We start from the raw sequence: 57,671 nt of genomic DNA, 5'->3' as shown, positions 1-57,671 counted from the left end.
CATCATCGTGATGGCGCTGGGCATGCTGCTGGTGATCGTATCGGGCTATATCGACCTCAGCGTCGGATCGGTCGCCGGTTTCATCGGCGCGCTGGCGGCAAACATGATGGTTATCTGGCAGCTCGGACCGCTGAGCAATCCGCTGGTGGTTTCGATCGTCTGCCTGGTCGCGGGTGGCCTGATCGGCGCCGCGCAAGGGTATTGGATCGCCTATCACCGGATACCGAGCTTCATTGTCACGCTGGCCGGAATGCTGATCTTCCGCGGCATTTGCCAGGCGTTGCTTGGCGGCGGCTCGTCGGTTGGTCCGCTTCCCGACGACTTCAAGATGCTCAGCTCCGGCTTCATCCCGGATGTGATCGGCCCACTGACGCTCGTCCCGCCGGTCGTGAACGCAGCCGGCAAGACCATCATGGGCAGCGGCGTGACCCTGCACATGACGACGGTCGTGCTGGGGCTGATCGCCGTGCTCGCCTATGCCTATTTCGGGGTCCGCACCCGGCGCAAACGAGAACGCCATGGTTATGAGGCCGAGCCCTTCACCCTGTTCGTCGTCAAGACGCTGGTCGCCAGCGCGCTGGCGCTGTTCCTGGTCTATGAGTTTGCCAGCTACCGCGGCCTGCCGGTGGTGCTGCTGGTCATGGGCGTGCTGATCACGCTGTTCGTCTTCGTCACCAAGCGCATGACCATCGGGAGGCGCATCTACGCCATGGGCGGCAATCCCAAGGCGGCGCAGCTGTCGGGCATCAACACCGAGCGGCTGACGCTGATGGTGTTCATCAATATGGGCGTGCTGTCGGCGCTTGGCGGCCTGATCATCGCGGCTCGTCTGGGCCAGGCGGTCCCGGCGGCGGGTCTCGGCTCGGAGCTCGACGTCATCGCCGCCGTGTTCATCGGCGGCGCCTCGGCAATGGGCGGCGTCGGCCAGGTCATCGGGGCGGTCGTCGGCGGCTTCATCATGGGCGTGATGAACAACGGCATGTCGATCATGGGCGTCAATGTCGACTGGCAGCAGGTGGTCAAAGGCCTGGTGCTGCTCGGCGCCGTCATCTTCGACGTCTACAACAAGAACAAGGCCTGACAAGCTTCAGGCGAGGCAAGCAGGAGGCATACGATCGCGGCGCAGCCGGCAAATTGTCGGCATAAGAAGTCCCCCGAGGGATCGAGGTCGCGAGCGCAATCCGGACGAAGAGTTCAACCCGTGGCGCGGCTAGGTCCGAGCCGCGCAGGTCAAGGTTTGCCAAGAGGCATCCAAGGCCAAGCACATGAGAGAGGATTTAATCATGCTGATCTCCCAGATCCTCGACGACGCCGAGACCATCCGCGTCGTCGCCCGCAATGGCGGCGGCAAGACCAGGATCATCAACGGCGCCCGCAGCGTCTATTCGCTGGCCATGGAGGCCGCGCGAACCGGCACGGGCCTCGCCGCGCTGATCGAGCGCAAGGGGTTCGGTGAAGCGATAGACCTCGACGCCGTCTACAAGAAGGGCCGGCTGGTGTCGCCGATCAACCATCCCGATCCTGCGCATCTGCATCTGACCGGCACCGGCCTGACCCATCTCGGCTCGGCGGCGACGCGCGATTCCATGCACAAGAAGCTCAGCGATGGCGGCGAGGAGCAGCTTACCGATTCCATGAAGATGTTCCGCATGGGGCTCGAAGGCGGCAAGCCGGCCAAGGGCCAGACCGGCGTGCAGCCGGAATGGTTCTACAAGGGCAACGGCACCATGGCGGTGGCGCCGGGCGCCGCACTGATGTCGCCGGCCTTTGCGCAGGACGCCGGCGAGGAGCCGGAAATCGCCGGCATCTATGTCATCGGCGACGACGGCGCGCCGTTCCGCGTCGGCTTCACGCTGTCGAACGAGTTTTCCGATCATGTTACCGAGCGGGTGAACTATCTGTTTCTGGCACATTCCAAACTGCGCAACGCCTCGTTCGGGCCGGAAATCCTGATCGGCGACCTGCCGGCCGACGTCAGGGGCTCATCGCGAATCTATCGCGACAGCAATTTGCTGTGGGAAAAGCCGTTCCTGTCGGGCGAAGCGAACATGTCGCACACAATCGCCAATCTCGAACATCACCACTTCAAATATTCGGCCTTCCGCCAGCCGGGCGACGTGCATGTGCACATGTTCGGCACGGCGACGCTGTCCTTTGCCGACGGCATCAAGACTCAGGCTGGCGACGTGTTCGAGATCGAGGCCGGGGATTTCGGCCTGCCGCTGCGCAACCCGCTGGAGATTGAGCAGCCGGTGACGGTGGCGGTGAAGGCGCTTTGAGAGCGTAATCTCCCCCCTTGAGGGGGAGATGTCGCCGAAGGCGACAGAGGGGGTCGTTGCGCGTGGAGCGCTAAAGTCTTCCGCGGCTGAGAGGCGCTGGCATTCTATGCGCAGCGACCCCCTCTGGCCTGCCGGCCATCTCCCCCTCAAGGGGGGAGATTGGCAGTTCCAACCTCAATAAATATCGAAATCGAAATACTTGGCCTGGATCTTCTTGTAAGTGCCGTCGGCGACGATGGCGTCTATCGCCGCGTTGAGCTTGTCGCGAAGTGCCGTGTCCTCCAGGCGGACAGCGATGCCGGCTTGCGTCTCGGTGCCCTTGACGTCACCGACAAGCTTGCAGCAGCCGTCGCTCGCCTTCTTCAGCCAGTCCATCAGCACGAACTTGTCGGAGATGACGGCGTCGAGACGGCCGTTCTGCAAGTCGGTGATCGCCTCTTCCTGGGTGGGGTAGAGTTTCGCCTCGGCGCCGGCCTTGCCATAGGCGTCCTGCGCATAGTCGGCCTGGGTGGTCGAGGCCTGCGCGCCCACCGTCTTGCCGGCAAGGGCTGCCGGTTCGGTGGAAGTGAGGTCGCTGTCCTTGGGCGCCACCAGCGCCAGCGGCGTCGTGTAGTATTTGTTGGTGAAGGCGACCTGTTTCTTGCGCTCCTCGGTGATGCTCATCGAGGCGATGATGGCGTCGAACTTTTTCGCCTGCAGCGCCGGGATGATGCCGTCCCAGTCCTGGGTGACGATCTCGCACTCGACCTTCATCTGCGCACACAGCGCATTGGCAATGTCGATGTCGAAGCCCTCGATCTTGCCGTCCGCGGTGATGGTGTTGAAGGGCGGATAAGCGCCCTCGGTGCCGATCTTCAATTTCTCCTGCGCCTCAGCCAGCGAGCCGGCCGATATCACCAGCATGGCAGCGCCCGCTGCCGATATGATCCATCTTGAAATCTGCATTTTGGTTCCCCTTGCGCGCCGTTCTCTTGCCGGCCACCGAAAGGCAGCCAAGCATGGTGAGGCAGCGCAGGCAAGTATTTTGCCTGACGGTGATCGAAGGTTCAGCCGGCGGGGCGGAAATGCTTGGAGAGCTTGAGGCCTTGCGCCTGGTAGTTCGAGCCGAGATCGGTGCCGTAAAGCGCCTGCGGCCGCTGCAGCATGTGTTCGTAGACCAGCCGGCCGACGATCTGGCCGTGGTCGAGGATGAACGGCACTTCGTGGCTGCGCACTTCGAGCACCGCCCGGCTGCCGGTGCCGCCTGAGGCCGAATGGCCGAAGCCCGGATCGAAGAAGCCGGCATAGTGAACACGGAATTCGCCAACCAGCGGATCGAAGGGCGTCATCTCGGCGGCGTAGAGCGGCGGCACGTGCACGGCTTCGCGGCTGACCAGGATGTAGAACTCGTCCGGGTCGAGCACCAGTTCGCCGGCGCCGCTCTTATAGAGCGGCTCCCAGAAATCGGCGGCATCCTGGGCGGCGCGCTTGTCGACATCGATCAAGCCGGTGTGATGCTTGCCGCGATAGCCGACCAGGCCGTTCTGGTCGCCGTCAAGATCGATCGACAGCGCAATGCCGCCGCCGGAAATGTTGGGCGGCTCGGTCGCCACCAGCATCTCGGCGCGGTGCAATTCGTTCAGCTCTGCCTCCGACAACAGCGCGTTGCCGGTGCGAAAGCGGATCTGCGACAGTCTCGATCCAGCGCGTACGACGATCGGGAAGGTGCGCGGACTGACTTCAAGATAAAGCGGTCCGTGATAGCCGGCGGCGATCTTGTCGAACTCATGGCCGCGATCGGTCATCACCCGGGTGAAGATGTCGAGCCGGCCTGTCGAGCTCTTCGGGTTGGCCGAGGCCGACACGTTTGCGGGCAGCGCCAGGCTTTCGAGCAGCGGCACGATGTAGACGCAGCCGGTTTCCAGCACCGCGCCCTCGGCGAGACTGAACTCATGCAATTTCAGCCGGTGAAGCTTGTCGGCCACCAGATGATCGGGACCCGGCAGGAAGGAGGCGCGCACGCGAAAAGCCTTGTCGCCGAGCCTCAGATCGAGGCTCGCCGGCTGCACCTGGTCGACATCGAGCGCGCGCGGCGACTTCAGCGCGCCGGACTGAAACAGCGCGGAAATGTCCTGATCGGGAAGAATGCCTGTCTGCCGCAAAAGGCTGGCTCCGCTCCAAGGTCGGTCTCTTTGTGGCAGGTTCTTGCCGCAAAACCGCTGGATATTATTGCGGAACCTGTCTGGTACAAACCTCTTAATGAAGCCGGCAATTGACGCAAGCGCAGGTGAGGTCTAAAGGGTCGTTATCCCGTGGTGATTTGGCCGGTCGGCTTGCAGCCACGTTAAACAAGTCGCTAAAGGACCGTCGGGCCGCAAGGCCATATGGACCGGTTGCGACTTTCGCGGCCGGTTTTTTTGTGTCTGGAACAAAAGCGATGAGCACCAAGAAGCGTAACTGGAAGCCTCAGACCGCACTCGTGCACGGGGGAACACTGCGTTCCCAGTTCGGCGAGACGTCGGAAGCGATGTATCTCACCCAAGGCTATGTCTATGAAACGGCGCAGGCCGCGGAAGCCCGTTTCAAGGGCGAGGAGCCGGGCTTCATCTATTCGCGCTATGCCAACCCTACCGTCGACATGTTCGAAAAGCGCATGTGCGCGCTGGAGGGTGCCGAAGATGCGCGCGCAACGGCGTCCGGCATGGCGGCGGTGACGGCAGCGCTCCTGTGCAGCGCCAAGGCCGGCGACCATATCGTTGCGGCGCGCGCGCTGTTCGGCTCCTGCCGCTGGGTGGTGGAGACGCTGGCGCCGAAATACGGCATCGAGGCAACGCTGGTCGACGGCACCGACATCGCCAACTGGGAAAAGGCGGTGCGGCCGAACACGAAACTGTTCTTCCTGGAAAGCCCGACCAATCCGACGCTGGAAGTGGTCGACATCGCAGCGGTGGCGGCGCTCGCCACCTCGATCGGCGCCAGGCTGATCGTCGACAATGTCTTTGCCACGCCCTTGCAGCAGAAGCCCTTGCAGCTCGGCGCCCATATCGTCGTCTACTCCGCGACCAAGCACATTGACGGCCAGGGACGCTGTCTCGGCGGCATCATCCTGTCGGACAAGAAATGGATCGACGAGAATTTGCACGACTATTTCCGCCACACCGGCCCGAGCCTGTCGCCGTTCAACGCCTGGACGCTGCTCAAGGGCCTGGAGACGCTGCCGGTTCGGGTGCGCCAGCAGACGGAAAGCGCGGCCAAGATCGCGGATTTCCTGGCAGGACGGCCGGAAATCGCCCGCGTCATCTATCCCGGCCGCGCCGACCACCCGCAGGCCGACATCGTCAAGAAGCAGATGACAGGCGGATCGACGCTGATCTGCCTCGACGTCAAGGGCGGCAAGCAGGCGGCCTTCGCCTTGCAGAACGCGCTCGACATCGTGCTGATCTCCAACAATCTCGGCGACGCCAAGAGCCTGATCACCCATCCGGCGACCACCACGCACAAGAACCTCAGCGACGAAGCTCGCGCCGAGCTCGGCATCGGGCCGGGAACGCTCAGGCTGTCGGTCGGCCTTGAGGACACGGACGATCTGCTGGAGGACGTTGCGCAGGCGCTGAAGGCAGCCGGGTAGGCCGCGAGGCGTCACGCTCCCGACGAAGCCTCTTCCAGCTCGGCTGCCTTGGTGCCGATGATCATGGTGTTGCCGCGCCAGTCGACGGCGCCGCTCAGCCAGCCGCGCGCCCAGATGGCGGGAAGCATCATGTCGCGGACCATCATCGCCGGGACCATGCGCAGCGACAGGTGCCAGCCCTTGGCCGCGGCCAGCGCGCATTCGGGAATGTAGGCCGCCGCCAGCACGGCCAACACCGTGGCCGGCAGGCTGACGCCGGCACTTGCTGCCGCCACCAGCGCCAACGCCAACGGCACGGCGACGCCGGTCAGGATCTCGGGTGCGAAAAACAGCGGGAAGGTGACGCGGCGCAACCGCGCCCAGCGCGCCTGACGCGACCAGATGTCGGCAAGTCGGCGCTGCCCCAGTGGTTGCTCGAAAGGCGAGGCAACGAGATTGACGCGCAGGCCCAGTCCGTTGACCAGCTTGGTCGCAGCAGCATCCTCGGCGATCTCGGCGGCCAGCGCGCGGATACCGCCATTGGTATCGAGCATCGGCTTGTTCCACAGCATGCTCTTGCCCTGGGCAAAGCCGAGGCCAAGCGCCTCGCCGGCATATTGCCAGCGCGCCTGCAGCGTGTTGAGGAACGCGCATTCGACCTCGGCCCAAAAGCCATCCGGCCGAGAGCCGATCGGCGTCGAGCAGATAAGCCCGGTATTGGTCCGCCAGGCTGCCATCAGGTGCTGGACGTAATCCCTTGGCATCAGCACGTTGGAATCCGCCAGAATAACCCAATGATAGCGCGCCGCTTCCCAGCCCTTGACGCAGTTGTTGAGCTTCGGGTTGCTGCTGACGCGGTCGTCGCCGATCAGCAGCCGGGCCGGCACGTTGGGAAACAGGACGATCGCCCTGTTTATCAGTTTGACGACGGGATCGTCGGCGTGAGCGACGCAGAAGATCAGTTCGTAGCGCGGCCAGTCGAGCGAGAAGGCTCGCTGCAGCGTCTCTTGTGTGAACGGCTCCACGCCGCGCGACGGCACGACGATCGAGACCGGTGGCTGCTCGCCGGACGGCGGAGGGATAAGGCGACGCGCTTTCAGCTTCGACGAAGCAAGCAGGATGCTGGCGAGATTGGAAAGAAGCAAAGCGGAGGAAGCGAAAGCGGCTGTGAGAGCTGGTTCCATCGAGATCTGGTCACTCCGGAAAGGCCGCTCGCGGCTGCTTCGTCAGATGGGCCTTGAGTCGCCGGCAAGGTTTGCGCACACCAACATTGTCATGTGTCACTTAAATGACATTGTTTGTCGGCACCTGCGCTTTGAGGCTGGCAGGACATGCCGCTCTGCGCGTATCAAACCGCATAGCGCGACAAATGTTCCTTGCCGCGCAACCGGAGCAGCCCATGTATCGCGCCGTCACGCGCAACATCGAAGTGCAGGTCAGACCGTTCTACCTGGAGGACCGCTCGGACCCGGCGGAGAACCGTTATGTCTGGGGCTACCAGGTGACGATCGACAATCAGTCGGACGATTTCGTGCAGCTTATGTCGCGTTACTGGCACATCACCGACGGCAGCGGCCGGGTCGAGGAAGTGCGCGGCGCCGGCGTGGTCGGCGACCAGCCTGAGCTCAATCCCGGCGACAGCTATCAATACACGTCAGGCTGCCCGCTATCGACGCCGTCCGGCTTCATGGTCGGCCACTACACCATGCGCAACAAAAAGGGCGAGACGTTCGACGTCGATATTCCGGCGTTTTCGCTGGATCTGCCGGGGACGCGGCGGACGGTGAATTAGGGTTTTCTCCCCGCCACTATACGGGGAGAAATGCCCGGCAGGGCGATGAGGGCAGCGCCAGATTCATGAGGTTATCTTCCACGCACATGACGTAGGCTATGCGCGGTTATTCACCAAAGTTCGCGCTGCCCCTCATCCGCCCTTCGGGCACCTTCTCCCCGTGAACGGGGAGAAGGAAAAGACTTCACTGAGCTGCGAATTCCGCCGGGTCGAAGTCGTACTGCTTCGAGCAGAACTCGCAGGCGACGTGGATGCCGCCATCTTCGGTGCTGTCCTTGATCTCCTGCGCGGAAAACCCCTCGAGGATGCCGCGTATCTTGTCCCTTGAGCAGGAACATTGGTCGGCGACCGGCACGCCGCCGAAGACGCGCACGCCATGTTCGTGGAACAGCCTGTAGAGCAGCCGCTCGGCGCCGATGGTCGGGTCGATCAGCTCGGTCGGCTCGATGGTGCCGAGCAGCGCCACCAGCTCGCGCCACGAATTGTCGGCCGGCTCCTGCGTCACGTCACGCGGATCGCCGTCGCCGCCCGGAATGTCGGGCACGCGCATGCGCTCGGGCGACTGCGGCAGGAACTGCGCCAGGATACCGCCGGCGCGCCACTGCTCGCGCGCACCGCCGGGGCCGGGCGTCAGCAGCTTGGCCACCGATAGCCTGAGGTCGGTCGGGATCTGCTCCGACTGGCGGAAATAGGTGCGCGCGGCGTCTTCCAGCGTCTCGCCGTCGAGCTGGACGATGCCCTGATAGCGCTGCGTGTGCGCGCCCTGGTCGATGGTCAGCGCCAAAACGCCGCTGCCCAGCAGCGTCTGCTGCGAGGTCTGGCCTGCGGCCACCAGGGCCTCCAGCCGGTCGGCGTCGAAACGCGCATAGGCGCGCAATGCCGAAGGCGTGCAGAAATCCGCGACCAGCATGTCGACCGGGCCGTCGGTGCGGGTCTGCAGGATGAACTTGCCTTCGAATTTGAGCGAGGTGCCGAGCAGCACCGTCAGCACACAGGCTTCCGCGAGCAGGCGGGCGACCGGCTCGGGATAGTCGTGACGGTTGAGGATGGCGTCGAGCATCGGCCCGAGTTGCACGGTGCGGCCGCGCACGTCGAGCGGGCCGACCTCGAAGGGTACGACATGATCGTCGCCGGCATAGCCGAACTCGCCGAGTTTGGGGTGATGTTCAGTCACTTGATGCGTTTCCAACATGACAAAGCTCCAGGGCGCGGCCATGCGGCCCGGAGGGGTGCATGCGTCCAAACGCGCTTGATTTGCGTGATGGGGCGCAAATAGGCATCGCGCCGCCCCGGATCAAGCGCTTGGAGATCAAGCGCCTGGAGATCAAGCGCCCAGACACCAGGCCAAAACCGCCTTCTGGGCGTGGAGCCGGTTCTCGGCTTCGTCGAAGACCACCGAATGCGGACCGTCGATGACCTCGTCGGTGACTTCCTCGCCGCGATGCGCCGGCAGGCAGTGCATGAACAGGGCGTCGGGCTTGGCCCTCGCCATCAGCGCCGCATTGACCTGATAGGGCGAGAAGACATTATGGCCGCGGGCGCGGTGTTCCTGGCCCATCGACACCCAGCAGTCGGTGACGATGCAGTCGGCCTGGTCGACGGCCTCTTCGGGCGAGCGGGTGAAGTGCAGCTTGCCGCCATTGGTCTTCGACCAGTCGATGTGCTTCTGCGCCGGCTCGCTGCCTTCCGGCACTGCGACGTTCAGGTTGAAGCGGAACCGCGCCGAGGCCTCGAGCAGCGAATGCAGCACGTTGTTGCCGTCGCCGGTCCAGGCGATGGTCTTGCCGGCAACCGGACCGCGATGCTCCTCGAAGGTCATGATGTCGGCCATCAGCTGACAGGGATGGGTGTCGTCGGTCAGCCCGTTGATGACCGGAATCGTGGCATTCTCGGTCAGCTCGAGCAGCCGCTCATGCGACGTGGTGCGGATCATGATGGCGTCCACATAGCGCGACAGCACCTTGGCGGTGTCGGCAATGGTCTCGGAGCGGCCGAGCTGCATTTCGGTGCCGGTCAGCATGATGGTCTCGCCGCCGAGCTGTCGCATGCCGACGTCGAAGGACACGCGCGTGCGCGTCGACGGCTTGTCGAAGATCATGGCCAGCACCTTGCCTTCGAGCGGTTTGGTCCGTTCGCCGGCCTTGAGGCGCGCCTTGCGCACCACCGCATCGTCCAGCATCAGGCGCAGATCGCCTTCGGAAACGGCGGAAAGATCGGTGAAATGGCGAAGGCTCATCGGGAATGGTTCTCGGGATTACTTCGCGGCGGCCGCGGCGATGGCGTCGGTCAGGCCCTTGGCGCCGGCGCGGATGCGATCGAGCGCTTCGCCGATCTCGACGTCGGTGACGGTCAGCGGCGGCAGCAGACGAATGACGTTGTCGCCTGCCGGCACCGCCAGCAGATGCTGGTCGCGCAGCGCCATGTTGACCTTGGTGTTGGGCATGGCGCATTTGAGGCCAAGCATCAGGCCGCTGCCCCTGATGCCTTCGATGACATCGGGAAATTCGTCGGCGACCGCCGCCAGGCCCTGCTTCATCAGCAATGCCTTGCGCTGGACGTCTTCGAGGAAGCCGTCTTCCAGCACGACGTCGAGCACAGCGTTGCCGACCGCCATGGCCAGCGGATTGCCGCCGAAAGTGGTGCCATGCACGCCTGCCGTCATGCCGACGACAGCGTCGTCGGTGGCGAGGCACGCGCCCATCGGGAAGCCGCCGCCAATGCCCTTGGCAATCGCCATGATGTCTGGCGTCACGCCGGTCCATTCATGCGCGAACAGCTTTCCGGTGCGACCGATACCGCACTGGACCTCATCGAAGATCAGCAGCAGGCCATGCTGGTCGCAGAGCTGCCGCAGCCGCTTCAAGGATTGCGTCGGCACCGGGCGGATGCCGCCCTCGCCCTGTACCGGTTCGATCAGGATCGCGGCGGTCTCTGGTGTGATCGCCTTCTCGGCGGCGTCGATGTCGTCGAAGCCGACCTGGTCGAAGCCTTCGACCTTGGGGCCGAAGCCTTCGAGATATTTGTACTGGCCGCCGGCGGCGATGGTCGCCAGCGTGCGGCCGTGGAAGGCGCCTTCGAAGGTAATGACCCGGAAGCGCTCGGGATGGCCCTTGACGAACTGGTAGCGCCGCGCCGTCTTGATCGCGCATTCGAGCGCCTCGGCGCCGGAATTGGTGAAGAACACCTTGTCGCCGAAGGTGGCGTCAGCCAGCCGCTCGCCGAGCCGGGCCTGCCCCGGGATCTCGTAGAGATTGGAGACGTGCCAGAGCTTGGCCGCCTGTTCGGTCAGCGCCGAGACCAGATGCGGATGGCTGTGGCCCAACGAATTGACCGCGATGCCGCCAGCGAAATCGAGATATCGCTCGCCCTTGTCGGTAACCAGCCAGGTGCCTTCGCCATGGTCGAAGGCCAAAGGGGCGCGGGCAAAGGTCTCGTAAAGCGCCGAACCGCTCATTATATGCGTCTCCGGTACCGGAAAAATCAAAAAAGCCGCCAAAGCGGCGGCCTTTGCGGCTTATCGTGTTTTTCGGCCATGAAGTCAACGAAAACGTCGCGCAGAGGCGCGCGGCAAGCTCCCGACGAGACGCCGGCTCATAAGCGACCGGGCAAGTTGGGGAAAACCTAAAAAACCGATTCGTGTTGCACCTGGGACTCTTGTCACCGAGTCAACACATGAGGTAATTGTAGTCGGGAAATAACTAGATTTCGTGCGGCGGACCTAATCACCTAATATATGTGGTGTCTGCCCCGGCAAAGATTGCCGGGTCGGGAATGGATTCCGGCTGCCGCACACTTAGCAGGAGCGCGGTCTCATGAACTGGACTGACGAGCGGGTCGAACTTCTCAGGAAACTGTGGTCGGAGGGCTTGAGCGCAAGCCAGATCGCCGCACAACTCGGCGGGGTCAGCCGCAACGCGGTCATCGGCAAGGTGCACCGGCTGAAGCTGTCGGGCCGCGGACGCTCGACCGCGACGCCGGCGCGTCAGAAGAAGACAACGCAGGGATCTTCGATCCAGAAATCGGTGCCGCGCGCCGCAACCGCGCAGCGCCATGTCACGACGTCGATCGGGGCGAACGCGCTGCAGGCGCAGTTCGACGCCGAGCCAGTGCCGCGCCACTACATCCGCCCGGTCGAAAACGTCGTCGTGCCGATCTCGCGGCATCTGCAGCTCACCGATCTCACCGAGCGCACCTGCAAATGGCCGAATGGCGACCCGCTGTCGGAAGACTTCAACTTCTGCGGCAACGAGGCGGCTGAAACCGGACCTTACTGCAAGTACCACGCAAGGGTTGCGTTCCAGCCGGCTTCAGAGCGGCGCAGGAGCCGGTAGTTAGGAATAGGGATTGGGGACTGGGCAGTAGGGAATGGGAGAGCGCTCGTGAGGCGCTACCTTATTCTGCCTACTGCCTACTGCCTACTGCCTACTGCCTACTGCCTACTGCCTACTGCCTACTGCCTACTGCCTACTGCCTACTGCCTACCATCACAGCCACCCACTCTTTCGAAATCGCCAATACAAAAACGAGCAGATCAGCGCAATCGAGACCAATACGACGGGATAGCCGTATTGCATCTTCAGTTCCGGCATGTCGTCGAAATTCATGCCGTAAATGCCGGCGAGCGCCGTCGGCACCGCCAGGATCGCCGCCCATGAGGCCAGCTTCTTGGTGTTCGCGGTTTCCTGGCTCTGGCCGACCAGCAGGCTGGCTTCGAAAGCGAACGCCAGAACCTCGCGCAGGCTGTCGATCTTTTCCTGCACGGTGCGGATATGGTCGGTGACATCGCGAAACAGCGGATGCATTGCGGTATGGATCTGCGGCAGTTCGGCGCTGGTCAGCCGGCGGCAGACCTCGACCAGCGGCAGCGCCGCATTGCGCAGGCGCAACAGATCGCGGCGCAGCATATAGAGCCGCTCGATGTCAGGACCGGTCATCGGCTTCAGCAGCACCCTGTCCTCGATCGCCTCGACCTCGTCCTCGATCTGCTCTAGCACCGGCATGTAGTTGTCGACGATGAAGTCGAGGATGGCGTAGAGGACGAAATCCTCGCCCTTGGCCAGTGAGTGCGGACAGCTTTCCCAGTGCTGGCGCACGGCGGCGTATGAGGTCGAGGGACCATGCCTGACGCTGACGATATAGCCTGAGCCGACGAACAGATGCGTCTCGCCGAAGGTGACGCGTCCGTCGATCAGCTGTGCAGTGCGGGCAACGATGAACAACGCATCGCCATATTGCTCGATCTTCGGCCGCTGGTGCGGATGTTCGGCGTCTTCGATCGCCAGTTCGTGCAGATGAAATTGCGCCTTGACGCGCAGCAGAAGCTCGCGGTCGGGTTCGAGCAGCCCGATCCAGACGACATGGCCCGACTTCTTGGCCCATTCGCCGGCTTCCTCGATCGGTATGTCGGCGATGCGCTTGCCGGCGGTGTAGACGCTCGACGCGATGATGCCGGACGATGCCGGCGCCGGCTTGAACTCTCGGACATATTCCATCGCAGCCTCCTGAGCGCCTGGCCTTGGCCAGGAACCGAGACGCTAACATCCGGGCAGTTTAGCGCAATATGATTAAGCGTTCGAGGGGCGCGCGATCACTTCACCGGCAGCGCCGGCAGGGCAACCTTGTCGGTCTTGTCGCCCTTTGGACGCTCGGCCGGCAACTGCTCGCCGGTGACGATGTAGTAGATCGTCTCGGCAATGTTGGTGGCGTGGTCGCCGATGCGCTCGATGTTCTTGGCGCAAAACAGCAGATGCGTGCACGGCGTGATGTTGCGCGGATCTTCCATCATGTAGGTCAAAAGCTCGCGAAACAGCGAGGTGTACATGGCGTCGATCTGGTCGTCGCGGTCGCGAACGAAGCCTATTTTCTCGACCGAGCGCGAGGCATAGACGTCGAGCACTTCCTTGAGCTGGGTCAAAGCGAGTTCGGCCAGCGCCTCGAGGCCGCGAAACAGGCTGGTCGGCTGGCGGCCGTCAATGACGCTGACCACACGCTTGGCGACGTTCTTGGCGAGGTCACCGACCCGTTCGAGGTCGGCCGAAATGCGGATGGCGCCGACGATCTCGCGCAGATCCGTCGCCATGGGCTGGCGCTTGGCGATGATGACGATGGCTTTGTCGTCGATTTCGCGCTGGCCATCGTCAAGCACGATGTCGTCACGAATGACCTTCTGGGCGAGGCCGGGATCGGCATTGACCAGCGCCTGGATCGCCTGCTCGACCATGCGCTCGGCATGGCCGCCCATCGCAGCGATGCGCTTCGCCAGGTATTTCAGCTCTTCGTCATAGGCGCTGACAATGTGTACGGACTGCATGGGCGAAATGCCTTCCTTAAATCTTTGGCCTTTTGAGTCGTTTTCCTCGACCCTGTGCTGATACGCTAGCCGGATGACAGAAAGAAGAAACAGGCAGTTAGCAGATAGTACCGCCTCAGCCTGCCGGCAAATGGACCGTGAACGCCGCGCCCTTGCCAACTTCCGACTTGATCGAAAGCCCGGCGTTGTGGCGCGTCAGAATATGCTTGACGATGGACAGGCCAAGACCGGTGCCTTTCTGCGTGCGGCTGCTCTCCACGTCGACGCGATAGAAGCGCTCGGTAATGCGCGGTATGTGCTCTTCCGGGATGCCCGGGCCATAGTCCCTGATGGTGACATCGATGCCCGGTTCCGGGCCGGCCTCGCCCCGCGCGATCGACACCGTGACGCGTCCGCCAGGCTGGCCGTATTTGCAGGCGTTTTCCAAGAGATTCTCGAACACCTGGAACAGCTCGTCGCGGTCTCCGGGCACGTCGAGCGGCCCCTCGGCGTAGTCGCGTTCGATGACGACGCCGTTCTCGCTGGCGAGCGGGCCTAGTGAATCGATGACGCTGTTGATGGTCTGGCGCAGATCGACCTCGGTTCCCGGCCTCAGGTAAGGCTTCATTTCAAGCCGCGACAGCGACAGGAGATCGTCGATGAGGCGCGCCATGCGGCCGGTCTGGTTCTGCATGATCTGCAGGAACTGCTCGCGCGCCGCCTGATCGTTGCGGGCCGGGCCGCGCAACGTCTCGATGAAGCCCGAGATTGAAGCCAGCGGGGTGCGCAACTCGTGGCTGGCATTGGCTATGAAGTCAGCGCGCATGCGGTCGATGCGGCGCGTCTCACTCTGGTCCTTGAATACCAGCACATAGAGATCGGTGGCGTGGCCGACCGAGGACGCGCTGACCCGGTAGGCGCGTTCCACCGGCAGCTTCTCGGTGTAGTCGACGGCATCGGAGGCGACGGCTCCCGACAGTACGCCGTCCAGCAATGCCTGCATTTCCGGCGCGCGGAATTTTAGCGACAGCGACAGGCCGGGCGCGATGCCGCCAAAGGCGGCATAGGCGGCGGCATTGGCGTGGACGATGGTGGCGGTGCGGTCGAAGATGATCAGCGGATCGGCAACGGCAGCCGCAAGATATTCGCCGGAAAGCCGCTGCAGCCCGCTCGCCTCGACCGTGGTAATGGTCTCAGCAGACCGGCTGGCGCCACCGGTTGGCAGAAGCGCGGCGGCCAGCAGCACCGTCAACGCAGCCAGGACGACATAGGCGGAGATACCGGCAAACCCATAAACGGCCATGATGGCGATCGCACCGGCGGCAAGCAGCCATCGGCTGTTCCACAGCCGGCCGGCGACGGCCTGCCCCGTGGTTGTCCGCTCTGCGCCGGTGTCAGCCATTCGTGCTTTCCGTGCTTCTGCGCCGGTCCCGCCGAAACTTCCGCTGGACCGGGTTTGAGGCCCCCCATAGCATGAGTCCGCAAGCTGGAAAGGTTCGTCTCGATGAAAAAAGCCAAGGAAAGTCCCGCCGCAGAGCCGGCAAAGGGGCCGCTGAAGATCAAGGTGGACGGCAAGGAGCGGGAGTTCGACATCGAAAACCCCGAGCTTCCCAGCTGGATCGAGGACCACAAACTGACCGCAGGCGACTACCCCTACGACAAGAAAATGAAGAGCGAGGAGTATGACGAGACGCTGGAGCGGCTGCAGATCGAACTGGTCAAGGCGCAGGCCTGGCTGCAGGCGACCGGCAGCAGAGTGATGTCGCTGTTCGAGGGGCGCGATGCCGCCGGCAAGGGCGGCACCATCTCGGTGCTGCGCCAGTATCTCAATCCTCGAACCGCGCGCAACGTGGCGCTGACCAAGCCGACCCCAACCGAAGTCGGGCAATGGTACTACCAGCGCTACGTCGCCCATTTCCCGACATCGGGCGAATTCGTCACCTTCGACCGGTCCTGGTACAACCGCGGCGGCGTCGAGCCGGTGATGGGCTTCTGCACACCGGAACAGCATGCAAAATTCCTCGACGAGACGCCGCATTTCGAGCGGATGATCTCCAATGAGGGCATCTATTTCTTCAAATTCTGGCTCAACATCGGCCGCGAGACCCAGCTCGAACGGTTTCACGACCGCCGCTGGTCGCCGCTGAAGAACTGGAAGTTCTCGCCGATCGATATTGCCGGCATCACCAAATGGGACGACTACACCAAGGCGCGCGACCAGATGGTCGAGCGCACGCACAAACAGTTCGCGCCCTGGATCATCGTGCGGGCCAATGACAAGCGACGCTCGCGGCTGGCCGTCATGCGGCGCATCCTGTTGTCACTGCCCTATGATGGGCGCGATCTCGACGCCATCGGCAAGGAAGATAAGAAGATCGTCGGCGAAGGGCCGTCGTTTCTCGAGAAGTAGAGACTGGCCTCGATAGGCAGAGGCTGAAATTACAGAGCCCACCCCCACACGGAGGTGGGCTCTGTGGCCATTGTCTAAAGCGCATCGCATTTGAACGGATTCACGCGACGCGCTTTAGGTCTTTGTTTCATGCATGTCGTTCTCTCAAAACCGGGGCCACTTTGAGCGACATGCATTAAAGCGCGTCGGGTGAAGACAGTCTCACGACGCCTGCCGCATGCCGAGCATGTGGGGGGTGCCCCTGGCCAACACCGGGGCGTGATGGTTGCGGCGCGAGCGCACGACATCCAGCGTATGCTCGTTGAAGGTCAGCAGTGTGGCGACGACCTGCTGGTTGCCATAGGTGCGCTGGTAACCGAGCGGCGTCGCCAGGAAGTGCAACTGCAGCGTCCGCAGCACCCACACCGGCTCGACCTCGATAATGACCTGATCGACATTGCGAGCAAGGCCCCATTCGACGAAGCCGGCGATCAGTTCGGTGCCGACCGTAGACACGCCGCGCTTGCCATCGCGAAAGCCTGGCGCCACCGCGTAACGGGTTAGCTCCCAGACATTCGGTCCCGAAGGGCGCTTTCCCTCGCAGAGTTCCGGCATCACATCGCTAAGGAGATGCGGCCGTGTGGTCGGCAGCATCCGATGATAGCCTGCAAGCTCGCCATTGCGTATGACAAGGTGGTGTTCGGCCTCATCATGGTCGAATTGATCGATTTCGAGGCCGTCCGGGCGATCGAGATCGGTCCACCGCATCTCATCGACGAAGACCTTGTAACGCAGGCGATGGACGGCCTCCCATAGGTCGGGACGTTCCATCAGTTGTTGAGTGGTAAGGGAAAATAGCATTAGCCGTCTCCTGGGCTTAAGAGGAAGATACGGCCGGGCTTTCCCGAAAAAATTGCGCGAAGGTGTTGGCAAGGATTTCCAGGCTGCCACAGCCGACATGGCTAATATAGCTGCGTCTAAACGCCTCCGCGATGGCGTGCGCCCTGTTGGCGACGCCGAGTCTGCTTTTGGCGTTAAGAAAGCATTAGCCGTCTCAAGAGGACGACAGGGGCCGGTCTTTTCTGAAGATATGACGCCAACAATGCGGCCATAAATTTCGGGCCGCCAGAACCGGCCTAGCTGATATAGCCGTGCCTGACTGCTTCGGCGACTGCCTGCACACGGTTGGCGGCGCCTAGTTTGCTCTTGGCGTTGAGAAGGTGTTTCTCAGAGGTATGCTCCGAGATGCCGAGGATCTGCGAAATCTCCCACTCGGATTTTCCGACCGCCGCCCATTGCAGGCATTCGCGCTCGCGCGGCGTCAATTCAATGTGATCGATAGATTTGCCGGCCGTCGTTTGAAGCTGCATGGCGCGGCCGATGGCATAGGTGGAGGCCAGCGAGACCATTGCGAATTCGGCTTCGGACAGTTCGACCGCCTCACCGCCCAGCGAGACCAGCGCGATCTGGCCTTCGAGCGTGATCAGCGGGAAGGCGAGGCCGTCACGCAGCTTGAACTGGCGGGCGTCGCGCATTACCTCGGCGCTGCTCTTGTCGGCGGGCATGCTTTGAACGGCATCGCGCCATTGGAATGGCGCCCGAAACTGCTTCAAATGGCTGACGACCGGATCGTGGTCGACGTAGTTGCGCGATAAGTAACGCTCCAGCCATTCGCTAGGCCAATCGCAGAGCAGCACATGGTCCTTCGTCTGGCTGCTTGGTGTACCGGGCTGCGGCACCGTTGCGGCTATCAGGGCCGTCAATCCGAAATTCGAGGTGACACTAAGTAGCTGCTCGCACACCGCAGCCGACGTGTCGGCACGCTGCACCCGGTCAATATATTCAAGTGTCCGGTCAAAATAACCCATCGCAACATCTACCCCATGTTGCCTACCGCTCTTGAGACCGATGCTACGTGCCTGCCCCGCACTTAGCCATCAACCCCGGATTGCAAAGCCACATCCTTAGCTTTTCTAACGGCAGCGACCGCCAACCCCAGGCCGACTCTGTGCGGCTATTTGCAACCTCGCCAAAGCATAACCCGAAATTTGCCCTTTGAAATCAAAAACAATTGTGCCTGCGCCGTTTTCGTATCACAAGCCAACGGCCAAGACGGGCGGAGTTTTTTGTGACATCACGCTGGATAACCATCGCCTTGCTGTCGATGCTGATCGGAGTGCAGCCGTTTGCCGGCGCTGTGCGGGCAGCGGAACCGCAGGTGCCGGTGCTTTGGGATGCCAAGGAGCGGCTGCCGAAGCCGGACCTTTCGGCGCTGCCGAGGCTCAGGTTCCTCACCACAACCGATTTCCCGCCCTTCAATTTTCTCGACGGCACGGGCCGACTGTCCGGCTTCCACATCGACCTGGCGCGGGCGATTTGCGCCGAACTCGACATCGCCGACAAATGCCAGATCCAGGCGCTGCCCTGGGCCGAACTCGACGACGCGTTGCAGAAGGGCGAAGGCGAGGCGATCATCGCCGGCATCGCCGCCAGGCCGGAGACGCGGGCGAAGTACAGCTTTTCGCGCTCCTATCTACAGTTTCCGGCGCGCTTCATCATGCCGAAGACCAAGGCCTTCGCCGAGCCGATCCTCGACAAATTGCGCTCGAAGCGGGTCGGCGTGCTGGCCGGCTCGGCGCATGAAAAGATGCTGCGCGATTATTTCGGCACCGTGCAGATCATCCGCTTCGACCGGCCGGAAGACCTCTACAGCGACTTGAAGAGCGCCAAGATCGATGCCGCCTTCGGCGACGGCATGCGCTTTTCCTTCTGGCTGGGCGGCACGGACGCCGCCGGTTGCTGCCGCTTCGCCGGTGGACCCTACCTGGCGCCGGAATATCTGGGGTCCGGCATGACCATTGCCACCCGGGCCAGCGACCCAGCGCTGGCCGCAGCCATGGACTACGCGCTGCAGGAGATATCGGTGAAAGGCACCTTCGCCGAATTCTACCTGCGCTATTTCCCGGTCAGTTTCTTCTGATCCGGTTCTCGGTCCAGCTTTTTCTGATCCGGCCCCGGTCAGCTTCCTCTACGGGCTGGATCAGGTCAGCGTGCGCAGGCGGGCCTTCGCCCCGCGCGCGATGGCCGCGGCGGTCAGCGTGTCGAGATCGAGCTCACGCCGGATCAACTGCAGCACCCGCAATTCCTCCATGCGCATTTCGAGATCGACGGCGGCAACTTCGAAGGCGACGGCATAAGCGGTGTCGTGCAGCCGTTCGGGCAAAGTCTCGGCGACACGCTCGAGCACGCCTTCCAATCCATCCTTTTCATGCAGCATCTTCTGGCAGTCCTGCGCAATGGCGATCAGCCTGTCCTGCTTGAAATCCTCGAACACCGGCCAGCTGCGGACGACGTCGCCGATGCGCGCCAGTTCGATATCGGTCATGTCGCGATCGGAAGCCGAGGTGATGACCATCAGGTAGATCAGGGCTTCATGGGTGGACGGCAACGGCATTCAAAACTCCTTGATAGTGATGGTCGAAGGTAGGGACGCTACGGCGCCGTCGCAACGAAAACGCCTGATATCGTTGACGCTCCGCCCTGTCGCGCCTAGAGACCCGGTTGAAAAATCTTACCAGCCGCGAAAGCCGGCCATGACTGGAACTTTGACATGACGGGATCAAACATCGCCGATCTCAACCCCGAAATGCTTGCGGCAGCCGCCGAAAGCAAGGCCTGGCCGTTCGAGGAAGCCAAAAAGATTATCGAGCGCTACAAAGGCGCCGACTTTCCCGAGATCATCCTGTTCGAGACCGGCTACGGCCCGTCGGGCCTGCCGCATATCGGGACGTTCGGCGAGGTCGCGCGCACCTCGATGGTGCGCCATGCCTTTCACGTGCTGACCGGGAACAAGGTCAAGACCAAGCTGCTCTGCTTCTCCGACGATATGGACGGCATGCGCAAAATCCCCGACAATGTGCCGGATCGCGCAGCCCTCGAGCCCTATCTGCATATGCCGCTGTCGGCGGTGCCCAATCCGTTCGGCGGGGACTATCCGAGCTTTGGCGACCACAACAACGCGATGTTGTGCCGCTTCCTCGACACGTTCGGCTTCGACTACGAATTCGCCAGCGCGACGCAGTACTACAAGGCCGGCCGCTTCGATGCGATGCTTGTGCGCGCAGCCGAGCGCTACGACCAGATCATGGCGGTGATGCTGCCGACACTGGGACCCGAGCGCCAGGCGACCTACAGCCCGTTCCTGCCTATCTCGCCGAAGAGCGGGCGCGTGCTCTACGTGCCGATGAAGCATGTCGACGCCAAGGCCGGCACCATCACCTTCGACGATGAAGGCACCGAGACCACGCTTTCGGTGACCGGCGGCAAGGTCAAGCTGCAGTGGAAGCCGGATTTCGGCATGCGCTGGGCAGCGCTCGGCGTCGATTTCGAAATGTTCGGCAAGGACCACCAGACCAATGCGGTGATCTACGACCGCATCTGCAACATTCTCGGCGGACGCGCGCCGGAGCATTTCGTCTACGAATTGTTCCTCGACGAGAACGGCCAGAAGATCTCGAAGTCGAAGGGCAACGGGCTGACCATCGACGAATGGCTGCGCTACGCGCCGACCGAGAGCCTCGGCCTCTATATGTACCAGCGGCCAAGGCAGGCGAAAAAGCTCTATTTCGACGTCATCCCACGCGCCGTCGACGAGTACTACACCTTCCTCAACGCCTATCCGCGCCAGGACTGGAAGGAGCGGCTGGGCAATCCGGTCTGGCACATGCATGACGGCAAGCCGCCTTCCATCGACATGCCGGTGCCGTTCTCGCTGCTGCTCAACCTGGTCAGCGCCTCCAACGCGCAAAACAAGGATGTGCTGTGGGGCTTCATCTCGCGCCATGCATCTGGCGTGACGCCGGCGACGCATCCCGAACTCGACCAGCTGGTCGGTTTCGCCATCCGCTACTTCGACGATTTCGTGAAGCCGACGAAGACCTTCCGGCCGGCCGACGATGTCGAACGCGTGGCGCTGGAAGCGCTTGGCAACGCGCTTGCTGGCCTGCCGGCCGGCGCCGACGGCGAAATGATCCAGAACGCTTCGCTCAACGTGGCGCGCAAGATCGAACGCTATCAGGACCATTCGAAGAAGAGCCCGGACGGCGGCCCTGGTGTCTCGGGCGCTTTCTTCCAGATGATCTACCAGGTGCTGATCGGCCAGGAACGCGGACCGCGCTTCGGTTCGTTCGCAGCCCTCTACGGCATCGCCGAAACCCGCGCGCTCATTGAGCGGGCGCTGGCTGGTCAGCTGGCGGCGTAATTTCCGTCCCGGCCGGCGGCGTGTCCATCGCCGGGGCATCGAGGATCGGTTGCGACGCCGTCGGTGCCGCAACCGGCGTTGGCGCCGGTGGCAGGCCGCCAAGATCGGGCGCGGCGCCGAAGACGCCCTTCTTGGCGGCGCGCGCCTTGTCGCCCGCTTCGACATAGGGGCCGCCTGCCGTGGCGCGCGCCCAGCCGTTTTCGACCAGCCACTGGCCGACATCCAGCTTGCCGATGCGGCATTCGGCGGCGATCAGCGCACGGTCGGCCTCCGGCGGCACCTTGCAGGCAACGGCCCGGCCGCGCAGGAAAGACCGGAACGCGGTGCGCGCCCTGATACCGCAAGCCCAGGACTTGCCGCCCTCGGTGCAGGTCTCGTCTTGCCTGACCATGTCGATGCCGGAGACCGTCACGGAATAACCATTGGCTTCGATCAGGCCGGCGGCGGCCGCGACCGGCTGGAACAGTTTTGTTCCTCCCCAGTCGTCGACCGCTCTGCGCCCACGCGGCTTGGGCGGTCCGGCCAGCGCCAGGTCGCTCAGCGGCTCGCGTGGCTCAACCCGTTCAAGTTCTTCTACCGGCAGCGGCGGCGGTGCGATGGCCTCGGGATCGATCGCCCTCGAATGCACCTGAGGCGAGTGCATCGGAGGCTTGACGGGCTGGACCTCGGGGATCTCCGACGTCGCCGGCTCCTCGGGCACGGCCTCGGTCTCCGGGTCGATCTGGTCGACAGTGATGGCGGGGCCGTCGCGATGCAGCGCTCGACCGCCGGCGACGACAATGGCGACCATCACCGGGATCGCCAGGAGGGCCATGAGGATTTGAAGCAGACGCACCGCGAGACCTACTGGCTTGCCCAGACGATCCGCGCCACCCATTCGACATCGCGCATCGCGATGTCGCGGTCCGGGTGGTCGGGGTTGAGCGAGATCAGCACGATCGATTTCGTCGTCTGGCGGTCCAGAACCTTGGCCATGACTTCGCCGGCATTGGTCTTGACGACGACGCGGTCGCCCTTGCGGGTAGCGGCCCCCGGCTCGACGATCAGCACATCGCCATTGCGGTAGAGCGGCAGCATGGAATCGCCCTGCACCTTCAACGCATAGGAGGTTTCGGTCGCCCGTGCCGGAAGCTCGACAAGGTCCCAGCCCTGGCCTGAGGGATAGCCGGAATCATCAAAGAAGCCGCCGGCGCCGGCCTGGGCAAAGCCGAGCAGCGGCACCGCCGAACGCTGCGGGGCCAACGAGCCCGAAGCTGTCTTGGCACGGCCTTCGACCAGTCCGGTGAATTCGTCGAGCGAAGCGCCGGTCGCCTCGATGATCTTGGCCAGCGATTCGGTCGAGGGCCAGCGCGGCCGCCCATCCGAGGACAGCCGCTTTGACTTGTTGAAAGCGGTGGAGTCCAGACCGGCTCGCCGGGCCAGGCCGGAGGCCGACAACGAATAGCGCTCGGCGAGAGCGTCGATGGCTGCCCAAACTCGGTCATGCGAGAGCAATTCGCTCTCCTCAAAACAGGAAAAAATACCTTTTCCTTCTAACGCGCGGTTATCCGATTGTCCACCGGCGCGCGGCCCGATCTCTCAAAAAGCTGCGTGCGGCGAAGTCGTCATGGATGCCTCAAACTGCCTTGGGCAGGCTGCGCAATCCCTGGTGGGAGGTCATGCAAACCCGCTCGGCCTCGGTCGGCGGTCGCGGTTGAACGGAGCGGGCAAGCGTACTGTTGGACGCGCCAAGGACGCTGTAGCATTTTGATTTGGCGCATGATCCTTTCCGAAAATCGATTCCGATTTTCGGGGTCATGCGCGAGGTCGGCGAGCATCATGTAGCGGGCGTTGTTGAGATGGAGGTTGAAGTCGATGTCGGCAGGCAGCGAAAAGCCAGCCGACTTTCGCTGCCGACCGCGTAAGGGTCACGGCGCGCCTTGCCGTGGCCATGCGCGCAAGGCGCCCTCAGACGTACATGGGGCGCTAGCTCAAGCGGCCTTCTGCACTTCGCCTTTCGCATAGGGATCGAAGCGCTGGTAGAAGGTCTCGCCCTTCTCCGCCAGGTCGAGTAGCAGCTTGGGCGCCTTGAACTCGGCGCCGTATTTCTTCTGCAGGCCCTTGGCTATTCTGACGAACTCCCCGGCGCCGATGCCGTCGATATAGGACAGCGCGCCGCCGGTGAATGGCGCGAAACCGAAGGCGAGGATCGAGCCGACATCGGCCTCGCGCGGGTCGGTGACGATGCCCTCTTCCATCACCCGGGCCGCTTCCAGCGCAATGGTTACCAGCAGGCGCTGCTGCAGTTCCTCATAGTCGACCTCCTCGGCCTCCAGCTGCGGATAGAGATCCTTCAGGCCCGGCCACAGCTTCTTCTTGGCAGGCTTGGCCGGATAGTCGTAAAAACCCTTGCCGTTCTTGCGGCCGAAGCGGCCATGGGTGTCGACCAGCGTGTTGATCAGCGCCATCTGCCTGGGGTCGACAGACTTGTCTCCGAGGTCCCTGATGGTCTGCTTCATGATCTTCTGGGCAAGGTCGATCGCCGTCTCGTCGGTCAGCGCCAGCGGGCCGACCGGCATGCCGGCGGCCTTGGCGGCGTTCTCGATCATCGGCGCCGGAACGCCTTCGATCAGCATCTTGTAGGCTTCCGACATGTAGCGCAGCACGCAGCGGTTGACGTAGAAGCCGCGCGTGTCGTTGACGACGATCGGCGTCTTCTTGATGGCGCGCACGAAATCGATCGCGGTGGCCAGCGCCTTGTCGCCGGTCTTCTTGCCCAGGATGATCTCGACCAGCATCATCTTGTCGACCGGCGAGAAGAAGTGGATGCCGACGAAATTCTTCGGCCGCGCCGAATTCTTGGCCAGTGCAGTGATCGGGATGGTCGAGGTGTTGGAGGCGAAGACCGCTGACGATTTCAGCACGGCTTCGGCCTGCTCGGTGGCAGTCTTCTTGACGGCCGAATCCTCGAACACCGCCTCGACCACCAGATCGCAGCCGGCGAGATCGGCATAGTCGGCCGTTGGCGTGATCAGCGACAGAAGTCTGTCCTTCTCCTCGGGCTTGGCGCGGCCCTTCTTGACCTGATCGGAGATCAGGCTGTCGGAATGCGCCTTGCCCTTTTCGGCCGACGCCATGTCGCGGTCGAGCAGGACGACCGGGATGCCGGCCTTGGCGGTGACAAAGGCGATGCCGGCACCCATGAAGCCGGCGCCGAGAATACCGATCTTCTTGAACTTGGTCTCCGGCACGCCGGCCGGACGGCGGGCGCCCTTGTTGAGCTCCTGCAGCGAGACGAACAGCGAGCGGATCATCGCTGCTGCTTCCTTGGACTGCATGATTTCGGTGAAATAGCGCTGTTCGATCCGCAGACCGGTGTCGAACGGCACCAGCAGGCCTTCATAGACGCATTTCAGGATCGCCGCGGCGGCCGGATAATTGCCGTAGGTCTCGCGGCGCAGGATGGCGATGGCCGGCGGCCACAGATTGAAGCCGGCCGGCGTATAGATTTGGCCGCCAGGCAGCTTGAAGCCCTTCTCGTCCCAGGGCTGGACGGCTTTCAGGCCGTTCCTGATCATCGCCTTGGCGGTCTCGATCAGCTTGCCGGGTTCGGCGATCTCGTGGATCAGCCCCATCGCCTTGGCTTTCTGCGGCGACAGCGTCTGGCCGGTGGTCAGCATCTGCAACGCCTGCTGCTGGTCGGTCAGGCGCGGCACGCGTTGGGTGCCACCGGCGCCGGGGAAGATGCCGACCTTGACTTCCGGCAAGGCCATCTTGACCTTTTCGGAGTCAGCGGCAACGCGGCCATGACAGGCCAGCGACAGCTCGAACGCGCCACCCATGCAGGTGCCGTTGATCGCCGAGACCCAAGGCTTGCCCGACGTTTCGAGCTTGCGCCACAAGCCACCCATGCGGCCGGCATTGTCGAACAAAAGCTGTGCCGCCTTCTCCGGGTCCTTGGTCTTCTCCTTGGCAAATACGGCCAGCATCTTCTGCAGCATGGTCAGGTCGGCGCCGCCGGAGAAGCTGTCCTTTCCCGAGGTGATCACCGCGCCCTTGATGGCGGCGTCGGCCACCACATGGTCGATGATCTTCTCGAGCTCGTTCATCACCTCTTCGGTGAAGACGTTCATCGAGCGGTCCGGCATGTTCCAGGTGACCAGCGCGATGCCGTCTGCGTCGGTGTCGACCGTGAAGTTTGTATAAGTCATGTCTCTCTCCTTCCGGCCGAAAATCAGACGCGTTCGATAATCGTTGCGGTGCCCATGCCGGCGCCGATGCAGAGCGTCACCAGAGCGGTGTTCAAATCGCGGCGCTCGAGCTCGTCCAGCACCGTGCCCAGGATCATCGCGCCGGTGGCGCCGAGCGGATGGCCCATGGCGATGGCGCCGCCATTGACGTTGATCTTGTCGTGCGGGATTTCGAATGCCTGCATGTAGCGCAGCACCACTGAGGCGAAGGCCTCGTTGAGCTCGAACAGGTCGATATCCGACAGCTTCATCTTGGCGCGCTTCAGAAGCTTCTCGGTGACGTCGACCGGACCGGTAAGCATCAGCACCGGCTCGGAGCCGATGTTGGCAAAGGCGCGGATGCGGGCGCGTGGCTTCAGGCCCATCGTCTTGCCGGCCTTCTTCGAGCCGAGCAGTACGGCGGCCGCACCATCGACGATGCCGGACGAGTTGCCGGCATGGTGGACGTGGTTGACCTCTTCGACTTCCGGATGCTTCTGCACGGCGACCGCGTCGAAGCCGCCCATTTCGCCAGGCATGACGAAGGACGGGTTGAGCGAGGCCAGCGACTGCATGTCGGTCGACGGCCGCATATGCTCGTCATGATCGAGGATGGTGAGGCCGTTCTGGTCCTTGATCGGTATGACGGAGTTCTTGAAACGGCCATCGGCCCAGGCCTTGCCCGCACGCTTCTGGCTCTCGACCGCATAGGCATCGACGTCGTCGCGCGAAAAACCGTATTTGGTGGCGATCAGGTCGGCCGAAATGCCTTGCGGCACGAACCAGCCGGGCAGGCCGACGGACGGGTCCATGAACCACGCGCCGCCCGAGGCGCCCATGCCGACGCGCGACATCGATTCCACGCCGCCTGCAATGACGATCTCGTCGGCGCCTTGAGCGATCTTGGCGGCGCCGAAATTGATGGCGTCGAGGCCTGAGGCGCAGAAGCGCGAGATCTGCATGCCCGGCGCCTTGTTATCGTAGCCGGCCTCGAAGGCGGCGGCACGCGGAATGACGGAGCCGGCTTCGCCGACCGGATCGACGCAGCCGAAGATGATGTCGTCGACGTTTGCAGTGTCGAGGCCGTTGCGGTCGCGCAACGCTTCAAGCGTCCTGGCCGCAAGCCGCACCGCCGGCACCTCGTGCAGCGAGCCATCCTTCTTGCCCTTGCCGCGCGGTGTGCGCACGGCGTCATAGACATAAGCTTCAGCCATTTGCTTGCTCCTTGCTTTGCCGACGTCGCTCTCAGAGAGAGCGGCCGATCAGCAATTTCATGATCTCGTTGGTGCCGCCGTAGATGCGCTGGACGCGGGCGTCGCGGAACATGCGGGCGATCGGATATTCATTCATGTAGCCATAGCCGCCATGCAATTGAAGGCATTCGTCGACGACTTTTCCCTGCAGGTCCGAGAGCCAGTATTTCGCCATCGACGCCGTCACCGGATCCAGCCCGCCATTGATGTGGCGGGTGACGCAATCATTGTAGAAGACGCGGCCGATGGTGGCCTCGGTCTTCAGTTCGGCGAGCTTGAACTGGGTGTTCTGGAACTCGATGATCGCTTTGCCGAAGGCCTTGCGGTCCTTGACGTAGTCGATGGTCAGAGCAAGCGCGCGCTCGATCATGGCGATCGCGCCGGTGCCGATCTGCAGGCGCTCCTGCGGCAATTGCTGCATCAGCTGGATGAAGCCCTGTCCCTCTTCGTGGCCAAGCAGGTTCGAGGTCGGCACGCGCAGATCATTGAAGAACAGCTCCGACGTGTCGTTGGCCTTCAGGCCGATCTTGTCGAGGTTGCGGCCGCGTTCGAAGCCTTCGGCCTCGTCGGCCTCGACGACGATCAGCGAGGTGCCCTTGGCGCCTTTGGCCGGATCGGTCTTGGTGACGACGATGATGAAATTGGCCAGTTGGCCATTGGTGATGAAGGTTTTCGAGCCGTTGATCTTGTACTGGTTGCCGTCCTTCTCGGCGCGCGTCTTGACGCCTTGCAGGTCGGAGCCGGCGCCCGGCTCGGTCATGGCGATGGCGCCGATCAGTTCGCCGGTTGCCAGCTTCGGCAGCCATTTCTTCTTCTGCTCCTCGGAGCCGTAATGAAGGATGTAAGGGGCAACGATCGCATTGTGCAGGCCGATGCCGAAACCGTCGACGCCGACATGGCCGATCGCCTCGATGATGGCGCTCTCATGCGCGAAGGTGCCGCCGGAGCCGCCATATTCCTCCGGCATCGAGGCGCAGAGCAGGCCGGCGGAACCTGCCTTGCGCCAGCTCTCGCGGTCGACCATCTCGTTCTTCTCGAACTCGTCGTAGCGCGGCGCGATCTCTTCCGACATGAAGCGATGCGCCATGTCGTAGAGCATGCCGACTTCGTCCGCCGCCCAGGCGGGCTTCGGCAAGGAGAGCACTTCGGCTGGATTTGTCATGCCGTTTCTCCCGCGCCAACGTCCCCCTCCCCCTCGAGGGGAGGGTGGCCGCGAAGCGGTCGGGTGGGGTCGCCGATGACGTGCTCGACCTTATCTTCGGAATTGACGCGGGTTTGGGGCATTGCGATCATCTCCTACCAAAGCGCCAACCAGCCGGCGCACTGCACGCAAGGACCCCTCCCGGCCCTTCGGGCCACCCTCCCCTCAAGGGGGAGGGGGACGCCAGCCATTTCTAGAACGCTTCCGCAGGCAGCGCCATTAGCGTGTCCGCACCACTGGAAATGCGGGCGAGATGTGCCGATGTCTCGGGCATGATCCGCTCCATGAAGAAGCGCGCCGTCACCACCTTGTTGTCGTAGAAAGCCCCATTTTCGTGGACAGATTGGGAGCCATTGGCGCCGGTCTTGCCGAGCGCGGCCTTGGCCATCTGCGCCCACATGTAGCCGAGCGCCACAAGGCCAAAGAGATGCATGTAGTCGGTGGATGCGGCGCCGGCATTGTCGGGCTTGGCCATGCCGTTCTGCACCAGCCACATCGTCGCCGCCTGCAGATCGTTGAGGCCCTTCTTCAACGCCTTGGTGAACGGCGCCAGCTTCTCGTCGGCACGGTTCTCCTCGCAGAACTCGCCGACGTCCTTGAAGAAAGCCTGCACTGCGCGGCCGCCATTCAGGCCAAGCTTGCGGCCGACAAGGTCGAGCGCCTGGATGCCGTTGGCGCCTTCATAGATCATGGCGATGCGGGCATCGCGCACGAATTGGCTCATGCCGTGTTCTTCGATATAGCCGTGGCCGCCGAACACCTGCTGCGCCATGACGGCATGGTCGAAGCCCTTGTCGGTGAGCACGCCCTTGATCACCGGCGTCAGCAGGCCTGTATAGTCGTCGGCCGCCTGGCGATCCTTGTCGTCGGCGGAGCGGTGGGCGATGTCGGACTTGATCGCCGTCCACAGCGCCAGCGCGCGGCCGGCCTCGTTGAAGGCCTTCATGGTCATCAGCGAGCGGCGGATGTCGGGATGGACGATGATCGGATCGGCTTGTCTGTCCGGCGCCTTGGCGCCCGACAGCGAGCGGCCCTGCAGCCGGTCCTTGGCGTAGGAGACCGCGTTCTGGTAGGCGATCTCGGACAGCGACAGGCCCTGCAGGCCGACGCCGAGGCGGGCTTCGTTCATCATCGTGAACATCGCCTTCAGGCCGCCATTGGCCTCACCGAGCAGCGTGCCTTCGGCCTCGTCATAATTCATGACGCAAGTCGAATTGCCGTGGATGCCCATCTTCTCCTCGATCGACCCGCAGGAGAGCGTGTTCTTCTCGCCCGGATTGCCCGAGGCATCGAGCTTCAGCTTTGGCACGATGAACAGCGAGATCCCCTTCACGCCTGCCGGCGCACCTTCGATGCGGGCCAACACGAGATGGACGATGTTTTCCGACATGTCGTGCTCGCCGGCCGAGATGAAGATCTTCTGGCCTGAGATCTTGTAGGTGCCGTTGCCGTTCGGCACCGCCTTGGTGCGCAGCAGACCGAGATCGGTACCGCAATGCGGCTCGGTCAGGTTCATGGTACCGGTCCAGGACCCCTCGACCAGCTTCGGCAGCCATGTCGCCTTCTGCTCGTCGGTGCCGTGTGTGATGATCGCAGCGATAGCGCCTTGCGTCAGGCCGGGATACATCATCAGCGCCATGTTGGCCGAAACCATGTATTCGGCAACCGCGGTGTGCACGGCATAGGGCAGCCCCTGGCCGCCGAACTCGACGGGCGCCGCCAGTCCCATCCAGCCGCCTTCGCGATACTGGTCGTAGGCTTCCTTGAAGCCCTTCGGCGTCGTCACCGAGCCGTCCTCATGGCGCACGCAGCCTTCCATGTCACCGACGCGGTTCAGAGGATGCATAACGTTTTCGGCGAGCTTGGCGCCTTCGGCGAGGATCGCCTCGACAACGTCGGGCGTCGCGTCGGCAAATCCGGGAAGGTTGGAGTAGCGCTGATAACCCAGCACCTCGTTGAGCACGAACAGCGTGTCCTGGACCGGCGCCCTGTAGATCGGCATGTGTTTCCTCCACCATGCGGGTCTTGGCCGCGAGATCGAGCCCCGAAACATGAGGTTGGGGCGGCATGCGGGCCAATGTTGAAAGCGGGATAGCAAAAATTGACGTTTGCGTAAACGTCAATTTTGTCGCCGGGACAAAATTTACCTATGCCAGCCTATCGGCACGAGCGGTGCATGGCTTTGTGCAAAGCGAGGGGGGTCAAACAAAAAGAGCCGCGCGGGCGGCCGCGCGGCTCTTAAGTTCAAAGCTTTCGCCGGGAGCTGCGGAGCAAAATCAGCTGGCGGCGCTGGCCGGGGCCGAACGCTCGGACAGCATCTGGCGCACGGCCGACATCGAGCCGCTCAGCTCGTTGATGGCGTCGTCGATCAGCGCGCGCTGCTTCTGCAGGCGGGCTAGCTGCTTCTCCGACTTGTCGAGAGCCAGCCGCAATTGCTTGGTGTTGGATCCCGTGGGATCGTAGAGATCCATCATCTGCTTGACGTCGCGCAGCGAGAACCCGACCTTGCGGCCGAGCAGGATCAGCTTCAGCCGCGCCTTGTCGCGGCGCGTGTAGAGGCGCGTTGCCCCATCGCGTTTCGGATTGAGCAGGCCCTTGTCTTCATAGAAACGCAGCGTGCGCAGCGTCACGCCGTATTTCTTGGCCATCTCGCCGATGCGCACGAGCTCCTCACTGGCTTCGGCAGACATATTGTTGGTGTTGGCCGCGGCTTCGCCGGGCGAAACAAGTTTCATAGTCACTGGCTTTCCCCTGTCGTGGCATCGCGGTCTCGGACCTTGCAACGCCTGAGTGGAAGCGGGGGCATGCTTCCAGTCGTGGTTTCAACTAATTCATCGCAAAAGGCACGAACGGCGCCCCTCTTACGTTTACGTCAATTCTATAACGATAGCCGTCGCATGACGCAAGGGCGTTCTGGGATTGCGAAACCTTATGCCGCACCCCCGGCGCCGGGTCCGAACGGGCACCGCCTGTATTTCAGCAATGCCGTAACTTCTTAAGCTTGGTTAACACCTTGTTTACCACGATGGGTGAAATGTGCGGATGTCGGTCACCCGTGTTTATCCTGTAGCGAATTTTTCACGGTTTTTCGGAGAGCGGGCCTGGCCCGGGAAGCTCGTCTTCCGCCGCAGCAGTGCCGCGCGGCCGCCTTCGTTCCCGACAAGGACTTGGGAAACTGGCAGCAAGCCGGCCATTCTGAAAAACGGACGCATCGATGAACAGCAAGCGGTCCTATCTCGATACACTCAACGCCGGCAGGCCGCGCAGGCCGAACACCACGCTTGACGAATTGAACCGCTCGCTGGAAACGCTGGAGCAGCGGCTGGAGCGCAAGCGCGAGGACGCCGCCGAGCGCTTCGATCCGCGCCGGCCCGCTCCGGAGCCGCGCTACGCAAGTGCCCAGCCCTACGCCCCGCCGCCGCGCTGGTACGAGGACCCGCAGCCCGCGCCGCGGCCGAAAAGCCCTGTGACGGCCGCCTTCGACCAGAACTATCAGGCGATCGCGCGCGACATCGACCGCGTGCGCGGCCAGGAAGACAGCGTCGCCGTGGTCGGCAAGATCGCCGGCGAATTGCGTGGCCTGCGCGAGGAACTGCGCCATCAGATGACGGCCGGCCTGCAGCGCGAATTCGCCGCGTTGCGCAAGGACATCGAACGGGCCTTCCAGGCGAGCAACCAATCGGGTGGTCAGGCAGGCGGCTTGCCCGGCAAGGGCAGCGCCGAACTCGGCGTCGAATTCGAGCGGCTGTCCGGCGCCATCCAGACGCTGGCCGAGAAGAGCGACGACCGAAGCGTCAACATGCTGCGGCTCGAGCTCGAGCAGGTAAAGACGGCGCTCGACACATTGGCGCGCGAGGAAAGCGTGCTGAAGGTCGACCGCCGCTGGGACGATTTCGACCGCCGCTGGAGCGCGTTCGAGGACCGTGTCGACGCCGACCAGCGCAACCGCGCCGACGGCCCCGGATTTTCGGCCCTGACCGACCGGCTCGAACAGATCAGCAATGCGGTCCACAATCTGCCGGAATCGCTGTCGCTGCGCTCGATGGAAGAAAAGGTGCGCACGCTTGCCGGCGCCGTCGATCATTTCGTCAGCCAGCAGAGCAACCGCGGCGGCGACACGCTTGGCCTGATCGACGAACGGCTCGATGAGATTTCGCGCGCCATCGTCGCCTCCACCGTCGCCGCACAGGCCAATTCCTTCGACCCCGAACCGTTCGAGCGCATCGAGAAGCGGATCGCCTCGCTGGCGCAGCAGATCGAGGAAGTCGTGCAGGTTCGTCCGAGCGGCGAGGTTCTCGACCGTCTCAGCACGCTGTCGAACAGGGTCGACGAGCTTGCCGGCCGCGCCAATCTGCCGGAACAGGCGATGGAGCGCCTCGGCAAGCAGATCGCGATGATCGCCGACAAGATCGACCGCGCCCCGGCGATGCCCGACGCCGACTATATCTTCCAGGGTCTGGAACAGCGCTTCGACGTGCTGTCGGGCATGATGGAACGCCGGCAGGGCGACGCCATCGAACAGGGCAACATGCTGTTTCGCGATCTCGAGCGGCGGCTGGACGAGGTTGCCGACCGGCTGGACCAGCGCCAGCCGCAGGCTGACAGCGCCGGCATCATGGACGCCATCGACGCACGCTTCACCGCGCTCGCCCAACGCATGGAGACGCGCATTCCCGATCCTGCCAACGAGGCGGCGATCCGTGGCCTGGAAAGCCGGCTCGAAGACATTTCAAGCAGGCTGGAATCGTCGGCCGCGCAGGTCGCCGGCATCGATCCGGCACTGATCCGCAGCCTCGAGGCGCAGGTCTCCGGCCTATCGGCGCATCTGTCGAAGCCCGGCACGCCGCTGCCGGAATTCGAGGACATCAGCCCGCGCCTCAACGAAATCGAGAAGTCGCTGGCCGGAACCCGCGAATCCATCATGGGCGCGGCACGGGAAGCGGCCGAGAGCGCCGTGCGCTCGCTAGCAGATTCCAACGCCAACACCGCGGCCGTTACCGGCCTTGCTCAGGATCTGAAGACGCTGGAAGCGCTGACGCGCCGTTCGGACGAGCGCAATTCACGGACATTCGAGGCTATCCACGACACGTTGCTCAAGATCGTCGATCGTCTGGGCTCGCTGGAGACCAGCGAACCGGCCGAGGCGGTGAGCGAGCTTCTGGATGCCCAGGCCGAGCCGGCGCGGCGGGCCCGCGCTGCACGCGCCTCCAAGATTTCGGTGCAGGACGCGCCATCGATGGATATCGACCAGCCGCTGCCGCTGACCGGAGACATGGCCGATCTCGACGGCCGCGCCGCCGCCATCATGCGCAGCGAGCCGGATATGCGCGCCGACCCGGGTACGCGTAGCGACCTGGGTACGCGTAGCGACCCGGTCATGGGCAGCGAACCCGTGCGGCGCTCGCCAGCCGAGGCTGCCGCGGCCGCTGCCCAGGCAGCGCTCGGTTCCGACAGGACTGCCGAGAAAGGCGAAGCCACGGCCAAGACGTCGCTGTTCGGTGGATTGGCGCGCGCCTTCAGGGGCAAGAAGCCGGCTGACATGCCGCCGCTTGCCGGCTCGGGGCCTAATGTCGACATGCCGAGCGTCGATCTCGACGAGCCGCTCGATCCGAAGCTCGCCAACCGGCCGTTGGAGCCGGGCTCCGGCGCGCCCGACCTCAACGCCATCATGAAGCGCGTGCGCGACGAGCGCGGCCCGCCGGTGCGCCAAAACCCCGGCGATGCGTCGAAATCCGACTTCATTGCCGCGGCCAGGCGCGCGGCGCAGGCAGCGGCCGCCGAGGCCGACGCGTTGAAACGCCAGTCCACCATGAAGGGCCCGGTCAAGGCGCTTCGTATCGGCGACCTGCTCAAGGCGCGGCGCAAGCCGATCCTGATGGGAGCGGTCGCGATCATGCTGGCGCTTGCCGGCCTCCAGTTGGGCAAGGCCTTCTTCGCCGACCCGGTCGAGGTCGCAAGCAACGATACAGCGCCGATCGTCGCCTCGCAGCCGGTCGAGACTGCCTCGGTCAACGCTGCCAGCCAACCCAAGGCAGAACAGCAGGTGGCCGTGCAGGACTTGCCGGCCCGGATCGTCAGGCAGGCGGAGCCCACGGAACCGGCAGCTGGCAACGATGCGCCAATGAATGCGGCCTCGGTCGCCGCGCCCGAAGTGCCGGCGGTGGAGCCCGCGCCAGCGCCGATGGCTTTGGCCGATCCGGCCCCCGCGCCAAATGCAATGCTGCCGACCACCGCCACTGCGGAACCGGCGGCTGCCGACGCGCAGCCTGCGGCCGCCGTCATGGCGCCCTCGGCCTCGGATACGACGGCCTCGGATACTACCGGCGCCGTTCCGCCGGCTGATGCCGCGGTAACACCTGTCGTGGCCAAGATAGACGTTCCGGCCGATGCCGGCCCGCAAGCCTTGCGCGACGCGGCTGCCGGCGGTGACGCCAAGGCGCTGTTCGAGCTCGGTTCGCGCTATGCTGAATCGCGCGGCGTCAAGGAAGACATGGCGGCAGCGGCCAAATGGTACGAAAAGTCGGCCGAGCTCGGCTTCGCACCGGCGGAATACCGCATCGGCAATTTCTACGAGAAGGGCATCGGCGTCACGCGCGACGTCAAGAAGGCAAAGACCTTCTACCAGCTCGCCGCCGCGCAGGGTAATGCCAGCGCCATGCACAATCTGGCCGTTCTGTTTGCCATGGCCGCCGACGGCGTGACCGACAATGAATCGGCCGCGCACTGGTTTCAGGCGGCGGCCGATGTCGGCGTCAAGGACAGCCAGTTCAATCTCGGCATCCTGGCGGCAAAGGGCGTCGGCATGAAGCAGAGCCTGGAGGAATCCTACAAATGGTTCGCGCTCGTCGCCAAGACCGGCGACAAGGATGCGGCTGCAAAGCGCGACGAAGTCGCCACTGCGCTGCGCCCCGAACAGCTGGAGCGGGCGCGCGCCGCCACGGAACTGTGGAAGCCGAAGCCGCTCGACCCTGCGTCCAACTCGGCCGACATTCCTGAATCCTGGCAGGAAGGCACGCCGCAGACCACCGCCAGCGTTGACATGAAGAAGGCGGTCAAGAACATCCAGCTCATCCTCAACAAGAACGGCTACGATGCCGGCGGCGCCGATGGCGTGATGGGCGGCAAGACCAAGACCGCAATCATGGCTTTCCAGACCGACAACAAGATGCAGGCGACCGGCGAAATCGACGAAAAGCTGGTGAAGGCGCTGCTGGCGCACAAATAACGGCAGATGCGTCGCTAACGCGACGCCCTTGCCATACATTTGCCTGTTAACTGCTTGAGATGTTTTTTGTTTCGGTAGGGCGGCGGGGTTTGATCCCACTGCCCCGGCGGTGCAAGAAAGAATTGGCTTTTCGGTGCGACAATGCCCTGGAATGGCTGCAATCGCCGACAGGCAAACTGATCGAGACTGACGGGTGGGCATCTATCTCCCGATCGCGGAAATTTCCGTCAACGTCTTCGTGCTGCTGGCAATGGGCGCGGCGGTGGGTTTCCTGTCGGGCATGTTCGGGGTCGGTGGCGGCTTTCTGATCACGCCGCTCTTGATCTTCTACAACATCCCGCCGGCAATCGCCGTTGCCACTGGCGCCAACCAGGTTATCGCCTCCTCCTTCTCCGGCGCGCTGTCGCACATGAAGCGCGGCACGCTCGACTTCAAGCTCGGCGGGGTGCTGCTGGCCGGCGGCATCGTCGGCTCGACCGGTGGTATCTTTGTCTTTGCCTTCCTGCGCCGGCTCGGCCAACTCGATTTGTTCATTTCGCTGCTCTACGTCGTGCTGCTCGGCACCGTCGGCGGGCTGATGCTGGTCGAGAGCGTCAATGCGCTGCGCGCCACGCGCAGCGGTGCGGCGCCGGTCTTGAAGAAATCCGGCCAGCACAACTGGATCCACCGGCTGCCGCTGAAGATGCGCTTCAGGGCCTCGAAGCTGTTCGTCAGCGTCATTCCGGTGCTGGGGCTCGGCGCCGGCATCGGCTTCCTGTCGTCGATCATGGGTGTCGGCGGCGGCTTCATCATGGTGCCGGCGCTGATCTATCTCTTGAAAGTGCCGACCAACGTCGTCATCGGCACCTCGCTGTTCCAGATCATTTTCACCTCGGCCTACACCACGCTTGTCCACGCCACCACCAACCAGACGGTCGACGTCATGCTTGCCTTCCTGCTGATGGCGGGCGGCGTTGCCGGCGCGCAATATGGCGCCAAGGCAGGACAGAAGCTGCGCGGCGAACAGCTCAGGGCACTGCTGGCGCTGCTGGTGCTGGCGGTTGCCATCCGGCTTGCCATCGATCTCTTCGTCACGCCGCTAAACCTCTATTCGCTGACCGCCGCGGGCCTGAACTGATGCCGCAGTGGGGGATTTTTTCGGCCGCCGCTTTGCTTATCGCCGTCGCTCTGCCGGCCGCAGCGCAATCGCCGAACCCCTTGCCGGAAGGCATCCAGATCGGTCTCTCCACCGACGCCGTGTCGATCACCGCCGGTTTTTCCGGCGCCGACCTGACCATTTTCGGTTCGCTGGAAAACCCCGACCCGCTGGTCGCGCGGCAGGGGCGCTATGACGTCATCGTCGTGCTCGAAGGGCCGCCGCGGCCGGTTGTGGTGCGCCGCAAGGACCGGGTGCTCGGCGTCTGGGTCAACCTGGAATCCGAGACCTTCGAGAACGTGCCGGTCTCCTACTCCGTCGCCACGACACGGCCGCTGCAGGACATCACCGAACCCAACAGCTACAAGCAGCTGTCGCTCGGCGCCTCCAACCTTTACATGCAACCGGCCGACGTAACCGACAGTCCGGCGACGATCGAGGAATTCACCGTGGCGCTGCGCGAGCGCAAGGCGGCGACCGGCCTCTATAGCGAGAATGTCGGCGGCGTGCAGTTCCTGTCGCAGAACCTGTTTCGCGCCACGGTGCGGCTGGCGCCCAATGTCCCGGTTGGAACGCATAAAGCCCGCGCGTTCCTGTTCAAGAGCGGCCTGTTCCTCAAGGAAAGCTCGGCCCAGCTCGAAATCCGCAAATCGGGTTTCGAACAGTCGATCTTCCGCGTCGCGCATGATTACTCCTTCCTCTACGGCGTCTTCTCCGTGTCGCTGGCCATGATCACCGGCTGGCTGGGCAGGCTGATCTTCCGCAGGGATTGACGCGCACGACCCATTTCCGGGGAAAGGGGGTTCCCCTTTTCTCAGTCTTGCGATAGACCGCCGCCTCCCAACCCTCGGGTTACACGCACAATCATTCGGCAGAACGGTCAGGCCTCTGGACGGCGCGCGCCTTGCGGACGCCTGCCACAGCGACGACCCAATGACAGGAGGCTGCAATGCACCAGGCATTTGGCGGCATCGATTTCGGCACGTCCAATTCGACGGTGGGCGTGATCCGCAACGGCCAGGCACGGCTGGTGGCGCTGGAAGGCGGACAGCCGACATTGCCAAGCGCGGTTTTCTTCAACTTCGAGGACGGTCACACCTATTTCGGCCGCCGCGCCATTGCCGACTACACCGATGCCATCGAAGGCCGGCTGATGCGGTCGCTGAAGAGCGTGCTCGGCAGTTCGCTGGCGCATGAGAAGACGCGGATCAAGGCCCGGCAGATCGGTTTCATCGACATTGTCGGCATGTTCGTCGGCCATTTGAAGAAGCGGCTTGAGGAAGATGCCGGCGCTCCGGTGGAGAACGTTGTGCTCGGCCGGCCGGTGCAATTTGTCGACGACGATGTGGAAGCCGATGCCAAGGCGCAAAGCGAGCTTGAAAAAGCGGCGCGCGCGCAAGGCTTCAAGCACATCGCCTTCCAGTTCGAACCGATTGCGGCTGCACTCGACTATGAGCAGGACGTGAAGCGCGAGGAACTGGCGTTGATCGTCGACATGGGCGGCGGCACGTCCGACTTCTCGATCGTGCGCGTTTCGCCGCAACGCGCCCGCTCACGCGACCGCAAGGACGACATCCTCGCCAACCGCGGCATTCATATTGGCGGCACCGATTTCGACCGGCTGCTCAGCATCGCCCATGTCATGCCCAAGCTCGGCTATCTCTCGCCCACAAAAGACGGCAAGCGCAACCTGCCGGCGAGCTATTTCATTGATCTCGCGACGTGGCAGCGCATCAACCTCGTCTATACTGCCAAGGCGATGACGCATCTGAGGCAAATCCGCTTCGAGGCCGTCCGCGCCGACCTTGTCGACCGCTTCATCCATATTGTCGAGCACCGTTACGGCCATGCGCTGGCCGGCCTCGTCGAACGAGCCAAGATCGCGCTGACGGATCAGGCTTCGGCCGATGTAACGGTGGCGCTGCCTGGCGCGCATTTCGCCGCCGAGATCTCGCGGACCGGCCTGGAAGAGACCATCGCCGCCGACATCGAGCGGGTGTCCGCTACGGTGCGGCAGACGATTGCCGATGCTGGCGTGAAAGCGTCCGACATCACCGCCGTGTTCCTCACCGGCGGCTCGACCGCCATCCCGCTGGCACGGCGCGAAATCCTGTCGCTGGTGCCGCAAGCCGCCGTTATCGAGGGCGACATGTTCGGTTCGGTCGGCCTTGGCCTGGCGCTGGATGCACAGCGGAAGTTCGCCTGATCGCTTACGCCGGATTGCTGACGGCCTCAGCGCCGAGATGCGCCTTGAGCGCCATCTGGGCGAGGCTTGCCTGGCGGTCGCGATGGGTGATCATGGCGAAGTCGCGCTTCGGCAGTTCGAGCGGCACCGACCGGAGACTGCCCTCGGCGACGGCGCGTCCGACGACGAGGTCCGAGATGATGGTGGCGCCGGCGCCGGCCTCGACCGCCTGGCGAACCGCCTCGTTGCTCGGCAGCACCAGAAATATCTGCAGGTCGCCAAGCGATATCCCCTCGCGGCGGGCCAGGTCCTCCAGCACCTCGCGCGTGCCCGAACCACCCTCACGGATGATCCAGCGCAGCCCTCTGATATCCGGGCGGCCCGGCGCGATCTCGGCGATTTCGGGATGCGAGGCGGCGACGACCAGCATCAACCTGTCGACGTCGACCTTGGTGCGGCGGAGGATGTCTGACTCGGTGCGCCCCTCGACCAGACCGAGATCGGCGGTGCCGTCGAGCACATTGGCCTCGACCTGCCTGGTGTTGCCGATGCTGACGCTTAAGCGCACCGCCGGGTAGGCTTCATGGAAAGAGGCCAGCCTGCGCGGCAGCCAGTAGCTGGCGATGGTCAGGCTGGCGGCGATCGACAGGCTGCCGGCGACCGTCTGCGAGACATGCTCCAGCACATTTCGGGCGGCGGCGGCGCGTTCCAGCACCGCCTTGGCCTCGGGCAGGAAACGGTGGCCGGTCTGAGCCAGCTCGATGTTGCGGCCGACACGGTTGAACAGATGAACGCCATGCTGCTCTTCCAAAGCGCGGATAGCCGCCGACGCCGCCGACTGGGAGATGCCCAAAAGCTCCGCCGCCTTGGTCATATGGCCGCGTTCGGCAACGGCAACGAAAATGCGCAACTGGTCCAGCGTCATGTGTGCATTAAGAACCAATTCCGATCGAATTTACAAGAACAACTGATTAGACGGATCGATAGCTTTATTCTACTTTTTCAGTCGAAGTTAGAAAGAATTCGCCAACAAATCGCGGCCAACAAAATGATCGGGCGGTTCAGATCCCTGTTTGCGCATTGGACCCGTGGCCTCAGGCGGCGGCTGGCCGGCGATCGATATCATCCTGAAGAACACTATATGCGTGGCCCCGGACCGAAGACGCGGGCCAAATTCGCAGGTAGCAAAAGCACGCCGGCATCATGAACCCAGCTGCGCCGCGCGGAGCCAATTCCGCACCGTCGCAACGGCCGCTTGGCGATACACGCGCGCCTGATGAAGGCGACGGCGTCGACACCTCGCCCGCTATCTCCGACAGCATCGCCAAGACCACCTGTTATATGTGCGCCTGCCGGTGCGGCATCGACGTCCACATCAAGGACGGCAAGGTGCGCTACATCAACGGCAACAAGGCCCATCCGGTTAACCGCGGCGTAATCTGCGGCAAGGGCAGCTCCGGCATCATGCAGCACTACAGCCCGGCGCGGCTGAAGAAGCCGCTGTTGCGCAGCGGCCTGCGCGGCTCGGGCGAATTCCGCGAGATCGAGTGGGAGGAAGCGTTTTCGATTGCGACCGGGCGGCTATCGCATATCCGCCGGACCGATCCGAAAAAGCTCGCCTTCTTCACCGGGCGCGACCAGTCGCAGTCGCTGACCGGCTGGTGGGCGAGCCAGTTCGGCACGCCGAACTTCGCCGCCCATGGCGGCTTCTGCTCGGTCAACATGGCGGCCGGCGGGCTCTACACGATCGGCGGCTCGTTCTGGGAGTTCGGCGAGCCGGACTGGGACAATACGAAATACTTCATGCTGTTCGGCGTCGCCGAGGACCATGATTCCAACCCGATCAAGATCGGCTTGGGTAAACTCAAGGCGCGCGGCGCCAAGGTGGTGTCGATCAACCCGTGCCGCACGGGCTACAACGCGATTGCCGACGACTGGATCGGGATCCGGCCGGGCACCGACGGCCTCTTCGTCTTCGCCCTCATCCACGAACTGCTCAAGGCAGGCCGCATCGATCTCGACTATCTGCTCCGCTACACCAACGCCCATGTGCTGGTCATCCAGGAGCCGGGCGCGGCGGACGACGGGCTATTCCTGCGCGACAGCGACAACAATCTTCTCGCGTGGGACAGAGTGGCGAAGACAACCGTCAACGCAGCCGATGCGGATGTGAAGCCGGCGCTGACCGGCAGCTTCACGTTCGCCGGCCGCCGCTGCGTGCCGGTGTTCCGGCTTATCGCCGACCGCTACATGGACGACAGCTACGCACCCGATGCGGTCGCGGCACGATGCGGCATTCCGGCCGACACCATCCGCCGGATCGCCGCCGAACTCGCCCACGTCGCCTTCGAACAGACGATCGAACTGCCGGTTGCGTGGACCGACTGGGCCGGACGGCGGCACGAGACGATCAAGGGACGGCCGGTGTCGATGCATGCCATGCGCGGCATCTCGGCCCACTCCAACGGCTTTCACTCCTGCCGCGCCATCCACCTGCTGCAGGTGCTGCTCGGCACGGTGGACGTGCCCGGCGGCTTCCGTTTCAAGCCGCCCTACCCGCGCTCGGCGCCGCCGGGACCGAAGCCGGCCGGCAAGGTGGTCAGGCCGATGACGCCGCTCGACGGCATGCCGCTCGGCTTCGTCTGCGGGCCGGACGATCTCCTGGTCGACGAGGCCGGCACGCCTTTGCGCATCGACAAGGCTTATTCCTGGGATGCGCCGCTCGCCGCGCATGGGCTGATGCATACGGTCATCCGCAATGCGTGGGCCGGTGACCCGTACCCAATCGACACGCTGATGATGTACATGTCGAACATGGCGTGGAATTCCTCGATGAACACCGTCGAGACCATTGCCATGCTCACCGACCATGACGAAGCGGGTAACTACAAGATCCCCTTCATCATCTATTCCGACGCCTATTATTCCGAGACGGTGCCGTTCGCCGACCTGGTGCTGCCCGACACCACCTATCTCGAACGTCACGACTGCATCAGCCTGCTCGACCGGCCGATCAGCCATGCCGACGGGCCGGGCGACGCGATCCGCCATCCGGTGGTCGAACCGGACCGAGATGTCAGGCCGTTCCAATCGGTGCTGATCGAACTTGGCGCTCGGCTTGGCCTGCCCGGCTTCGTCGAGGACGATGGCTCGGCCAGATATGCCGACTATGCCGACTACATCGTCAATCACGAACGCACGCCGGGCATCGGCCCGCTGGCCGGCTGGCGCGGCAAGGACGGCACTTCCGTCGGCAAGGGCGAAGTCAATCCCGACCAGTTGCAGCGCTACATCGGCAATGGCGGCTTCTGGCACCAGGATTTTGCTGAGGACCAGCGCTATTACAAGATGGCCAACCGCTCCTATCTCGACTTCGCAGAGCAGATGGGGTTCATCCCCAAGGCCGAGCCGATCGTGTTCCAGCTCTATTGCGAACCGATGCAGCGCTTTCGCCTCGCCGCGCGCGGTCATGGTCGCGTCCAGCCGCCCGAGAGCGAACGCCGGCGCATCGAGACCTATATGGATCCGCTGCCGTTCTGGTTTACCCCGTTCGAAGAGGCCGCCGTCGATCCGCATAAATACCCGCTGCATGCGCTGACGCAGCGGCCTATGCACATGTATCATTCCTGGGGCTCGCAGAATGCGTGGCTGCGGCAAATCACCAGCCAGAACCGCCTGTTCGTGCACCACAAGACCGCGGCAGATCTCAGTCTTGTCGACGACGACTGGGTGTGGATCGAAAGCATCAACGGTAGGGTTAAGGGGCAGATCAAGCTGGTCGACGGCGTCAATGCGGATACGGTCTGGACCTGGAACGCCATCGGCAAAAGGCGCGGCGCCTGGGGTCTGAAGGACAACGCTGCCGAGAGCAACCGCGGCTTCCTGCTCAACCACATTATCGGCGACCAGACATCGGCTGACGCGAAAGGCAAACGCTATTCGAATTCCGATCTGGTGACCGGCCAGGCGGCGTGGTTCGACCTCAGGGTACGCATTGTCAAATGCTCTGATGAGGAAGCCGGCTTCACCGAACCGCAATTCGAGCGTTTCAGCCAGCCGCCAAATGTCGAGCCTTCGCCCGACATCCTTCGCTTCGGCGCCGAGTTCCGCGTCCATAGGGAAGCCGTGGAATGACCTGCCTTCCCGCCCATACAGACAAGAAGCTTGGCCTAGTCATCGACCTCGACACCTGCGTCGGCTGCCAAGCCTGCGTCACCGCCTGCAAGGAGTGGAACACCGGCGGCCACATGGCGCCACTGACCGACATCGACCCCTATGGCGGCCGTGTCGACGGCGTCTGGTTCAACCGCGTGCACAGCTATGAGCACACGACCGAGGCGGGCGGGCGCACGGTCAACTTTCCGCGCTCCTGCCTGCATTGCGAGACGCCTGCCTGCGTCACTGTCTGCCCGACCGGCGCGTCCTACAAGCGGGCGTCGGACGGCATCGTGCTGATCGACGAAAGCAAATGCATCGGCTGCAAACTGTGCAGTTGGGCCTGCCCCTATGGCGCGCGCGAATTCGATACCGACGTCGGCGTGATGAAGAAATGCACGCTGTGCGTCGATCGCATCTACAACGACAATCTGGCCGAGGAAGACCGCGTGCCGGCCTGCGTTGCCGCCTGCCCGACCAGCGCCCGGCATTTCGGCGATCTCGGCGATCCCTCGTCGGCTGTCTCGCAACTGGTGGCGGAGCGTGGCGGCGTCGACCTGATGCCGGAGATGGGCTACAAACCGACCAACAAATATCTGCCGCCGCGCGCCCAGCGCGCCGCATGGGTGCCGGCGCCAAGGCTCGAGCCAGTCACGGCCGAAGGCGGTTTTCTCGGCTGGATCGACCGCATGCTTTCGAACTGACCAATGCATCCAGCCTTTTCCGTCGTCTTCTTCACAACTGCCACAGGAGCGGGCTACGGCCTGCTGGCGCTGCTTGGCGTGCTTGGCGGACTGGGTTTTATCCCGGCCCATTTCTGGCTCGGCCTTATCGGCATGGGGCTGTCGCTCGGCCTGATCGCCGCCGGCCTATTGTCCTCGACCGGCCATCTCGGCCGCCCCGAACGTGCATGGCGTGCCTTCTCGCAATGGCGCAGTTCGTGGCTGTCGCGCGAAGGCGTGGCTTCGGTGGCAACCTTCATTCCGGCCGGGTTGTTCGGCATCGGCTGGGTGTTCATCGGCCACACCGGAGGCTGGATGGCCATCGCCGGGTTTCTCGCAACTATCGGCGCAATCGTCACCGTCTGCACCACCGGCATGATCTATGCCTCGCTGAAGCCGATCGCGCAGTGGCATAGCCCGTATACGCTGCCGGGCTATCTCATCTTTTCGGCGATGACCGGCAGCGTGCTGTTGAACGCGCTGCTGCAGGCTTTCGCCATCAGCCCGACCGCCGTTGCGGTAGCCGCCCTGCTGCTGACCTTGCTCGGCTGGGGCTGGAAGCTGGCGACGTGGCGATACAATGACGCGCTGGAGATCGCGACCACCGCCAACACGGCGACAGGGCTCACTGGCGGCACAGTGCGCTCGCTGGAATGGCCGCACACCGAGGAGAACTACCTGCTCAAGGAAATGGGTTTTCGGATCGCGCGCAAACATGGCGCAAAGCTGCGGCTGATCACGCAGTTGCTGGCTTTCGCCTTGCCTGCCCTGCTGCTGCTTTCTGTCTTATTCGCTTTGCCCTGGCCATTCGCAGCGGCGCTGTCGGTGCTTGCGGCAATCGTCCAGTTCGCCGGCATGCTGGTCGAGCGCTGGCTGTTCTTCGCCGAGGCCAAGCACACCGTCACCCTCTATTACGGCCGGTAGAGCGTCCCGCCGTCAGGCGGCCCGTGCTCGTGGCGCCGCCGGCAAATCCTTAAGCAGGATTTCGATCGCGGCATCGATTACAGCTGTCCTGCGGTCGTGCGCGTAAAGGCCGTATTGGACCGTGAGCGGCTCGGGCAGGCCGGCTGACGTCTTCAGCACCCGCATCGAAGCGGTACGCACGGATTCGGGCGGAAGCAGTCCAACGCCCAGTCCGTTCTCGATCACGGCCTGAAGGCCGGTGACGCTCTGGCACGACAGGACGATCCGGTGCTCCCGACCGGCGGCAATCAGCGCCTCGATCATCCGCCTGCGCCAAGGGCAGGTTGCGCCGAAGGCGGCGAGATCGAGTGGCCGGTCATGGTCCAGCACATAGTCCTGGGCGCAGACCCACTGCAGTTCGACGTTCCATGTCGTCACGGCATCGGCCGCGACGACGGATGTCGGGGCAATCATGACATCCAGCGCATCCTCGCTCCACAGCCGTCCCAGCGCGACGCTGTGCTCGACCATCGCGTCGAGGCTGATGTCGGGATAGGTGCGATGCAGCCGCCCAAGCGCGGCCGAAAGCGCGGCCGTGGTGACCTCTTCGGCAAGACCAATACGCACGCCGCCTCCAATGCTAGCCTGCTGCAGACGCGCCACCGCTTCGTCGCCGAGAGCGAGGATGCGGGTCGCGTATCCCAGAAAGAGCTCTCCCGCCGCAGTCGGTACGACACCGCGGCCGGTGCGCTGGAACAAGTGCCGTTGGAGCAGGCCCTCCAGCCGGCGCATCTGCATGCTCATCGCCGATTGGGTCTTGCCGGTCTGCGCGGCGACCCTGCTCAGGCTACCTTGCCGGCAGACCGCGACATAGGTGCGGAGAAGGTCGAGGCCGATCTGCTCAGATATCATTTTGTTTGAACTCTGATGTCATAGGTATCAGTCTACAATGATATCTCGCCACGCGCTATCTCACACTCAAGAGAACAGCGCAGGGGAGAGAACCATGAAAGCGATCCGTGTTCACCGCCATGGCGGGCCAGATCTGCTCGCCTACGAAGATGTCGACATCGGCCAGCCCGGACCGGGCGAGGTGCGCGTGCGCAACCGGGCGGTCGGTCTCAACTTCGTCGACATCTATTTTCGCACCGGCGAATACGCGCCGCCCGCTCTGCCATTCATTCCCGGCAATGAAGGCGCCGGCGAAATCGTCGCCGTCGGTGAAGGCGTCAGCGGCTTCGCGCCTGGCGACCGAGTCGCCTATGTCGAGACCCTCGGCGCCTATGCCGAAGAACGCATCGTGCCGGCGCATTTCGTCGTGCATCTGCCCGACGCCATCGATTTCGAGACGGGCGCGGCCATGATGCTGAAGGGGCTGACGGCGCAATATCTGCTGCGTCGCACGTTTCGCGTCGAGGCGGGCCATACAATTCTGGTGCATGCCGCAGCGGGCGGCGTTGGCCTCATCCTGACGCAATGGGCAAAGCATCTCGGCGCCATCGTCATCGCCACGGTCGGTTCACCCGAAAAGGCCGAACTTGCGCGCGCCAATGGCTGCGACCATGTCATCGACTACAGCAAAGAGAATTTCGCCGCACGGGTGAAAGAGGTCACCAACGGCGAAGGCTGCCACGCCGTCTATGACGGCGTCGGCAACGCGACCTTCCCGGCCTCGCTCGACTGCCTGCGGCCGTTCGGCACCTTCGTCAGCTACGGCACAGCGTCGGGGTCGATCCCGCCATTCGACATCATGCTTTTGATGCAGAAGGGTTCGCTGTTCGCCACCTGGCAGTTGCTGTTCCATCATCTCGCCAGGCGTGAGGACGTTGTCGCCATGAGCGAGGATCTGTTCAGCGTTGTCCTCAGCGGCGCAGTGAAAATCCCGGTGCACACAAGCATGCCGCTTGCCGAAGTGGCGGAGGCGCATCGCCGGCTCGAAGCACGGCAGACGACAGGCGCAACCGTGCTTATACCGTAGAAACTCAGCCCGGCCGCAGCATCGAACCGGAAATGGCGAAGATGCGCGCGGCGCCCATCATATAGGCTATCAACGTCTCGCGGCGGAACAGGCCGGCATAGGCGCGGTCGAGCACGTTGAGCGAGCCGGTATAAGCGCCGAAGGCCGGCATGATCATGCGGCCGCCATCGCCGGCAAAGCAGCGCCGCCGCACCGAGCGGCCCTGCTGGACGATGCGGGCGCAAGGGTGAAGATGGCCGGCAACTTCGCCCTCGGTTCTTATCTTCGACGGCTCGTGGCGGAACAGCAGCGAGCCGATAGCGAGTTCGCGCACCGTCTCGCCGGGCAAATCCGCCGGCGCTTCCGGGTCATGGTTGCCGGCGACCCAGAACCAGTCGCGGCCGGCCATCAATGCTTCCAGCCGATCGCGGAAGGTTTGATGCATGCGCTCGGCGCCGCCGCCGTCGTGGAAGGAGTCGCCCAGGCTGATGACGATGGCCGGCTGGTAGTCCGCGATTACCGCCTGCAGCCGGAGCAGAGTGGCGCCGGTATCGTAGGGCGGGATCAGTGCGCCGCGCCTGGCAAAGGACGAGCCCTTTTCCAGATGCAGGTCGGAGACCGCGAGCAGCCTCAGATCGGGGAAATAGAGCACGCCGCGCGAATCACAGACCGCGCGCTCGCCCGCGATGCCGACAAAATCGGCCTCGGCGATCAGCGATGCCCGCGCCAGCGAAAAATTCATTCCTCAACCATCCCAGGACCCATGGCTTCCTCGACCAAAGTCGCGGCATCCATCAGCAGCGTTTCGTCGGCCTCGCCATTCACCGGCATCTTGCCGATTTCGAGCATGATCGGCACGGCCAGCGGCGATATCTGTTCGAGTGCCTTATGCACGATTCGACCCTGGATACGCGAGAGCATGTCGGCAAGTCTGCTGACATCGAGCAGACCGGTCGCCGCGTCGGCGCGCGTCGCCTGCAGCAGGATGTGGTCGGGCTCATGGCTGCGCAGCACGTCATAGATCAGATCGGTCGAGACGGTGACCTGACGGCCGCTTTTCTCCTGTCCCGGGTGGCGCTTCTCGATCAGGCCTGAAATCAGCGCGCAGTTGCGGAAGGTGCGCTTGAGCAGCCAGCTGTCGGCCAGCCAAGCCTCGAGGTCGTCGCCCAGCATGTCCTGGTCGAACAAAGCGCCAAGCGAAGGTTTCCGCGATTTGAACATCGCGCCCATATCGCCCAGCGACCAGATGGCCAATGCGTAGTCGGTGGCGACGAAGCCAAGCGGCCTGGCGCCGGCCCTGTCCAGCCGGCGGGTGAGCAGCATGCCGAGCGTCTGGTGGGCCAGTCTGCCCTCGAATGGATAGGCCACGAGATAGTGACGGTTGCCGCGCGGAAAGGTTTCGATCAGCAGGTCGTCGCGTTTGGGCAATACCGATTTGTCGGCCTGGAACCGCAGCCAGTCCGATACCTGCTCCGGCAGCTTCTTCCAGCGCTGCGGGTCGTCCAGCATGGCGCGCACCTGCTCGGCGAGGTAAGTCGAAAGCGGAAATTTGCCGCCGCCATAATAAGGCACCTTGGCGTCGCTTCCCGGCGCATTCGAGACGAAGCATTCGTTCTCGCGGATGCCTTCGAAGCGCAGCACTTTGCCGGCAAACATGAAGGTGTCGCCATGCGTCAGCGTTTCGAGGAAGGCCTCCTCGATCTTGCCCAGAGCCCGGCCGCCGTGCGAAGCCGAGCCTTTGCTGCCGGCCTTGACGTAACGCACATTGAGCGCCGGCACCTCGATGATGGTGCCGACGTTCAGCCGATATTGCTGCGCGACGCGGGGATTGGAGACCCGCCACATGCCGTCCTTGTTGAGGCGGATGCGGGCGTAGCGCTCGTAGTTCTTCAGTGCGTAACCGCCGGTGGCGACGAAATCGATGACGCGGTCGAATGTCGGCCGGTCGAGGCTGGCATAGGGCGCTGCTGTCAGCACTTCCTCGTAGAGATCGTCGGCGCGAAACGGCGCCCCGCAGGCGCAGCCCAGCACATGCTGCGCCAGCACGTCCAGCCCGCCATCGACCAGCGGCGGCGTATCCTGGGCGCCGAGGTAGTTGGCGTCCAGCGCTGCCCGGCACTCCAGCACCTCGAAACGATTGGCCGGGATCAGGATCGCCTTCGACGGCTCGTCCATGCGGTGATTGGCGCGGCCGATGCGCTGCGCCAGCCGGCTGGCGCCCTTGGGCGCGCCGACATGGACGACCAGATCGACATCGCCCCAATCGATGCCAAGGTCGAGCGTCGAGGTGGCGACGATGGCACGGAGCGCGTTTTCCCCCATCGCCTTCTCGACGCGTCGGCGCTGGGCGACATCGAGCGAGCCGTGATGCAGCGCGATCGGCAAGGTATCCTCGTTGACCCGCCACAATTCCTGAAACAGCAGCTCGGCCTGGCTGCGAGTGTTGACGAACAGCAGGGTGGTCTTGTGGCGCTTGATCTCGCGATAGATTTCCGGCGTCGCATAGCGCGCCGAATGGCCGGCCCATGGCACGCGCTCTTCCGAATCGAGGATCGAGATTTCGGGCTTCGCGCCGCCGGTGACGACGATGAGTTCAGCCATGTCTCCCGGTGGATTCTGGCTGACCAGCCAGCGCCGCAATTCGTCGGGCTCGGCCACCGTTGCCGACAGACCGATCGTCTGCAGGCCGGGCACGATGCTGCGCAGCCGCGCCAGCCCGAGCGCCAGCAGATGGCCGCGTTTCGATGTCACCAGCGAATGCAGCTCGTCGAGCACGACATAGCGCAGATCCTCGAAGAAGCGCCCGGCATCGCCCGCCGCAATCAGCAGCGCCAATTGCTCGGGCGTGGTGAGCAGGATATCGGGCGGCGCCAGCTTCTGGCGCTGTCGCTTGTGGGAAGGCGTGTCGCCGGTGCGCGTCTCGATGGTGACGGGCAGGCCGATCTCCTCCACCGGCTTGCCGAGGTTGCGCTCGATGTCGACGGCCAGCGCCTTCAGCGGCGAGATGTAGAGCGTATGGATGCCGCGCCGTGCCATACCGGCTTTGCGTCTGGGGCGGTTGGCCAGTTCGGTCAACGATGGCAAGAAGCCGGCCAGCGTCTTGCCGGCGCCGGTCGGTGCGATCAAGAGCACCGATTGCCCGGCTTGAGCCTTCGCCAGCAGCTCGATCTGGTGAGCGCGCGGCGACCAGCCTTTTTCGCCAAACCATCTGATGAATGGCTCGGGCAGAAGGACGGCGGCATTCTGTTTGGCAAGGCGCGGCTGCTCGGTCACGCGAAAGAGTTAGCGCGATGGCGCGCGATCGCCAAGGAAAATCGGAACAAAAGGTGATCGGGTGAGCTATCCCTCGCCGCGTTTACGGGGAGAGGATGCCGGCAGGCAGGTGAGGCGCAGCGCGACCTTTCAGTCGCTGGCGTCGCCCCTCATCCGTCTTCGGGCACCTTTCCCCGTGAACGGGCGAGGAAGAGGCGCTAGGGCCGCCGAAACCCAGTCGGCCCGCCATACAGATACCCAATCCGATCAACCGCATCCTTCAGCCCTTCGCGCGAGACCAGCATGGTGTGGCCGTTGGCGTGGATCATTGTCTCGGCGTCGGTCATGATCGCGACATGGCCCTTCCAGAACACCAGGTCGCCGCGTTTCAGTCCGGCATAATCGAATCCCGGATCGAGCGGCTCGCCGAGGCCTGCCGCTTGCATGTCGGAATCACGCAGCACATTGCGGCCGGCCATGCGCATGGCCAGTTGCACGAGGCCCGAACAGTCGATGCCGAAGCCGGAGGTGCCGCCCCAGAGATAGGGCGTGCCGAGAAACATCTCGGCGACCGAGACATAGTCGGCGGCGATGTCACTGACCGGGCAAATATGGCCGGCGATCAGCGCCTCGCTGGAGGGCAACAGCGCATAGTGCGTGCCGCGCGTTTCGGCGGCACCGGTTACCGTCACCGTCGAGCCCATCGACAATTGGCCGCTGATCGGGAAGCGCAGATCCGGGCCAGGATAGAGGAAGGTGCGCGGCGCCGTGACGATGTGGGTTGGCGCATGCTCGCGTGCGCCCAGCATGGTGGCGCCGACATAGCCGACATAGCCGTCGCGTTCGGCCTGGACCCAGGCCCAGCCCTCGGCTTCCTCGAAGACAAGCACATCGTCGCCGAACAGTACCTGCGTGTTGACGCCGGCATCCGGGCGCGGTGCCTTGCGCACGTCAGCCACGGAGGCCGTGATCCGAGCCGGACGGCCGGTGACGAAGCGGTCGGCCGAAACCTCCCCTTTCAGCCTTGCATCGGCGAGGTCGGAACGGAAGGCGTGGAGGCGGGCATCCCTGGCAGTCAAATCGGTACTCGCTCTAATTCATGGATTGATCAGATGGGCAGTTCATGAGCCCTGGCAACGATACCATCCCCGAAGCGCTCGACAAAGAGCGCGCCTTCGACCGTGCGCCGGATCAGCACATTGCGCTTGTCGAGCTCGTCGCGATGGCGTGACACCAGTTTCAGCGCACCCATCGTGTCGAGCGCGCGGGTGATAACCGGCTTGGTGACATTGAGGCGGGCGGCTAGACCGCGCACCGTGTGCGGCGGCGGGTCGAGATAGATGGTGAACAGGATCGCCGTCTGGCGCATGGTGAGATCTGGCGCGCCGGCGCGCACCTGCGACAGCATCACCTGCTGCCACAGCCGCATCGCCTGGCTCGGACGCATCGAAATCGACATCGCCCGAGCATGACGGCAAATTGTTTCGGTTCCGTTTCAGTTTTGGTGGCCGTCTCAGGGCGTCAGGCATAGCGCCTCGAAATGACCCGCTCCAGTGCACGGATGCCTTGCGCCTCTCCGCCGGCGGGTCCGTAGGGGCGATCGGACGGGTTCCAGGCGAAGATGTCGAAGTGCGCCCAGCCCGTTGTCCGTTCGACAAAGCGCTTGAGGAAAAGCGCCGCGGTGACCGAACCGGCGAAGCCGTCGGTGGTGACGTTGTTGATGTCGGCGATCTTCGACGCCAGCCTGGCGTCATAGGGCCGCCACAACGGCATGCGCCACAACGGATCCTCGACGGCCACCGAGGCCGCAGCCAGTTCGGACGCCAGCGCTTCGTCGCCAGTGTAGAAAGGCGGCAGATCGGGACCGAGCGCGACACGCGCTGCCCCGGTCAGCGTCGCCATGTCGATCAGCAGTTCCGGCTCCTCGTCATCGGCCAGCGCCAGCGCATCGGCCAGCACCAGCCGCCCTTCGGCGTCGGTGTTGCCGATCTCGACGGTGAGGCCCTTGCGGCTGGTCAGTACATCTCCAGGCCGGAAGGCGTTGCCGGCAATCGAATTCTCGACCGCCGGGATCAGGACGCGCAGCCGGATCTTCAGCCCGGCAGCCATGATCATCGAGGCCAGGCCCAGCACATTGGCGGCGCCGCCCATATCCTTCTTCATCAAGAGCATGCCCGACGACGGTTTGATGTCGAGGCCGCCAGTGTCGAAACAGACACCCTTGCCGACCAGCGTCACCTTCGGCGCGCCTTCCGGTCCCCAAACCATGTCGATCAGTCGCGGCGCTCCGACCGAGGCGCGGCCGACCGCATGGATCATCGGGAAATTCTGCTTCAGGAGATCATCGCCCTTGATCACCGACACCTCGGCCTTGTGAGTGGCCGCCAGGGTCCGAACCGCCTTCTCCAACTCGTCCGGTCCCATGTCGCTGGTCGGCGTGTTGACCAGGTCGCGCGCCAGGAAGACGCCGTCGGCGATGCCCCGGACACGTCCTGGATCTACGCCGAGCGGCAGCGCGAAACGCAGCGCCTTGCCTGATTTCTTGCCGTAGCGAGTGAAGACGTAACCACCGAGCACCAAGGCTATGACCGCGAGTTCCGGCTCGGCTGGAGCGGCGGCAAAATGCCAGTCGCCTTCCGGCAAGGCTCTCGCCAGCATGCCGACGGCCAGCGCGCCCTCGCCGTCACCGACGCCGAACAAGGCGCCAGCAAGGGAACCGTTGTCGCCCGGGACGGCGAGCGTCCTGCCGGCTTCGCCGGAAAAGCCGTTGGCGGCCGCCCATGCGATCGTGGAAGGCGAAAGCCCCAAGGCCTCCAGTCCATCCCTCGCGACCAGATGGATCGGCAAGGCAGTGTTTAGTGTCTCGACGAGTTCGACGGGCATTCGATGGTCTCCGGGAGGCTTGCAGATCGTCCTCAGTCAAGTGACAGGGACGTCGAATGATTTCAACATCTATACACAGAGCCGGGCATGGGACGTGCCAGGTCAGTGGCTTTCGGCGGGCCGTTCACCGATCCGACGGCTCGCTTTTTAACTGTCCGTTAGGGTTAACAGAATATTTCTGCAGGGATGAAGATGGCCACGTGAATGGCCACGCCCAGAATGGAGAGCCCCGTGCCGATGCCCACCAGCCGAAGGATGAACGTCACGGGCAAACGGTTGGTCACCACAGCGCTGCTGATGGCGCTGGCGGCCGGTGCTGCGGGGTGCGGAACCAGCAAGCTCACGACCGGCTCGATCGGGCGCACCAGCGGCAAACCGCTGGAAACCATGTCGGCCAGCGAGTTGCACGGGGCGACCGGGCGGCTCGGCGAATCCTACGCAAAGAACCCCAACGACAAGCGGCTGGCGACAAATTTTGCGGCGGCGCTCCAGATGGACGGCGATGCCGACCAGTCGCTTGCCGTGATGCGCAAGCTGGCGATCGCCTACCCCAAGGATCGCGACGTGCTTGCCGCCTACGGCAAGGCGCTGGCCGCCAACGGCCAGTTCGAGCCGGCGCTCGACGCCGTGCGCCGGGCGCAGACGCCGGAATATCCGGACTGGCGGCTGATGTCGGCCGAGGCCGCCATTCTCGACCAGCTTGGCCAGAAGGATGAAGCGCGCCAGAACTACCGCAAGGCGCTGGACCTCAAGCCGAACGAACCCTCGATCCTTTCCAATCTCGGCATGTCCTATGTGCTGGAAGGCGATCTGCGCACCGCCGAGACCTATATGCGCTCGGCAGCCCAGCAACCGAATGCCGACAGCCGGGTGCGCCAGAACCTTGCGCTGGTCGTGGGACTGCAGGGCCGCTTCGACGAGGCCGAGAAGATCGCCTCGCAGGAGCTTTCGCCGGAACAGGCGCAAGCCAATGTAGCCTATCTTCGCCAGATGCTTGCCCAGCAGAACGCCTGGAGCCAGCTCAAGGATCAGGACAAGGCAAAGGCGGCGACCAACTGAGCGCCGCATGGGCGCCGGCTCCGCACAGCGCAAAATCCGTCCACGCATCAACGCTGAAAACCAAGAGCCGCACTGCATTGGCAGTGCGGCTCTTTGTATGGCTGCAACGAGGCCTACTGGCTTGAGGAATTGTGCTGGTCGCCGAAGATGCCGCGCTGGCTGACCTGAATGCCGGCTGGGCCCAGAATGATGGCGAACAAAACCGGCAGGAAGAACAGGATCATCGGCACGGTAAGCTTCGGCGGCAGGGCGGCGGCCTTCTTCTCGGCTGCATTCATGCGCATGTCGCGGCTTTCCGCGGCCAGCACGCGCAATGCGTGCGCCACGGGTGTGCCGTAGCGTTCCGCCTGGACCAGTGCCTGGGACACTGACTTCACCGATTCCAGGCCGGTACGAGCCGACAGGTTTTCATAAGCCTGCTTGCGTTCCTGCAGGTAAGAGAGTTCGGCATTGGTCAGCACGAATTCCTCCGCCAGCGCCACCGATTGCGAACCGATCTCCTCGGAGACCTTGCGCAAGGCAGCCTCGACCGACATGCCCGACTCTACGCAGATCAGCATCAGGTCGAGCGCATCCGGCCACGCCGCCTGGATCGACTGCTTGCGCTTGGCGGCACGATTGTTGACGTAAAGGATCGGCGCGTAGAAGCCGGCGTAGGCGACGAGAATGCAGACGAACAGTTTCGCGAAGGCCGGCCGGTCAGGCAGTCCGCCGAGCACGAACAGATAGATCGCTGCCAGCGCGAAACCCACAAACGGCAGGATCAGGCGGAAAAACAGGAAGCGCGTCAGCGGGTTTTGGCCACGAAAGCCCGCCACCTTGAGCTTCTGCAACGTGCCCTCATCGGCCAACGCACGCCGCAGGTCGAGCCTGTCGACGATGTTGCGCATGCCGATCGACTGCTCTTCGCGCAGCCCCTTGCGGCGGCGATCGGCTTCGTTGGCAAGCCGCGAGCGCTGCTTGGCGCGCAATTCGTCACGCTCCAGCGCCACCGATTTCATGCGCGCCTTGAGCTGATTGCCGCCAAGCGCCGGCAGCAACGTGAAGACGGTCGCGAACACCGCAACGCCGACCAGCAATGCGATCAGGAAGGCAGGATCGGTCAGCGATTTTACGACTTGGTCGGTCATCCGTTTTCAGTCTTTTCGTTCGAGCTTTCCAAGGTGGGCCTAAACTTCAAAGTTCATCATCTTGCGCATCACCAGAATGCCGATCGACATCCACACGCCGGAACAGCCAAGGATCAGATTGCCGGTGCTGGTGGTGAACAGCGGCATGATGTAGTTCGGGCTCGACAGATAGACGAGAAGGGCGACGACAATAGGCAGCGCGCCGATGATGACGGCCGACGCCTTCGCTTCCATGGACAGCGCCTGGACCTTGGCCTTCATTTTCTTGCGATCGCGAAGCACGCGCGAAAGGTTGCCTAGCGCCTCGGAGAGATTACCGCCGGCCTGTGACTGGATCTGGATAACGATTCCGAAGAAACTTGCCTCGCTGCACGGCATGGTCTCAGCCATGCGCAAGGTGGCGTCGGGGATGGACATGCCAACCTGCTGCGAATCGACGATCCGGCGGAACTCGGTCTTGACCGGCTCCGGCGATTCATTGGCGATCAGGCGAATGGCGTCGTTGAGCGGCAGGCCGGATTTGACGGCGCGCACGATGATGTCGAGGGAGTTGGGAAATTCGTTGAGGAACGCCTTGACCCGGCGCGCGCGGCGAAACGAGACGAACCAGCGCGGCAGGCCGAGCGCGCCGGCCAGAAGCGTACCCGGCAGGACAAGTAGCGGCGCGCCGGCGAGATAGGCGAGCACCGTCAGCGCGATGCCGCAAATGACGGAGTAGATATAGAAACGCTCGATCGAGACCTGCATGCCGGCCTGACGAATCTGGGCCTTCAACGGCGGCTTCTTGACGGCGAGTTCGTTGGTTTTCTGCTTTTCGTCGAGCTGTTTCAGCGTGTCCTGGACAGATTTACGCCGCTTGACCGCCTCCGCGACACGGTCGCGCGAAGCCTTGACGACCGAACGATCGGTCTCGGCGGCCTTGATCGTCTCGAGCCGCTTGCCGGCCTGCTTCTCGTTGCTCATCTTGGTGAACAGGAAGGCATAGGCGACCGCACCGGCGCTGAAGCCGGCGAGCACGATGAACGCCAGTACGGTGGTATCAATTCCGAACATCGACCTCAGTCCCCACGCCTCGATATGCGTTAGTCAGCGCGTTTCTCCATCGATTCCAGAGCATTGGCGAGGCGCTGTTCCTCGCCATAGTAGCGGGCGCGATCCCAGAAATGCGGACGGCCGATGCCGGTCGACACATGCTCGCCAAGCAGCCTTCCGTTCGAGTCCTCGCCCTTGATGTTGTAGAGCACGATGTCCTGCGTGATGATGACGTCACCTTCCATGCCGATCACCTCGGTGATGTGGGTGATGCGGCGCGAGCCGTCGCGAAGGCGTGCTGCCTGGATGATGACATCGACGGAGCCGACGACGATTTCACGCACGGTCTTCTGCGGCAGCGAATAGCCGCCCATGGCGATCATCGATTCGATACGGTTCAGGCATTCGCGCGGGCTGTTGGAGTGGATCGTTCCCATCGACCCGTCATGGCCGGTGTTCATCGCCTGCAGCAGGTCGAAAACCTCCGGTCCGCGCACTTCGCCGACGATGATGCGTTCGGGCCGCATGCGCAAGCAGTTCTTGACCAGGTCGCGCATGGTCACCTCGCCTTCGCCCTCGAGATTGGGCGGGCGGGTTTCGAGACGTACCACGTGCGGCTGCTGCAGTTGCAGTTCGGCCGAGTCCTCGCAGGTGATGACGCGTTCCTCGCGGTCGATATAGTTGGTCAAGCAGTTGAGCAGCGTCGTCTTGCCGGAGCCGGTACCGCCGGAGATGACGATGTTGCAGCGGACGCGGCCGATAATCTTGAGTATCTCGGCGCCCTGCGGCGAGATGGCGCCGAACTTGACCAGCTGATCGAGCGTCAGCTTGTCCTTCTTGAACTTGCGGATGGTGAGCGCGGTGCCGTCGATGGAGAGCGGCGGCGCGATCACGTTGACGCGAGACCCGTCAGGAAGACGAGCGTCACAGATCGGGCTCGATTCGTCGACGCGGCGGCCAACCTGGCTGACGATGCGCTGGCAGATGTTGAGCAGCTGCTGATTGTCGCGGAAGCGGATGCCGGTCTGTTCGACCTTGCCGTTGACTTCGATGTAGACGTTCTTGGAGCCGTTGACCATGATGTCGGCGATATCGTCGCGGGCGAGCAGCGGCTCCAGCGGCCCGTAGCCTAGCACATCGTTGCAGATGTCGTCGAGCAACTCTTCCTGCTCGGCGATCGACATTGCGAAATTTTTGATGGCGATGATGTCGTTGACGATATCGCGGATTTCCTCGCGCGCGCTCTCGGGATCGAGTTTCGCAAGTTGCGACAGGTCAATGGTGTCGATGAGCGCGGAGAAGACCTGGCTCTTGGTGTCGTAGTAGGTTTCGCTTTTTTCGCGCTGGATCTTTTTTGGCGGCTCCGGCGCCATCGACGGCGCCTCAACGGCACGGCGAGTTGGCGGCGTTGCCAGCGCTCCCGGCGGCGGCGCTGCCGGGGGTCGGGCAAGTACCGCCATGTCCGCAGGCGTTGCAGCAGCCGGCGCCGCTGACGCTGGCTGACGGAACTCCGGGGTGAACCGGCCGCCGTCGTCGGAGCCTCTTTTTCCAAACATGATCGACTACCAATTTCGCTTGAGAAGCGTCATTTCTTGTTACGCGAGAGCTTACCGAGGAGGCCGCCAAGGCCTGCCTTCTTCCTGGCCTTGATTTCGCTGCGACCGGTCAGCACGTGCGCGATTTCGTTGATCATGCCGACGACCGGGCTCTTGGGATCCATCTCGCCCAGCATGCGGCCGTTGTTCGCGGCATTTCCAAACAACAACGGGTCGAAGG

At 63.6% G+C, this 57,671-nt stretch carries 48 protein-coding genes and 1 riboswitch (2 of these 49 only partly in view); of the genes, 18 read left to right on the top strand and 30 right to left on the bottom strand.

The features are described from left to right. Positions 1-1,081 carry the 3' portion of a multiple monosaccharide ABC transporter permease gene (gene mmsB / locus NKJ76_RS10040; RefSeq protein ID WP_023669637.1) on the top strand. The gene continues 206 nt to the left of window position 1, outside the view, so the window shows 1,081 of its 1,287 coding nt (coding positions 207-1,287); its start codon lies beyond the left edge, outside the window; the stop codon is at positions 1,079-1,081. A gap of 202 nt (positions 1,082-1,283) precedes the next feature. Further along, positions 1,284-2,279, top strand: a complete 996-nt coding sequence (araD1, locus tag NKJ76_RS10035) for an AraD1 family protein (RefSeq protein WP_352459172.1) — start codon at positions 1,284-1,286, stop codon at positions 2,277-2,279. A 174-nt stretch (positions 2,280-2,453) separates the two neighbouring features. Here the strand turns inward: araD1 and NKJ76_RS10030 are convergent, their stop codons facing one another. Both NKJ76_RS10030 and NKJ76_RS10025 read right to left on the bottom strand, forming a co-directional pair. Continuing rightward, positions 2,454-3,224: an ABC transporter substrate-binding protein gene (locus NKJ76_RS10030; RefSeq protein WP_023688688.1), complete on the bottom strand. Its 771-nt coding sequence runs from the start codon at positions 3,222-3,224 to the stop codon at positions 2,454-2,456. 101 nt (positions 3,225-3,325) lie between these two features. Continuing rightward, positions 3,326-4,420: a 2'-deoxycytidine 5'-triphosphate deaminase gene (locus NKJ76_RS10025; RefSeq protein WP_352459173.1), complete on the bottom strand. Its 1,095-nt coding sequence runs from the start codon at positions 4,418-4,420 to the stop codon at positions 3,326-3,328. 140 nt (positions 4,421-4,560) lie between these two features. Next, positions 4,561-4,638: riboswitch (SAM riboswitch) on the top strand. Positions 4,639-4,695: 57 nt separating this feature from the next. On the opposite strand from NKJ76_RS10025, the gene NKJ76_RS10020 reads away from it, so the two are divergent. Then, positions 4,696-5,886 (top strand): O-succinylhomoserine sulfhydrylase, encoded by a 1,191-nt coding sequence (locus tag NKJ76_RS10020; RefSeq protein ID WP_023669633.1) that lies wholly within the window; start codon positions 4,696-4,698, stop codon positions 5,884-5,886. Between the two features lie 11 nt (positions 5,887-5,897). On the opposite strand, the gene NKJ76_RS10015 is transcribed toward NKJ76_RS10020, so the two are convergent. Further along, complete coding sequence (locus NKJ76_RS10015; RefSeq protein WP_352537318.1) at positions 5,898-7,049, bottom strand: ceramide glucosyltransferase; 1,152 nt, start codon at positions 7,047-7,049, stop codon at positions 5,898-5,900. Between the two features lie 215 nt (positions 7,050-7,264). Between NKJ76_RS10015 and apaG the strand changes: the two genes are divergently transcribed. Further along, positions 7,265-7,657: a Co2+/Mg2+ efflux facilitator ApaG/CorD gene (apaG, locus tag NKJ76_RS10010; protein ID WP_352537317.1), complete on the top strand. Its 393-nt coding sequence runs from the start codon at positions 7,265-7,267 to the stop codon at positions 7,655-7,657. A 184-nt stretch (positions 7,658-7,841) separates the two neighbouring features. Here the strand turns inward: apaG and NKJ76_RS10005 are convergent, their stop codons facing one another. The 3 genes from NKJ76_RS10005 to NKJ76_RS09995 form a co-directional block, all read right to left on the bottom strand. Continuing rightward, complete coding sequence (locus NKJ76_RS10005) at positions 7,842-8,873, bottom strand: Hsp33 family molecular chaperone (protein ID WP_352537316.1); 1,032 nt, start codon at positions 8,871-8,873, stop codon at positions 7,842-7,844. A gap of 108 nt (positions 8,874-8,981) precedes the next feature. Then, the gene (argF, locus tag NKJ76_RS10000; RefSeq protein WP_023681949.1) at positions 8,982-9,893 is read right to left on the bottom strand and encodes an ornithine carbamoyltransferase; all 912 of its coding nucleotides are present in this window, start codon (positions 9,891-9,893) and stop codon (positions 8,982-8,984) included. Positions 9,894-9,911: 18 nt separating this feature from the next. Then, a complete protein-coding gene (locus NKJ76_RS09995; RefSeq protein WP_352537315.1) occupies positions 9,912-11,111 on the bottom strand; it encodes an aspartate aminotransferase family protein in 1,200 nt (399 codons plus the stop codon). Positions 11,112-11,469: 358 nt separating this feature from the next. Here NKJ76_RS09995 and NKJ76_RS09990 point away from each other — a divergent pair, with 358 nt between their 5' ends. Then, positions 11,470-11,988 (top strand): GcrA family cell cycle regulator, encoded by a 519-nt coding sequence (locus NKJ76_RS09990; protein WP_352537314.1) that lies wholly within the window; start codon positions 11,470-11,472, stop codon positions 11,986-11,988. Positions 11,989-12,141: 153 nt separating this feature from the next. On the opposite strand, the gene NKJ76_RS09985 is transcribed toward NKJ76_RS09990, so the two are convergent. The 3 genes from NKJ76_RS09985 to NKJ76_RS09975 form a co-directional block, all read right to left on the bottom strand. After that, positions 12,142-13,149: a magnesium and cobalt transport protein CorA gene (locus tag NKJ76_RS09985; RefSeq protein WP_023692534.1), complete on the bottom strand. Its 1,008-nt coding sequence runs from the start codon at positions 13,147-13,149 to the stop codon at positions 12,142-12,144. A 95-nt stretch (positions 13,150-13,244) separates the two neighbouring features. Next, positions 13,245-13,967: a phosphate signaling complex protein PhoU gene (gene phoU, locus NKJ76_RS09980; protein WP_023692535.1), complete on the bottom strand. Its 723-nt coding sequence runs from the start codon at positions 13,965-13,967 to the stop codon at positions 13,245-13,247. A 115-nt stretch (positions 13,968-14,082) separates the two neighbouring features. Then, the gene (locus tag NKJ76_RS09975) at positions 14,083-15,348 is read right to left on the bottom strand and encodes an ATP-binding protein (protein ID WP_352537313.1); all 1,266 of its coding nucleotides are present in this window, start codon (positions 15,346-15,348) and stop codon (positions 14,083-14,085) included. Positions 15,349-15,450: 102 nt separating this feature from the next. Here NKJ76_RS09975 and ppk2 point away from each other — a divergent pair, with 102 nt between their 5' ends. Further along, positions 15,451-16,356: a polyphosphate kinase 2 gene (ppk2, locus tag NKJ76_RS09970; protein WP_023669623.1), complete on the top strand. Its 906-nt coding sequence runs from the start codon at positions 15,451-15,453 to the stop codon at positions 16,354-16,356. A gap of 201 nt (positions 16,357-16,557) precedes the next feature. On the opposite strand, the gene NKJ76_RS09965 is transcribed toward ppk2, so the two are convergent. Both NKJ76_RS09965 and NKJ76_RS09960 read right to left on the bottom strand, forming a co-directional pair. Beyond that, positions 16,558-17,196, bottom strand: a complete 639-nt coding sequence (locus NKJ76_RS09965; protein WP_023681954.1) for an acyl-homoserine-lactone synthase — start codon at positions 17,194-17,196, stop codon at positions 16,558-16,560. Between the two features lie 275 nt (positions 17,197-17,471). Continuing rightward, complete coding sequence (locus NKJ76_RS09960; protein ID WP_023669621.1) at positions 17,472-18,203, bottom strand: helix-turn-helix transcriptional regulator; 732 nt, start codon at positions 18,201-18,203, stop codon at positions 17,472-17,474. Between the two features lie 296 nt (positions 18,204-18,499). Between NKJ76_RS09960 and NKJ76_RS09955 the strand changes: the two genes are divergently transcribed. After that, positions 18,500-19,315 carry an ABC transporter substrate-binding protein gene (locus NKJ76_RS09955; RefSeq protein ID WP_502902287.1) on the top strand — a complete coding sequence of 272 codons (816 nt, stop codon included), beginning with the start codon at positions 18,500-18,502 and terminating at the stop codon, positions 19,313-19,315. Between the two features lie 60 nt (positions 19,316-19,375). Here NKJ76_RS09955 and NKJ76_RS09950 read toward each other — a convergent pair whose 3' ends face one another. Further along, complete coding sequence (locus NKJ76_RS09950; protein ID WP_023818790.1) at positions 19,376-19,789, bottom strand: tellurite resistance TerB family protein; 414 nt, start codon at positions 19,787-19,789, stop codon at positions 19,376-19,378. 156 nt (positions 19,790-19,945) lie between these two features. Here NKJ76_RS09950 and NKJ76_RS09945 point away from each other — a divergent pair, with 156 nt between their 5' ends. Further along, the gene (locus NKJ76_RS09945) at positions 19,946-21,595 is read left to right on the top strand and encodes a lysine--tRNA ligase (protein WP_352537311.1); all 1,650 of its coding nucleotides are present in this window, start codon (positions 19,946-19,948) and stop codon (positions 21,593-21,595) included. Here the strand turns inward: NKJ76_RS09945 and NKJ76_RS09940 are convergent. From NKJ76_RS09940 to NKJ76_RS09910, 7 genes are all read right to left on the bottom strand, one after another. Further along, complete coding sequence (locus tag NKJ76_RS09940) at positions 21,558-22,430, bottom strand: thermonuclease family protein (RefSeq protein WP_352537310.1); 873 nt, start codon at positions 22,428-22,430, stop codon at positions 21,558-21,560. The genes NKJ76_RS09945 and NKJ76_RS09940 overlap by 38 nt on opposite strands. 8 nt (positions 22,431-22,438) lie before the next feature. Beyond that, positions 22,439-23,089 (bottom strand): S24 family peptidase, encoded by a 651-nt coding sequence (locus NKJ76_RS09935; protein ID WP_352537309.1) that lies wholly within the window; start codon positions 23,087-23,089, stop codon positions 22,439-22,441. A gap of 476 nt (positions 23,090-23,565) precedes the next feature. Then, on the bottom strand, positions 23,566-25,785 hold the full coding sequence (locus tag NKJ76_RS09930) for a 3-hydroxyacyl-CoA dehydrogenase NAD-binding domain-containing protein (RefSeq protein ID WP_352537308.1): 2,220 nt from the start codon (positions 25,783-25,785) through the stop codon (positions 23,566-23,568). A gap of 23 nt (positions 25,786-25,808) precedes the next feature. Next, the gene (locus NKJ76_RS09925) at positions 25,809-27,017 is read right to left on the bottom strand and encodes an acetyl-CoA C-acetyltransferase (protein ID WP_023669613.1); all 1,209 of its coding nucleotides are present in this window, start codon (positions 27,015-27,017) and stop codon (positions 25,809-25,811) included. A gap of 31 nt (positions 27,018-27,048) precedes the next feature. Beyond that, positions 27,049-28,218 (bottom strand): acyl-CoA dehydrogenase family protein, encoded by a 1,170-nt coding sequence (locus NKJ76_RS09920; protein WP_023681961.1) that lies wholly within the window; start codon positions 28,216-28,218, stop codon positions 27,049-27,051. Between the two features lie 232 nt (positions 28,219-28,450). Then, positions 28,451-30,259 (bottom strand): acyl-CoA dehydrogenase, encoded by a 1,809-nt coding sequence (locus tag NKJ76_RS09915; RefSeq protein WP_023681963.1) that lies wholly within the window; start codon positions 30,257-30,259, stop codon positions 28,451-28,453. 274 nt (positions 30,260-30,533) lie between these two features. Then, entirely contained in the window at positions 30,534-30,992 is a 459-nt protein-coding gene (locus NKJ76_RS09910) for a MerR family transcriptional regulator (RefSeq protein ID WP_023669610.1), read from the bottom strand. A 479-nt stretch (positions 30,993-31,471) separates the two neighbouring features. Here NKJ76_RS09910 and NKJ76_RS09905 point away from each other — a divergent pair, with 479 nt between their 5' ends. From NKJ76_RS09905 to NKJ76_RS09890, 4 genes are all read left to right on the top strand, one after another. Further along, positions 31,472-35,482: a peptidoglycan-binding protein gene (locus NKJ76_RS09905; RefSeq protein WP_352537307.1), complete on the top strand. Its 4,011-nt coding sequence runs from the start codon at positions 31,472-31,474 to the stop codon at positions 35,480-35,482. Positions 35,483-35,675: 193 nt separating this feature from the next. Continuing rightward, entirely contained in the window at positions 35,676-36,599 is a 924-nt protein-coding gene (locus NKJ76_RS09900) for a sulfite exporter TauE/SafE family protein (RefSeq protein WP_352510948.1), read from the top strand. Continuing rightward, positions 36,599-37,390 carry a TIGR02186 family protein gene (locus tag NKJ76_RS09895; RefSeq protein WP_352537306.1) on the top strand — a complete coding sequence of 264 codons (792 nt, stop codon included), beginning with the start codon at positions 36,599-36,601 and terminating at the stop codon, positions 37,388-37,390. Before NKJ76_RS09900 ends, NKJ76_RS09895 begins: the two co-directional genes overlap by 1 nt. 176 nt (positions 37,391-37,566) lie before the next feature. Continuing rightward, complete coding sequence (locus tag NKJ76_RS09890) at positions 37,567-38,823, top strand: Hsp70 family protein (RefSeq protein ID WP_023699496.1); 1,257 nt, start codon at positions 37,567-37,569, stop codon at positions 38,821-38,823. A 4-nt stretch (positions 38,824-38,827) separates the two neighbouring features. Here the strand turns inward: NKJ76_RS09890 and NKJ76_RS09885 are convergent, their stop codons facing one another. Further along, positions 38,828-39,727, bottom strand: a complete 900-nt coding sequence (locus NKJ76_RS09885; protein ID WP_023699495.1) for a LysR substrate-binding domain-containing protein — start codon at positions 39,725-39,727, stop codon at positions 38,828-38,830. Positions 39,728-40,005: 278 nt separating this feature from the next. Here NKJ76_RS09885 and NKJ76_RS09880 point away from each other — a divergent pair, with 278 nt between their 5' ends. Genes NKJ76_RS09880 through NKJ76_RS09870 form a run of 3 tightly spaced genes read left to right on the top strand, consistent with a single transcriptional unit; the run spans position 40,006 to position 44,603 of the window. After that, complete coding sequence (locus NKJ76_RS09880) at positions 40,006-42,936, top strand: molybdopterin oxidoreductase family protein (protein WP_352537305.1); 2,931 nt, start codon at positions 40,006-40,008, stop codon at positions 42,934-42,936. After that, entirely contained in the window at positions 42,933-43,661 is a 729-nt protein-coding gene (locus NKJ76_RS09875; RefSeq protein ID WP_352500240.1) for a 4Fe-4S dicluster domain-containing protein, read from the top strand. Before NKJ76_RS09880 ends, NKJ76_RS09875 begins: the two co-directional genes overlap by 4 nt. A 3-nt stretch (positions 43,662-43,664) precedes the next feature. Beyond that, positions 43,665-44,603 carry a dimethyl sulfoxide reductase anchor subunit family protein gene (locus tag NKJ76_RS09870; RefSeq protein ID WP_352537304.1) on the top strand — a complete coding sequence of 313 codons (939 nt, stop codon included), beginning with the start codon at positions 43,665-43,667 and terminating at the stop codon, positions 44,601-44,603. 12 nt (positions 44,604-44,615) lie between these two features. On the opposite strand, the gene NKJ76_RS09865 is transcribed toward NKJ76_RS09870, so the two are convergent. Continuing rightward, entirely contained in the window at positions 44,616-45,494 is an 879-nt protein-coding gene (locus tag NKJ76_RS09865) for a LysR substrate-binding domain-containing protein (protein ID WP_352537303.1), read from the bottom strand. A gap of 94 nt (positions 45,495-45,588) precedes the next feature. On the opposite strand from NKJ76_RS09865, the gene NKJ76_RS09860 reads away from it, so the two are divergent. Next, a complete protein-coding gene (locus NKJ76_RS09860; RefSeq protein WP_352537302.1) occupies positions 45,589-46,560 on the top strand; it encodes a quinone oxidoreductase family protein in 972 nt (323 codons plus the stop codon). Between the two features lie 4 nt (positions 46,561-46,564). Here NKJ76_RS09860 and pdeM read toward each other — a convergent pair whose 3' ends face one another. Then, complete coding sequence (pdeM, locus tag NKJ76_RS09855) at positions 46,565-47,281, bottom strand: ligase-associated DNA damage response endonuclease PdeM (RefSeq protein ID WP_023669598.1); 717 nt, start codon at positions 47,279-47,281, stop codon at positions 46,565-46,567. Next, on the bottom strand, positions 47,278-49,767 hold the full coding sequence (locus tag NKJ76_RS09850; protein WP_352537340.1) for a ligase-associated DNA damage response DEXH box helicase: 2,490 nt from the start codon (positions 49,765-49,767) through the stop codon (positions 47,278-47,280). The genes pdeM and NKJ76_RS09850 overlap by 4 nt, the downstream gene beginning before the upstream one ends. On the opposite strand from NKJ76_RS09850, the gene NKJ76_RS09845 reads away from it, so the two are divergent. Further along, complete coding sequence (locus NKJ76_RS09845; RefSeq protein ID WP_352511137.1) at positions 49,675-49,869, top strand: hypothetical protein; 195 nt, start codon at positions 49,675-49,677, stop codon at positions 49,867-49,869. The two genes, NKJ76_RS09850 and NKJ76_RS09845, sit on opposite strands and share 93 nt — an antisense overlap. Before the next feature lie 140 nt (positions 49,870-50,009). On the opposite strand, the gene NKJ76_RS09840 is transcribed toward NKJ76_RS09845, so the two are convergent. The 3 genes from NKJ76_RS09840 to NKJ76_RS09830 all read right to left on the bottom strand — a co-directional run bounded on the left by NKJ76_RS09840 (position 50,010) and on the right by NKJ76_RS09830 (position 52,674). After that, positions 50,010-50,870 carry a C40 family peptidase gene (locus NKJ76_RS09840; RefSeq protein ID WP_352510956.1) on the bottom strand — a complete coding sequence of 287 codons (861 nt, stop codon included), beginning with the start codon at positions 50,868-50,870 and terminating at the stop codon, positions 50,010-50,012. A gap of 29 nt (positions 50,871-50,899) precedes the next feature. Then, entirely contained in the window at positions 50,900-51,250 is a 351-nt protein-coding gene (locus tag NKJ76_RS09835; RefSeq protein WP_023669596.1) for a MarR family winged helix-turn-helix transcriptional regulator, read from the bottom strand. A 62-nt stretch (positions 51,251-51,312) separates the two neighbouring features. After that, positions 51,313-52,674 (bottom strand): leucyl aminopeptidase family protein, encoded by a 1,362-nt coding sequence (locus NKJ76_RS09830; RefSeq protein ID WP_352510957.1) that lies wholly within the window; start codon positions 52,672-52,674, stop codon positions 51,313-51,315. Positions 52,675-52,911: 237 nt separating this feature from the next. On the opposite strand from NKJ76_RS09830, the gene NKJ76_RS09825 reads away from it, so the two are divergent. Beyond that, positions 52,912-53,733, top strand: coding sequence for a tetratricopeptide repeat protein (locus tag NKJ76_RS09825; protein ID WP_352510958.1), 822 nt, complete (start codon positions 52,912-52,914; stop codon positions 53,731-53,733). Positions 53,734-53,846: 113 nt separating this feature from the next. Here the strand turns inward: NKJ76_RS09825 and NKJ76_RS09820 are convergent, their stop codons facing one another. The 4 genes in view from NKJ76_RS09820 to NKJ76_RS09805 are tightly spaced (at most 39 nt apart) and all read right to left on the bottom strand, a layout consistent with a single transcriptional unit that may run on beyond the window. Further along, positions 53,847-54,863, bottom strand: coding sequence for a type II secretion system F family protein (locus NKJ76_RS09820; RefSeq protein WP_023703460.1), 1,017 nt, complete (start codon positions 54,861-54,863; stop codon positions 53,847-53,849). A 39-nt stretch (positions 54,864-54,902) separates the two neighbouring features. Then, positions 54,903-55,916 (bottom strand): type II secretion system F family protein, encoded by a 1,014-nt coding sequence (locus tag NKJ76_RS09815; RefSeq protein ID WP_023703461.1) that lies wholly within the window; start codon positions 55,914-55,916, stop codon positions 54,903-54,905. 29 nt (positions 55,917-55,945) lie between these two features. Further along, positions 55,946-57,451, bottom strand: a complete 1,506-nt coding sequence (locus tag NKJ76_RS09810) for a TadA family conjugal transfer-associated ATPase (RefSeq protein WP_023738191.1) — start codon at positions 57,449-57,451, stop codon at positions 55,946-55,948. A 29-nt stretch (positions 57,452-57,480) separates the two neighbouring features. After that, a protein-coding gene (locus NKJ76_RS09805) for a CpaE/TadZ family protein (RefSeq protein WP_023681982.1) crosses the window boundary here: on the bottom strand, positions 57,481-57,671 show its end. It continues 1,093 nt past the right edge of the window; the window shows 191 of its 1,284 coding nt (coding positions 1,094-1,284); the start codon falls outside the window, past its right edge; its stop codon occupies positions 57,481-57,483.

It is taken from the genome of Mesorhizobium sp. M0029 (genome assembly GCF_040323735.1).
GTDB lineage: Bacteria > Pseudomonadota > Alphaproteobacteria > Rhizobiales > Rhizobiaceae > Mesorhizobium.
This window is presented reverse-complemented; position numbering and strand designations above follow the sequence as displayed.

Bases quoted from the DNA above. Each gene is read 5' to 3' on its own strand.
- araD1 (WP_352459172.1), top strand. From the start codon at position 1,284: ATGCTGATCTCCCAGATCCTCGACGACGCCGAGACCATCCGCGTCGTC.
- NKJ76_RS10030 (WP_023688688.1), bottom strand. From the start codon at position 3,224: ATGCAGATTTCAAGATGGATCATATCGGCAGCGGGCGCTGCCATGCTG.
- NKJ76_RS10020 (WP_023669633.1), top strand. From the start codon at position 4,696: ATGAGCACCAAGAAGCGTAACTGGAAGCCTCAGACCGCACTCGTGCAC.
- NKJ76_RS10015 (WP_352537318.1), bottom strand. From the start codon at position 7,049: ATGGAACCAGCTCTCACAGCCGCTTTCGCTTCCTCCGCTTTGCTTCTT.
- apaG (WP_352537317.1), top strand. From the start codon at position 7,265: ATGTATCGCGCCGTCACGCGCAACATCGAAGTGCAGGTCAGACCGTTC.
- NKJ76_RS10005 (WP_352537316.1), bottom strand. From the start codon at position 8,873: ATGGCCGCGCCCTGGAGCTTTGTCATGTTGGAAACGCATCAAGTGACT.
- argF (WP_023681949.1), bottom strand. From the start codon at position 9,893: ATGAGCCTTCGCCATTTCACCGATCTTTCCGCCGTTTCCGAAGGCGAT.
- NKJ76_RS09995 (WP_352537315.1), bottom strand. From the start codon at position 11,111: ATGAGCGGTTCGGCGCTTTACGAGACCTTTGCCCGCGCCCCTTTGGCC.
- NKJ76_RS09990 (WP_352537314.1), top strand. From the start codon at position 11,470: ATGAACTGGACTGACGAGCGGGTCGAACTTCTCAGGAAACTGTGGTCG.
- NKJ76_RS09985 (WP_023692534.1), bottom strand. From the start codon at position 13,149: ATGGAATATGTCCGAGAGTTCAAGCCGGCGCCGGCATCGTCCGGCATC.
- phoU (WP_023692535.1), bottom strand. From the start codon at position 13,967: ATGCAGTCCGTACACATTGTCAGCGCCTATGACGAAGAGCTGAAATAC.
- NKJ76_RS09975 (WP_352537313.1), bottom strand. From the start codon at position 15,348: ATGGCTGACACCGGCGCAGAGCGGACAACCACGGGGCAGGCCGTCGCC.
- ppk2 (WP_023669623.1), top strand. From the start codon at position 15,451: ATGAAAAAAGCCAAGGAAAGTCCCGCCGCAGAGCCGGCAAAGGGGCCG.
- NKJ76_RS09965 (WP_023681954.1), bottom strand. From the start codon at position 17,196: ATGCTATTTTCCCTTACCACTCAACAACTGATGGAACGTCCCGACCTA.
- NKJ76_RS09960 (WP_023669621.1), bottom strand. From the start codon at position 18,203: ATGGGTTATTTTGACCGGACACTTGAATATATTGACCGGGTGCAGCGT.
- NKJ76_RS09955 (WP_502902287.1), top strand. From the start codon at position 18,500: ATGCTGATCGGAGTGCAGCCGTTTGCCGGCGCTGTGCGGGCAGCGGAA.
- NKJ76_RS09950 (WP_023818790.1), bottom strand. From the start codon at position 19,789: ATGCCGTTGCCGTCCACCCATGAAGCCCTGATCTACCTGATGGTCATC.
- NKJ76_RS09945 (WP_352537311.1), top strand. From the start codon at position 19,946: ATGACGGGATCAAACATCGCCGATCTCAACCCCGAAATGCTTGCGGCA.
- NKJ76_RS09930 (WP_352537308.1), bottom strand. From the start codon at position 25,785: ATGACTTATACAAACTTCACGGTCGACACCGACGCAGACGGCATCGCG.
- NKJ76_RS09925 (WP_023669613.1), bottom strand. From the start codon at position 27,017: ATGGCTGAAGCTTATGTCTATGACGCCGTGCGCACACCGCGCGGCAAG.
- NKJ76_RS09920 (WP_023681961.1), bottom strand. From the start codon at position 28,218: ATGACAAATCCAGCCGAAGTGCTCTCCTTGCCGAAGCCCGCCTGGGCG.
- NKJ76_RS09915 (WP_023681963.1), bottom strand. From the start codon at position 30,259: ATGCCGATCTACAGGGCGCCGGTCCAGGACACGCTGTTCGTGCTCAAC.
- NKJ76_RS09910 (WP_023669610.1), bottom strand. From the start codon at position 30,992: ATGAAACTTGTTTCGCCCGGCGAAGCCGCGGCCAACACCAACAATATG.
- NKJ76_RS09905 (WP_352537307.1), top strand. From the start codon at position 31,472: ATGAACAGCAAGCGGTCCTATCTCGATACACTCAACGCCGGCAGGCCG.
- NKJ76_RS09895 (WP_352537306.1), top strand. From the start codon at position 36,599: ATGCCGCAGTGGGGGATTTTTTCGGCCGCCGCTTTGCTTATCGCCGTC.
- NKJ76_RS09890 (WP_023699496.1), top strand. From the start codon at position 37,567: ATGCACCAGGCATTTGGCGGCATCGATTTCGGCACGTCCAATTCGACG.
- NKJ76_RS09885 (WP_023699495.1), bottom strand. From the start codon at position 39,727: ATGACGCTGGACCAGTTGCGCATTTTCGTTGCCGTTGCCGAACGCGGC.
- NKJ76_RS09880 (WP_352537305.1), top strand. From the start codon at position 40,006: ATGAACCCAGCTGCGCCGCGCGGAGCCAATTCCGCACCGTCGCAACGG.
- NKJ76_RS09875 (WP_352500240.1), top strand. From the start codon at position 42,933: ATGACCTGCCTTCCCGCCCATACAGACAAGAAGCTTGGCCTAGTCATC.
- NKJ76_RS09870 (WP_352537304.1), top strand. From the start codon at position 43,665: ATGCATCCAGCCTTTTCCGTCGTCTTCTTCACAACTGCCACAGGAGCG.
- NKJ76_RS09865 (WP_352537303.1), bottom strand. From the start codon at position 45,494: ATGATATCTGAGCAGATCGGCCTCGACCTTCTCCGCACCTATGTCGCG.
- NKJ76_RS09860 (WP_352537302.1), top strand. From the start codon at position 45,589: ATGAAAGCGATCCGTGTTCACCGCCATGGCGGGCCAGATCTGCTCGCC.
- pdeM (WP_023669598.1), bottom strand. From the start codon at position 47,281: ATGAATTTTTCGCTGGCGCGGGCATCGCTGATCGCCGAGGCCGATTTT.
- NKJ76_RS09835 (WP_023669596.1), bottom strand. From the start codon at position 51,250: ATGTCGATTTCGATGCGTCCGAGCCAGGCGATGCGGCTGTGGCAGCAG.
- NKJ76_RS09830 (WP_352510957.1), bottom strand. From the start codon at position 52,674: ATGCCCGTCGAACTCGTCGAGACACTAAACACTGCCTTGCCGATCCAT.
- NKJ76_RS09825 (WP_352510958.1), top strand. From the start codon at position 52,912: ATGCCCACCAGCCGAAGGATGAACGTCACGGGCAAACGGTTGGTCACC.
- NKJ76_RS09820 (WP_023703460.1), bottom strand. From the start codon at position 54,863: ATGACCGACCAAGTCGTAAAATCGCTGACCGATCCTGCCTTCCTGATC.
- NKJ76_RS09815 (WP_023703461.1), bottom strand. From the start codon at position 55,916: ATGTTCGGAATTGATACCACCGTACTGGCGTTCATCGTGCTCGCCGGC.
- NKJ76_RS09810 (WP_023738191.1), bottom strand. From the start codon at position 57,451: ATGTTTGGAAAAAGAGGCTCCGACGACGGCGGCCGGTTCACCCCGGAG.